We start from the raw sequence: 57,671 nt of genomic DNA, 5'->3' as shown, positions 1-57,671 counted from the left end.
GGATGGTTTAGTCCAAACTTTTAACGAAAGAGGAGAAGCCGTAACTAAACCTGATGATGGTACACCTATCACAGAAGGGAGTAGAGATAGGGTCACAAGTAGGGCTTATGAAGCTTCCTTCGCCATTACAGAACGAGAAGATTTTCGAGCATCTTTTCTACTTAAACTTGCAGAAATGACACCAAATGGTGTGTTTAGTGGAGAAACTCAAATTTCTTTAATTCCTCGATTTATTTCTGAGCCTCGACGACTCAGAGATGGAAGATGGGAAATTGATTTTATTGCTACCCTTGTAACTTTTTCGCGGAATAATAATGCGGGAGAAGGAATTGCCTTTAATAAAACAATCACTGTTGAAGCTGTCACTACTCCACAAAATCCGCCAAATGAAACTACTGAATTAGCTAAAAAAATCTATGCGGCTCGTCAAGCGGGATTGGAAATTACCCAAATTGTTGACTTGGATTTACGAGGAAGAAATAATTAATTATGGCTAATGATATTGGTCTACCTGATGAAGGAAATACATCTACAGTAGATACCATTCTGAATATTGATGAGCAGAATGATTCTACCAATTCTGAAAATATTGAACTTGAAGAAGATGAAGATCCAGCCGAAAATATAACAAAGCACAATCTAAGGAACTCTCCTTGGTCAAAATTAGGTGTAGTTGGATTCTTCTTTGGAACTGGATTTTTGATGGTATTTTTGGTTTTTAGTGGGGTTTTGAATAGAAAATCGTCAGCAAGAAATGAAGAAATCCCCTCGGAAATTCCGGAAGAAACTCTAGCTAGAATAGAGAACAATAATGGAGATATTTTTGCTCAAGCAGCACTAGGAAAACAAGAAAGTGAACTGCAAAAAATTAATCAAAAACCATCAGTAACTCCAGAATCAAGCGAAAATCAAGAAACCATTCCAGAACCAAGAAATCCACCAGAACCGACAACACCACCAAATCCCTCTCCTCCCCCAGCCCCAGCACCTGTTAACCGTTCGGCGCAACGAGATGTTTCCCCTACTGTACGTCCTCTACCACCTCCTACATCTCGACCACAACCACAACCACGTAATGTTTCTGTTTCACCAGCACCATCAACAGCACCAGATCCTATAGCAGAACTAAATCGATTACGAAACGTAGGTTCATTTGGCAATATAGCTTATGCCAATTCAACGCCCACCGCAACTATCCCACAGCGTACTGTCACCAGAGATAGCGACCTTTCGGTTCAAGACAGCAACTTTGCAAGCCCCACTGGAAGCAATCGCCAAAATACTCCCAATACTGCTTCTAGTAGGATTGAGAGAATAGAACCTCGTTGGCAAAACCAGCGAAACCGTCAAACTTCAACAGAGGTAGAAAATTTTAGAATAGCTTCAGTCAAGAATTTGCCCCAGGAGGCTCAAATTCTTAACGAGCGTCGCAATCGTTATCTAGTAGTAGGGGAATTTGCTAGTGGCGAATTAATTACACCTTTGGTCAAAGAACAAGCCACTGATAGAAGCCAACAAAGTGAAGATCGCAAGCGTTATGTAGCAAGGCTCACTGAAGATTTAAAAGACAACGAAGGCAACGTTGCGATCGCCAGTGGCAGTTTAATGGCACTGGAAATTCTCTCGGTTGATGGTGCAAGTTACGCTCAGGTTCAGGTAACAAGTATTATTAGAGACAACATTGAATATCCTATCAGTGCTGGGGCAATTACTGTCCAAGGTGACGGAGGTAGACCTTTAATTGCCCAGCAATACAAGGATAAGGGTGGCGAAATTGCTCAGTATGACTTAACTGTTGGGCTAGTCAGTGGGTTGGGGAAAGTTGGAGAAATTATCAATCAACCTGATATTCAAGATGAGGTTGAAGATGAATTATTAGATGGAACTATCCGCCGCCGGACTCGCGTCAACAACAGTCGCCGCAATATTGGTGGGGCTATACTCGAAGGCGCATTCGGAAGTCTCAGCGATATTATTGGTCGTCGGGCGGAAACTTCCACTAGAGAAATACTCGCTCGTCCCAATGTTTGGTACATCCCCAGCAATACCAAAATTACATTTTTAGTCAATCGTACTTTAGAGCTTCCATAATTCATTCAAATTTCGATCTCTTGGATGCTTTTAGATGATCATGAATGCTAAAAAATTAAAACTCACGGGCTGGATAATCAGTTTGGGCATAAGTTTGATTGCATTTACACCTACAGTTCATGCAACTACACCCATTATTCGCAGTTTCAAACAATCTGAAGTTAGTGGAGATACTGGCACACTACAGACAATTAATGTGTGGAATGGGCATGGCGTGAGTATTTCTTTTTACCAGACTGGGGAAATCATCAAACGTGCTTGGATTGATGATCCTTCTCAAATCCTGATTGATACAGATGGTTGCTTGCAAGGAATTGATAGCAGCTGCGAAAATCCGGGTGCTGGTTTAATTCACTTGCGACGGATTAACAGAATCGAGATTCCAGGACTACCGCAGACTTGGGGGACACACTTAACTATTATTACCCAAACCTCTGGAAATCAGCGTCAATCATATCACTTCCGAGTTGTACCTGCTGATGGCAATCCTAAGTATAGTCAAGTGGCAATTATCAACGATCCACCACCTCCAAGAAGGCTACAACCATTACGTGCAAATTTCAATCAAGCACAAGAGGTGAGAGCGGGAGTAACAGTTGCGCTAAGAAATCAATGGATCAATTCATCAGACCCACTGCACCAACGTATCACGGACTTTATTGCTTACCTAACTCAAGGCGATGAAATTCAGGTAGCTGCTGATAAGGCCGTGGTGTCAATGGAGCTTGTGAATAAGCTGATTGAAGTTGGTAAAAATCCTCCAAAATCACCCAAAAAAACTCCACAAATATTTACAGGTATTAGTGATGAAATCTAAACAACAAAAAAATTGGGAAGTTACACGTTACCTCATCTTACTTGGTCTACTAGGCGGTTTATTTATTCATGGATTTGTGAAGCATGGTATTCTTAATCAGGCAATTAGTTTTTTGATGCCCAAAGCAACTGCTGAAGTTCCTATCATTGAATCAGAATCAGGATTCATGCCCGATTGGTCAAACATGAGATTCCGGGACATGATCATTCAAGAAAGCGGTAGTATATCTTTTCCAGGACAACAAGGAAATCAAAGCAGGACTTGGAATGCTGGACAAAGTATTGCTGAATTTTTAGAACTTGGTGATTTTGAAGAATCAGGCTTTAATTTGGAAAATCTGCAATTAAATCAAATAGCCGAATATTTAAATCTAAACCTTGGCAATTTAAAACTATCAGATTTTGATTTAGTTGAATGGCAAACCTTACCAGATTTAGCTAATGCTATCCCTCAGATAAAAAACCAATATGTTGAAAATATTCTTCCCCTTCGAGATTTTTTAGATAATCTCGGAATTACTACCAACAATCAAACAGTTGAACAGGTAATAAATTTATATCAGTTGGATAACAATCTTATTGGGGATTATATCAATTTAGACCAATACAATTTAACTTCTATTCCTGGCATTGAAAATACACCTATTGAGAAATTCAATGATTGGCAGGATAGCTTAATTGATGGAATACCAGGATTAACAGATTTACCTTGGAGTGAGCTACCAAATTTACCAAACCCAAATATGGCCTTTATTGGTAAAGTGGATGTAGTATTACGGGATATTGAAGCTAATCGTGTTCGTAGCATTTCTGGAAGCTATGAAGAAGGGTTTAATGTACCTTGTTATCAAAATAATTGCGCTCACGCAGAAATGGCAGGGGTGGGTGCAACTACTGGTGTACAGTGGATGTCCGGTAAATATCAACAAGTAAATGGTGGTTTTGGGATTTTAAGTGCAATTAATGGCGGGAAAGAACCCACAGGTCGGCATCCTTTTGGTTCTGGGTTTAAACAAGTAATTTGGGACATCAATGAAGCTGAAGGCAGTATGACTACTGCGATGTTTTTTAGGACTTGTAAGCGGATAGCATTTGTGCGTACTTGTTCTCCCTATTTTATTGGGCCTGTTCCTTTCATCAATTATCGGGAAAAAGACCCAATTATTTTTGGTAATCCGGCTTCTCTACCTTGAGAATGGCTCAGAGTGAGTTCGTTTAACCCTTGCGGTTGTAGTTTGTCTTGATCTTAATATCCAATTAAAAAGTGAGTAACCTACAAAATCAAATATCAACTCAAATTGAGCAGCTACAAGATCCACAGCATGATATTGGGAGATATACACATCATTTATTCTCTCCCAATGGTCTAGCTGTACTATCTATGTTAGGAGCTTACATCATTATTCAATTCTTTTTCGGAGATGGTGACAAGAAGAAACTAGCTTCTGGGTATTGGGGAAGTAGAAAGGAGATTGCTACGGCTCAGAAAAAAGCTAAAAAACAAATTTTAGCAACTAAATGTGATAGTGCTGCTTTGTATATTGGTAAGCATCCATTTTCTAAAACGAAAAAAGAAAAAGGTAGTGGTGGTCTTCCTCTTTATGTTCCTGATGTCCAAAGAGGTACAGCTGCTATTGGCGCTCCTGGTAGCGGGAAAACCTTCAGTGCCATTAACCCCATGATCTACTCTGCCATTGAGCAAGGTTTTTCGATCATTGCCTACGACTTTAAGTATCCATCCCAAGCGAAGATTGCAGCTTACGCTAAGAAAATGGGGTATGACGTGCATATTTTCGCCCCTGGATTTCCTGAATCTGAAGTTTGCAATCCACTCGATTTCCTACGTGATTCTTCTGATGCCGAAACTGCCAGACAAATTGCCACTGTGATCAATAAAAATTTTCGCATTCTCAGTAATAGCAATGAGGATGGTTTTTTTGGCCCCGCCGGCGATCAGCTGACGCAAGCTATTTTGATGTTGACTAAAGAGTTTGGTCGTGCAGATGTTATGACCTCTGCTGCCATACTTTCTAGTGAACAAATGGTGAAAAGGTTGATGGCTGCTAATCTTAATCCTTGGATCAAGATGGCCTTTGGTCAATTGTTCGGTTCCGCAGCTAGTGAAAAAACAGTGGCTGGCATTGTGGCTACCGCCAGCATCATGTTCACCCGCTTCATGGCCAAGAATACCTTGGGCTGCTTTGTCGGTAAGACGACCCTACCTTTGGAAATTAAGGGTAAGCAGATGATTATCTTTGGGCTGGACAGAGAACGTCGTGATGCGATCGCGCCTTTGATGTGTAGTGTCTTACACATGACTATTGCCCGAAATATCGCCCAAAAACGCCAAGACCCTTTAATAGTTGCTTTGGATGAATTACCCTCAATCTACTTGCCCGATTTATTCAAGTGGCTCAACGAATCTCGTTCGGAGGGATTTTGCGGGATCTTGGGCTGGCAGAATATGGGGCAGCTTGAGAAAAACTACGGTAAGGAGGTAGCGAAAACTATCCTTGGTGCTTGCGGTAGTAAATTCATTTTTAATCCCGGCGAACATGACTCTGCACAATTATTCTCCAGTTTTCTCGGAGATGAAGAAATTAAGTATAAACACAAAAGTCGTTCTACTGGTAGCGGTAAAACTAATACTACTACTAGCGACCAGGAAAAAACTAAAAAACTCTTTGAATCTGCCCAGTTTCTTAAACTTCCAGCAGGGAGATGTGTTTTCATCAACCCTGCATACTCAAATAAAACAGAGGGGTCAGTTCCGCTACTAAGAAGTATTAAAATCCCCAAGGCTGTAATTGCAATTGATGAATATAACCAAACTAACTGGAAAAAAATTGTCAGGTTATTGGCAAGGAAAAGTACCCAAACAGTACCTACAAGAGAGGATTTAGATGTAAGGATTCAAGATTTCAATAGTAGATTTCCTATTCCTGAAGGTCCTGTGGATACTACAGCCGCACAGAAACCAAATTACGAAAATTTTTCTTCTTCTATCTTTTAATTTCTCATGAGAATTAAAATCAAAGAAACTGCCATTACTGATTTTGCCCATAATTTTGAGCAATTGTCCCACGTTCAAAACAGGTTTTGTAATCTCTTAGATTTAGATTTCAATATTACCAGTCAGTTGGAAAAGCAAGCTAAATTACGACCATCGATTAAAAAGCCAGGTATAAGAGTTAATGTTAAATTTTCAGACATTATACCTGACTTAAGTTTAGAGTATTATCAACAAATCATAATTGAATATATTCAAGGGATTGGCTGGGATGATTTGCAATATATAGGTTTTATTCAAAAATCTGATGTAGAAGTAGAAATTGATATTATCTTTAATCGGATTATTTCACCAGATAAAACTATTTCCCTTCGGTGCTTAGGAGCTAATTGGCAGCAATATCAAATAATTCGGGACTCCTACATTAATATTTTGCAATCTTTATCCCCCAATAGTTTATGTTTGATGAACGCTCTTTAAACTTAGTTTCTTCTTATGTCAAGACAGAAGAAACATTAGTAAATAATCTTGAAGAAATCTGGCTTGAAGGCATTGTACCGTTGGTCAACGCGATCGCTGAACGGTTGCAATATGAGTGGGAACAAAGAGCCAAAATTGAACTTGGTCAAGAAACATATCTCATGACTCCTGATGGAACTGGGGGATGGAAGTGGGAAAAGGCAGATCCTCTAGCTGAAGAATATGACGACCTGGAAAGCGATCTTTGGACTACTGATACTCTCATACCTTTACTTTCACCCGCTACTACCCAAAAAATGCTGATTGGTTCTTCTGAATCCGAACAAGAAGAGCAAACTTTAACTACAATTGTCAGTTTTCCTCCTGCTCATATTGACGTTGCTCATTGGCAAGAAACAGTGGAGGGGAGCGCCATTCACCCAGATATTGCTAGTCGGAATTTTCGCAGTTTGCATGAAGATTCCATAGAACAGGCAAATGAAGCTTGGGAATATCTGATGTACAGTGACAAGCTAGAACGCACTAATACTGGCAGGCTTTCTAGTGGAATGCTGCGAAAATACGCTCACCTTGAACAAGGCGGCTGGTGGTGTGATGCTGGGGTTGATCCTCGCTCATTTACGGATTTGCAACCAGGGGACAAACCTGAGAGAAAATTGTGGGGATGTTTTAAACCCAACGAACTCAGAGAAAGCAGTGAGAAACCAGGAAAGAAAATTAAATACGAACATCCGCCAAAAACTGACCTGAGTATTTTCTTATTGGATGTCCCGGATGATGTTGCTGGGCGTATCTATAATAAAGCCGGAGTAGATCCTAGCGAGAGCGATCGCGCCAGTGGATTTTGGTATTGTGTATGGAAGCACAATGTCCCAGTCATTATTACTGAGGGAGCGAAAAAGGCTGCCAGTATTTTAAGTCAGGGTGAAGCTGCCATTGGACTTTCTGGGATTTATGGAGGGTATCGTAGTCGAGATGAACAAGGAAATCAAATACCACCAAAGCTACATCCTGAATTGGCAGTGTTTGCCACACCAGTTCGGGAAATGACTTTCTGCTTTGATTACGAAACCCGACCCAAAACAGTCCGAAATATTGAGATTTCCACACTACGCACTGCGGGACTTCTGGAAGCAGCCGGGGCTAAAGTTAGTGTCATTCGCCTACCAGGACCAGATAAAGGCGTGGATGATTTTATAGTCAATAACGGGGCTGAGGAATTTGAGGCTTTAGTTGACCAAGCCGAATCTTTAGAGGAATGGCATAAACACAATCAGAAAATCTGGGATGTCAAACCTAAACCTATTAAGAAAAAGTTAAATCCCGACAAAATTGATCATATCACTAACAAGTTAGTTAATAATGCCCCTGGAGAATTTACTGACCCAGAGGATTTTCGCTTCACAATCTTTCTCAAGGATGGTACTACCAAAAAACTTTACGAACAAAAAAACGGCACTGTTTATACTAACGCTGTCCGAGAAAATCTCACTGATGAAGAAATTCTCAATTTGGGTGGTAAACCCCGCACACCGTCTCAAACTGAAACTATTAGTGAAATTATCTCCGTAGAATCTCCCCCTGTTTCTCCAGAAAGAAACTCTTCCCAAGCAAATGAAGAACCGATACAATACTGGGCAAATCAAAGGGATGTACCAATCTTTAAACCAACCATTCCCAGAAAATTTGTAGCAGCCACGGAAAATAACTATATTGCTCTTGCTGCCAAACAACTATTGAATAATTATGGTGTAGAACATGACGACAACAGTTTCGTTTACAGGAGTGATGCTTTCACGATTAGAGAGTTTCGTGGCACTTATAGCATCCACAGACACGGGGATGAACAAGCAAGTTATTTTGCTAACCCCTTGATGCAGTTTCAAGTAAATCCTCAAGGAAAAGTCAAGATTCTGAAAAATCCCCACCAAATGCTCAGTGTAGAGCGTCAAGAGTTTTTAATGGTCGCCGATTACCTCAATCATGGCCAAGATTTGCCCACCCTTGATCTTGATACTAGAGAATTATCGAATAGTCTTGGTTCTTTGGCTCCCCAAGGAACCCAAAACATTTTGGAAAGTTTTCGCCAAGGTGAAATTCTCAAAGTTATGCACGGTACTTTAAGCAAAGCCAAATCTGATCAGGTGGAAATAGGAGACTACCGCATCCAGTCAGATAGGGACACAAAAGCAGTTAAGGTTTTTCTGCGTTTATTTAAACAAGACAAGATTGGGGAAAAAGAAAAAGTCAGATTTGAGTTGAACCGCACCCCTCAAGGGATCACTAATCAAATCAGAATCATGACGCTCGATGATCATGACTTAGCCAATCTTAAACAAATTAGTAAAAAATTTAATATAGAGGCTCCTTCTAGAAAGCCTAACTCACCTGCGAATGATCACACAACATCACCACGCGCACCTAGACAGGCTGATTCTGCTTATGTCTGTTCTCCTCCCGCGAACACTCGTGATATTCCTCTGCCACTGCACTCAGAACTAGCTAAAGTTTGGGAGCAATTAGAAAATTCAGTTGGTTGGACAAGTGCATCCAATCAGGGCAACAACGATCTCCGAGAAAAACTTCAGCAGGATGGTGGCAAGCTGACTATTGGTGAACAACGCGAACTCTACTTCAAATTTCTTTTACAGTCAAAAGATGAACAACTACTCAGGGGAAAAACTGAAATCATACTTCCGCCACTTACCACCATCATGAAAGACCTGAAAGAAATCCGGCGAGCATTTATTCATTCCACCTACACTCCAAACGTTAGCAAGATTGAAAAAACTCAGAAAAACCCCTTTGAGCATGAGCTTTGAAAATGATATTAGCAATCACGATGGAAGGTTTACAAATTTTGACGCGTATTGCAGGTTCATGAGGTATCGCAGCAATTTCCTAAGCGATCGCTTTCGGGACTTCGCTCCGCGCGATCGCCCGCCCATAAACTTCTTCTAGCACAGCCACCAATTCATCTATATGGGACGAGGTAAATAATCCATCTGGCCCCTGTGGTGTAATGTCGGTAAATGGAGATTCGTAGAGCAGCGCCGCATCCATTACGCCGTGTTCGGTGAGGTAGTCCACAATCATATTTGCAAACTCAATTTGATCAGAGTTAAACTGTTGGACAGATAGAAATTGAGCCAGTTCCTGTTTTGCTACCTCACGGTCTAGCCCCACCAAGGAGCGCACAAACAAACCCAGACCTTGGGATTCTTCCTTAGCCCGGAGAATATCTTCTGTCTCACCGACACCACTCTCTGCCAGTATTTTCTCTAGTTCTGACAAATCTGAGGCGGTCAGTTGCTTGTTTGTCCGCAGTTTAAAGATGACTACATGATCTTGATGCGCTCGCAAGAAAGCCCGTGCTTTAGCTCGGAATTTCTCAAAGTTATCCGATGCTGTAAAACCAGGTAACTCCACGATGATTTCATCCCCCATCACATCCTCAAAGTCGGTGTAAATCGGTTGGCGGTTCTGTTTCTCAATCAGCTTTACTAGCCCTCGTAATCGTTTGCGTAATACTTCCAGCATTGGCAATGTTACATCTTGCCACCATTCATTAGTTTGTATATCCTGGAGTAGAGGCAACTGTGACTTGACTAAGGGGATAGCTGATTTCTCTTCCAATAACCCAGCAAGTGATTTTACCTGTTCTCGTAAACGCTCAAAGGTAGGTTGCGATCGCAGTATCGCTAATTGTAATTTCAGCACCAGAATATCAAACCGCTTGACTTCTTCGGCTTCCGCTGCCAATTGGCAGGGTAAACCGGCTATTTCTTGGCTCAGTGCAGTAAAATCTTCCTCTGAGAGCGATCGCCAAGCTTCGGAACTTGTATATTTCTCTACCAATCGCCGCTTTGGACGGACTACGAAGTTTTCGCTATTCATCGCAGCCACTTCTGTGTGCAGGAGATTGGCTACTTGGCGGCGCAATTCGGCATCAGTTTTTGGTTCTTCATTGGCGGCTAGAGGTGCTTTGAAACTGCCTCCAACTTCACTCAGGCTGTCTGTACCAACTTGTTTGTCTAACTCTGCGATTAACTCCAAGCGGGTGGTAAATAACTGCTTACCCAAAGATTTACCGATGGGTGCATCAGTCGTTTCTGGATGATGCTGGAAAAACTCCAGATTTTGGCAATAGTCGAACAGATAGAAAAATTGCTTATCTTGTCCTAAACCAAATAAATCGGCACAGCGACGGGTTCCTCGTCCTACCATCTGCCAAAACTTGGTTTTAGAACGTACAAGTTTGAACAGCACCAGATTGACGATTTCTGGGACATCAATCCCAGTGTCAAGCATATCTACTGAGATAGCAATATGGGGTTCCTTATCTTTGTGGGAAAAATTATCAATCAGGTTTTGGGCATAAGTGGTTTGGAAGGTAATCACGCGGGCAAACTCACCCTTAAAATGTGGGTAGTTGATATTGAAGCGGTCAGCAATGAAATTGGCATGATCTTGATTCTTGGCAAAGATGATCGTTTTGCCCAGGCGATCGCCACCAGCAACTTTCAACCCCCTAGTCATCAAATGGGCTAGTACCTTGTCTACAGTATCTTGATTGAATAGCCACTTATTGACTGCTGCTGGTTCCACCCGCTCAGGTGTGTTGCCTTCGTCATCCCATTCCAGAGCATCCCAATCTTCTCTTTCCGTTTCCGAAAGTTCGTGATAATTAATACCCTGTCTTTGAAACTTGAGCGGCACTGATACAGCTTGAGATGTGACAAGAAAGCCATCTTTGACGGCATCTTCTAGTAAGTAAGCATCAGTAGGTACACCATTCTCTAGGTCAAATAGTCCATAAGTATTGCGGTCGATTTCATCTTTTGGTGTAGCGGTTAGTCCCAGTAACAGGGAATCAAAATAGTTGAAAATATTGCGGTATTTTTGGAACACCGAGCGATGAGCTTCATCAATGATAATCAGGTCAAAATGCCCGACACCAAACCGTTTCTGACCGTCGCGGGTATCGTCAATCAGCCCCATCATCGTGGGATAGGTGCAACCAAAGACTCGTCCTTCGGTATCTTTCTCTGTAACTAAATTGACTGGGGCGGCATCTGGGAGGTGTTGCTTAAAGACATTGATAGCCTGATTTACCAGGGCTACACGGTCGGCTAGAAAGAGGACACGTTTAGCCCAGTTACAACGCATCAGCATTTCTACTAAAGCGATCGCTGTTCTAGTTTTACCTGCACCTGTAGCCATGACTACCAATGCTTTGCGGTCTTTATCAGTCTCGAAGGCTTCGGTAATGCGGCGGATAGCACGAGTTTGATAATAGCGTTCGGCAATGCTAGGCTTAATATTGGCTGCTGCTAAGGATTTGCGGGTAGTCCGGCGCTGGATAAATAATTCTAACTCGGTTTTTTTGTAAAATCCCTGCACCTGTCGCGGTGGGTAATTGGTGTCATCCCACAGCCAATGCTCGTAACCGTTGGAATAGAAGATAATCGGACGCTGACCAAATTGGTTTTCGAGACAATCGGCATAGAGTTTAGCTTGTTGCTGTCCGATGCGGGGGTCTTTGCGGGTACGTTTGGCTTCTACCAGCGCCAGGGGTTTACCATCGTCTCCCCAGAGTACGTAGTCTACAAAGCCTTCGCCTGATGCGTTGGGCATTCCTGCAACTGCAAATTCGCGATCGCGGGTTTGGTCGAGTTTCCAGCCGGCTTCTTTGAGCAACAGGTCAATGAAGATATCGCGGGTTTGTGCTTCCGAATAATCGTGAGGATCTGGTTGGCTGCTGCTGGCTTTTTTGGCTTTGGCTACCTCCGCCCGTAATCGCTTCAGTTCTTCATCAAGTGCGTTTTTGTCGGCGAGGAGTGTGGAGAGTTTTTCATCGCGTTCCCGTAATTGGGTTTCTAGTTTCTGGAGTTGCTCTATAGTCTGTTTAGGGACTGCTGCGGTCTTGGGGGGTGCATCAAGTTGGAAGGTCAGCCCTGGTTCTGGTTTGCTGCTGCGTCCGTAGGTATGTGCCAACCAGTAAGCCACGTGAAACAATTCCCGGACTGCATGGATAGCATCGTTAAGAGGAATCGGTCTGGCACTGTGGACTGCCTGATTACCGAGTTTAATGATCACCCGTGCTTTGTTAAATACTGCTTCACCGACCAAGGTTTTAAAGGTAGGTTCGTGAATCAGGGCGCTCAAGTTGTCTTGATAAGGCAGTTCTAGAGAGGTATCGTGTTTATATAACCAGTTTACGGTTAACTCCAAGGCACGACGAGTATAAAAGCAAGCGGTACGGGGGTCGGGATGTACTGCATCAACTGCTTTTTGGGCGGATTCGTAGATTGAGGAGAATTCAGCTTGGAGGAAGGTAAACTGGCTCATGAAATGAATAAAGCTGTGGTTAATAAAAGTACAGCCTAATTCAGTATAATGCTGTTTTCAAGCAATGGAAACAGTCTGCGCCTCCGCTAGAAAAGCCAGTACAATATCACTCTCTGGAATCCCTTTTTTAACTAAGTCTTGAGTAATTCCGCATTCCATGCCATCGTATTCAATGATTACTTTCCCATTTTCGATAATTACATAGATCAGGTTGCCACGTACACGCCGCTCTCTATCCCAACCCACCTGCATTAGAGCATAGCGATCGCGCATCTCGTCAAAGATGGTATCTAAGCGAATGTTGCCGTGAGATGGGCGTAGTTTGGCATAATCACTAATTACCTGTTTGACGATTTCTCGGTAGGTCGTGATGGTATCCATTGGCTGACTTCCTTTTTTTCCAAATTTACAACAATTAGCTTTAAAGGTAGGTGAGCGATCGTTTCTGACCAATCTTTGTAAATGGCTAAGTCATTTTTCATTTTGGTAATAGCTCTGTAAATCGGTGTCTAACGACCAGATAAACACTTCACTCATGGGGAAGCGTTTACACAATTTATTAAATTCTTCAATAATACTGAGATCACCGAAACTTGTTCCTTGTGGTTTATCAGGAGTTTTGTTTCTGCAAGCCATATCAGGGAACTGGTTAATCCACGACAATATCTCTTCTGTGGTCGGAAATGCAGTAGGTGACCAAGGTGCTTCCCCTGTGAATGCGTCTTTAACTGCTTTAACAAAACGTAGGGCTGTTTTTCTTCGCATTGTGCCGTCGCCGTTTTGGGCAATGTGGTTGCCTGTTTCGAGTATGGTTGCCATAGGTAACAGAAAAGTACACCCAGAGTCCCAATAAGTCTTAAAATCTTCGAGGACTGATGTCTGATTCTGATTACAGTTGGGGACGTTGAGCAAGTTGAGGAATACGCTAGTGTCAATCAGGCAGATACTACTCATTGCCGTACTCCTGCAAACGAGACAGCCAGTCCATTGCTTGCTGTTTTCTGTCTTCGGGTGTGTGCGGTGACTTCACGAACCGATCCACTATCCCAGCAGTTACCAGTTGACCAAGCGGCCCTTGGGATATCAAACCTGGAAATTCGTCCATCTCCCCAAGCCTGACAAGGCGGCTATCTCCTTGTTCTGGATTGCGGAAACAAAACACTACATCACCCAGGGCTGCATCGGGTAAAGCATCCATGAGGGCTGGGTTGTGGGTAGAAAGCAGCACTCGTAATTTACGCTGTTCGGCAATATCTCGGATGCTGGCGAGGAGATGCTGGGCGCGGTTGGGATGAACGCCGTTGTCGATTTCCTCGATGACTACTAAACTACCTTCTGTAGCTGATAGCATGGCTGCTGCGATCGCTAACACCCGCAATGTGCCATCTGATAACAATGCAGCTTCACAAAAACGCCGGTTATTGCCAAAGGTTTCTGCTATTCGCACCATGACTTCATCCCGTGGACCCAAAAGGAAATCTAGCCCATCTATAGCCTGTTCTGGTAGACTCTGGATGAAGTTGAGAATTGCCTGTTGATTTTCGGGTTGGTTCTGCCATAAGCGATACAGGACGCTGGAAAGATTAGTACCATCTTCTTGTAATCGCTTATCAGATTTGAAGCTGTACTCGCGCATTCTGGCGGGAACGGGATCTAAAAACAGGATGTTCTTTAAAATTCGTTGATATTCGCGGACTGTCTCAGGAATTATCTTTTGGGATAAGGGGTACTTTGCATCAAAATGGGCAGGGGTGTCTAATTGCACGAATATAGCCATCTGATCGCTGCACGTTATTCGTGGTTTATTCCTCCCTTTGGTAAAGTTGTTATATGCGACACCAACATCAGTCCCTACTCCTTGAGAAGGCTGGTCTAGGTCATATAGCGGGACTTGACTTGTTGAGCCAACAATTCGCTCACTACTGATGTGCAGTTCTCCGTCACGTACATTCAGGGTTATATCGAGTTGGTTCCAATCATATGAGTCCAAACGGCAACCAATGGTAAAATTTGACTCTCCGCGATGGCACAAGTCATTTACTCGACCACGCACTACTCGGTCTGCACTATTTACAGCATATTGAATGCTAGAAAGTCTTTGTCCTTGTGCTAACCATGAGAGAAAGCGCAAGCCTTCAAGGGCGTTACTTTTACCTGCGGCGTTTGCACCTATTAGCACGGTTAAAGATCCCAGAGGTAAACGGCTGGTACTGTAACTTTTAAAGTTGGCGAGGGTAAATTCTGTCAGCATGGCACTCATGTCATAATTCTCCTCTAAAGGCTCGATGTTGCAGGGAAGCAAAGAGGGCATCAAGTTCGGATAGTGAGGCGCGGTGAGATGCTTTGAGTTTTTCTACGGTTTCAGCGCGACGGGCAAATTCTTCTAGTGCGGATTCGTAAATTCGGGATAATTCAGTTTGGAAAAAGGCGAAGTTATTCATTTGACTAATCTATCCCTCCCATCTGTCTTTCTCGTGACTTGTTCATAGCCTATTACTCAATACTTTTCACAGAAAGCTGCAATATTTTCCGTTAAAACTTTTTCAGCAGCTTTGAGTTCTGCCTTAAGTTGTGCCAGTTTTTGTTGTGTTTCCGCAAGTGACTTAACCATACTTTTTTGTGTAGACACGTCCGGCGGCACTGGGATGCGTAGTCGGCTGAGTCGATCTAAGTTTAGGGAAACGTTTGCCGCACCCCGCATGAGTGGAACTAAAAGCTCATCTTTGTGTGCTAGGAGGTAGAAATATACATACGGAACGTAAATTTCTACTTCTGGCTTGCGCGTCATAACTGCGGTTATTGTTGCTGCTGCAAACTTGCCACTCACGTAATGAATTGTCTTTATCGAGGCGTGTCCATGTCCAGTAGACGATACAATGGGAATACAAATTGCCTCGTTATCAAATGAGTATTGACTGTGGAACTTAGTCTCTTCCGATGATGTGATAAATGGAAATGGGCCATCCTCGGCTTGGGCTGCACTGATGTTACCTTTCTGAATTTCAAAAAGTTCATCCAAATGTCTTAATGGTACGTCACTTGGATATTCATATCCACTTAGGTAAACCCGCTCGCAAAGGTCGTAGTTATTTTTTACGATTTCCTCACGACTTACAAACCTGTGTTTAGATTTCTGAGGGAGATAACTGGTAGAATGACGATTTTGCCACAGATTAACAACCTCTGGAAGTTCACTGCCTAGTCTCACGCTCTTGACTGCATCGTTATTGAATCCATCGTTTTCAATACGGTAGAACCACACCGAATCTGTTTTACCCGCCCGACTGAATAATAGAATTGCGGTGGAGACACTAGCATAAGGTTTGAAAACCCAATGCGGCAGCGCAATCACTCCTTCGAGTCGGTTCTCCTCAATGAGAATCTTGCGTAATTGCGAGTGGGCAGTACTATCTGACTCTACAACGCCTGCTGGCACTATAACCGCCGCCCGTCCCCCAGGCTTGAGCAATCTCAAAAACAAAGCCAGGAATAGCAACTCAGTCTTCTTCGTCTTAACGATCGCCAACAAATCCTTAGCCGTGTTCTCATAGTCCAAAGACCCAGCAAAAGGCGGATTAGCCAGCACAAGAGTATAAGCTTCTTCATCACCAGAATGCTCCTGTGCCAACGAATCCTGATAGCGCACGTCCGGGTTTTCCACACCATGCAGCAGCATATTCATACTGCCAATCCGCAGCATGGTATTATCAAAATCGAACCCGTGAAACATCTCATGGTGGAAGTGTTGCTTCAGCTTGGCATCGCGGAGAATTTCCGGGTGATGCTCTCGCAGGTATTCATTCGTAGCCACCAGAAACCCGCAAGTACCACTAGCAGGGTCACAAATTACATCCCCCGGACTGGGTGCAGTCAGTTCCACCATCAGCCCAATAATGTGGCGCGGCGTGCGAAACTGCCCATTTTGTCCAGCCGCAGCAATCTTACTGAGCATATATTCATAGAGGTCGCCTTTGGTGTCCCGGTCTGCCATTGGGACACCATCGAGCAAATCTACCACCTTAGACAGAAGCGCTGGGGTGGGAATTGTGAAGCGGGCATCCTTCATGTGGTGGGCGTAAGTCGATTCATCGCCGCCCAAAGTCCGCAGGAAAGGAAAAACATGGTCATTAACTACCGCAAACATCTCCGGCGCGGCCAAGTGCTTAAACCTCGACCACCGCAAATCATCATAAGCACGCTTTTTAATATCTTCACCCTCTGGAAAAATCCGCCGTTCCATCGGGCGCTTGAGTCGGTTGGCTTTGTTTTCTTCCAGGGTATGTAAATCGTCGAGGCGACGCAGAAACAGCAAGTAAGTAATTTGCTCAATCACTTCCAGAGGATTGGAGATACCACCCGACCAGAAAGCATCCCAGATTTTATCGATTTGACTTTTAATTTCCCCTGAGATCATGTTGTGTTTGTCTTATCGGTAGAGTGCAATGAACAAAGTAAGCAGCGCCGCATCACATTTTATCCTCAAGTATAAGGAGGAAATGCTTAACTGAACTGTATTCTATTATCAATCAGCAACACAAATATTTTTGGCTCAAGATTCCATATCAATACAAATTACTGTCACGAAGGGATCAATTACTGATTCCGGGACATCAATTGTTAATTCTCCCAAAGGATTGGGATTGAGAATAGAATCCATAATTGCACAGCGACTGGTAAAATCCAGTGATGTACTATCAGCAAGAACATACACCGATTTTATTTGTTTAATTGGTATACCTCTAACCGATATGCTTTCATAAGGTTTCATTAACAGGTGTAGATAAATGCGATTACCTCCGGCACGCGAAGCGCGAACGCCTTTACGAGTTGAAGGGCCATAAAATTGCCAGGGTTCTAATCCTGGGATTGTATCGAGGATACTTTCAGAATTTTTAGACATCCATTCAGCGATATCTTGCAGACGCTCCAACTGCTCAGGTGGGATTTTGCCATTACCCATTGGACTGATATTCAGTAAAAGTTTACCGCCTTTCGCGGCTACTTCACACAACGTATGGATTAATTGACGAGAGGATTTGAACTTGCAATCATCAGGGTTATATCCCCAACTCTCGTTAATAGTTAGACAGGTTTCCCAAAGATGCTTAGGAGGTTGGGGAGGGATAAATTGCTCAGGAGTTGCAAAGTCTCCACAATTTGGCAGGCGATCGTTAATCAGAATATTAGGTTGTAAATCACGAATCATTTGCTCTAATTCTTGAGTTTGCCATTGCTCTGGAGTCCTTTCCCAACTACCATCAAACCAAATAATGTCAATCTGACCATAGTTAGTCAATAATTCTCTGATCTGATTAAACAGGAATTGGATATATCGCTCCCATTGTTCCGGTGTGGGTTGAGGGAGTTGGTCAAAACGATAAGGTTTATCCGCTTCTGTAAAAGCCGGATAGTCAGGATGATGCCAGTCACTAAGGGAAAAATAAAGCCCTATACGCAATCCTTCAGAGCGCATAGCATCAATAAATTCACGGACAATATCTTTTTTATACGGTGCAGATGCAATGGAAAACTCTGATTCCTGGGTGTGGAAGAGCGCAAACCCATCATGATGCTTGGCTGTTAATACGGCATATTGCATCCCTAAACTTTTTGCTAAATTTGCCCATTCTTGAGGTTTGTATTCCTGTGGATTAAAAGTATTAGATGTGCAGTGATATTTTTCGACTGGAATATCTTGGCAAAAAGGAAGACTGAAGACACCCCCCACTAACGGCCAAGATAACTCACATCCTTGTTGGGAACTGTGTCCCCAATGAATAAACATTCCTAGCCTAGCTGCATCAAACCAGTTATTTATGATCATGAAATTTTCAAATAAAGATTATTCTTTGTCTTCGTCAACAAACTCGCTACCTTCCCTGTTTGTTGCCTTTAGCGAAAGTTAGTCCTTAACTTCTCAGTTATGGGTGGGGAATTGTAGGTTTCAGTTATCTACTTAATCTAATTTGTGTTCTAATCATAATAATGGTTTTTTATTAATCATCAGAAATGTCGGATTTTAACATAACGCGAAAGTCCCCACCGTCAATGTACTCATAGGGTGGGGATGAATAGCGGTTGGCGACGATTACATCTGTGACCAATATCAACCTAACGGTTGATGAGGGAATGGATGTATTATAAGTCAACAATCTTTATTTTTCGGTTCTGGTAGGGTATCAATTAATTCTTCAGTAATTTGAGTAATTGTTTTATCCTTTTCAATTGCTAATAAGCGCAACTTATTGATTCTGCGTTCACTGATACGAATATGCAACTCTTTTTTTAGTCATAGCTAAGTACAGATTGCGGACATATTTATGTAATCATAGTTAAAAGGAAAAGGAAAAAGCAAAATAAAACAAGGAGGTGATTAGACTGTGGCTACTAGAAGAATGACTTTCCGGTTATATCCAAATATTCAAATAGAAAAACAATTGGGGTATCATCGGAAGCTTCATAAAGATTTGTTCAATGCCGCAGTCAATAATAGGTTTACGCAATATCAAAAATTCAACCACAAGGTTGATTATTTCGAGCAACAGAATTGTTTACCAGCATTCAAGGAAGTTTGGACAGAATATAAACAAATAAATTCCCAAGCTTTACAAGCAACCTTAAAGCGTGTTGATTTTGCTTTTGAACGTTGGTTCAAAGGTTTAGGCAAGCATCCAAGATTTAAGTCAATACGTCATTATTCAGGTTGGACTTATCCAGCCAAATCTGGGTATTCGGTAGAATCAAATGGTGAAAATGGTTACTTGAGCTTGTCTAAAATTGGCCGGATTCAGATGCGAGGGAAAGCAAAGTATTGGGGCAAACCAACTACTTGCACTATTGTTTACCGTAACGGTAAATGGTACGCATCTATTACTGTTGATGTTTTAGATCAAGTTCTTAAGCCAGAGGTTTTGCCAACTGGTGCGATTGGCATTGATTTGGGTTGTAAATCAGCATTATCAATTACCGATGGAGAAAATCATCAACAAATTGATGCTCCCAAGTTCTTCAGGAATGCTGAACAGAAAGTAAAAAAGGTATCTCAAGAAAAAAGGCGTAAACGCGCACCCAAAAGGAACAAGAAAGTCAAGGCTTCTAGAAGGTTCAAGAAAGTTCAGCTTAGAGTTAGCAAGATACTCAAAAAAGTTGCTAACCAACGTCAGAACTGGGTACACCAAGTGGCAACAGAAATTGTCAGCAGTAATAGCTTCGTCGCCACAGAGAAACTAGTAGTCAAGAACATGACCAGTAAGGCTAAGAAAGGCACACTTCGGCAAAGCTCAGTGACCAAGCGCAAGAAACAAAAAGCAGGACTAAATAAATCAATACTTGACGTAGGTTTTGGAATGCTTCGCAGTACCATCAAGTACAAAGTAGAACAAATTGGTGGTGTGTTCGTGGAAGTTCCAACTAAGAAGGTAAAGCCTAGTCAAACTTGTCCTAAATGTGGTCATCAACACAAGAAAACACTCGATATTAGAGTACATGAGTGTGGTGTTTGTGGATATGTTCAAGACAGAGATATTGCGGCTGCCGAAGTTATGCTTTACTGGGCAAAAGGAAATCTACCGGGGTTAGGAACTAGCCTCGTAGACGCAGAGTCGTCTAGCTCTACTTCATACACCCGCAAACAAGCAGGAAGTATGAAGCAACTAGGGACGAAGAAGCGTCAAAAATCTGTAGAAGTTTCTGCTAGCAACGAACTAAGGGATGTAGAAACCCATAGTTCAGGCGGAGCCAACTATGGGTAGTTCATAATCCGACATCAAAGGATAGTAAATTTATAGCCCACATTCATATCGGTTAGGACAGCCTTGATTACTCAAAGCCTTGAAATAACTGAATTTATCCGAGCGCAGCTATGCCCGCAGAATTTTACAGCCCTTTGCTATAACTGCATAGTGTACATTTTTCTCTATTTCCATGTCGGATTTTAAAATACGACTGAAAAAATCACCTTATGAAGCAGATTATTCTTTCACTTATAGCTAATGCTGGTGGTGTAGGCAAAACCACACTGAGCGTACACATTGCCTATGAAATGAGTCGGCTGGGCTTTGATGTCGCAATCATCGACTTAGATCCACAACGTTCTTTGGATGTATTTTGTGGATTGCCTCCGGCTGAAGTATCAACCACTTTAGTTAAAGTATTATCAAAAGATTTCCAAGGAGATTGGGATTTAATTTCGGTTTGGGAACAATCAAAAACTCAAGTTTGTCAGGGACATCCACTTTTAGCGGAAATAGCCAATGAATTAGTTATCCGAAAACGAGGAGAGTACACACTAAGCGATCGCTTAAAAAAATACCCCTTGCCCCACAATCTAGTAATTTTGGATTGTCCCGCTACTTTAGGAATGTTAAATGTTAATGCTTTAGCTGCCTCAACCCATATATTAGTTCCAGTGCAATTGGAAATGAAAGCCATTTCTGGTTCAGCAGAATTGGTAGAGTGGTGTATTTCTACAGGTGATGAGTTACAGTTAGAACCTCGCCCACCAATTTTGGGATTTGTGCCAAGTATGTATGATGACACCGTGGCAATGCACAGGCAATATTTAGAGCAATTGCCAGAAATTGCCGAACATTTACATTTAAAGCTTTATCCTAAAGTTCGCAACTCAAACGAATTCAAAAATGCCAGCGCTCACGGCTTACCTTTACAAAAATACCGTCCCAAACATCCTGCCTGTAGAGATTTTCAGCAAATTACAGATGATTTAGCAGCTTTAATTCAGGAGAAGAAATAATTGTGGCATTGCCTAAAATTGCTAACAAATTTAGCGGCGCAATCCAAAAAACAGAGCAAGAGCAAAAAGTTGTTGAACTGCAAGCCGAGATAGAAAGATTGAGAGCCGCCCAATCTCCAGATTTAGAAAATGAATTGCAAGAACTCCGAGAACAGTTACAAAATCAATCAGGAGAAGCACAAATTGATTTAGCTCTCATCGATCCTAATCCTGATCAGCCTCGGCAAACAATTACACCAGAACTAATACAAGCAAAAGCCCGGTTACTAAAAAAACATGGCCAAATTTCAGCAGTAATTCTCGTCCCACAGGGGAATGGTCGTTACACCTTACTAGATGGTCAACTCCGGACTGAAGCAGCTAAGTTGCTGGGTTGGTCAACTATTCGTGCAGTCATAGCAGCAATGCCTAACGACTTAGATCAATCGGCATTACTAACTTTTCTCGGCTTTGAAGATTTGAATCCTTTAGATAAAGCAGAAGCAGTATTTAAGGAAGTAATCAAGTCTACTGGTTTGGAAATGGATGAAGTTGCCACAATATTAGGCACGGTGATTAAAAGAGTGGAGAGAGATGGCAACAGTAAGGAACTCACAAAGTTAACGGCTGTCAGCGCCGATGAACAACAGCAAGGCTTAGAACTATTGGGGATTACAGATAGAGAACAGAGTCTACTACAAGTGCTGCTAGAGTTGGGATTAAATCCGAGTTCGGTGAAAGCTAATCTCATGCCGATGCTGTACCTCTCTCCAGATTTAAAACAGGCAATTCGAGAACAGGGACTAAAAGGCGCTCATGCTTTAGCGTTGGCAACTCTCTCTGCCAAGACACTAGACATATCAGAAAATCAAGCAGCCTCTGAACGGATGGCGGCCACTGATGAAGTCTTAAAGAAAAGTCTGACAGTAGCAGAAACTCGTGAACTCATTAGAAAAATTAAGACCAAGTATTTGAAGTCACAGAAACAGGAGTCAAAGGAAATAAAAACCATACTTCAAAAAGTTAATGGAATTTCTGAAGATTTACTCACTAGAGCCAGTAGTAAACAACTTCAAGAAATGCGCTCTCTATTACAGCAGAAATTAGCAGAAGTTGATAAAGTTATTGCCGTGACTGAATGGTGAGCAATTTTATTGGGTGCGAAATCAACCTGATATGGTTTGAGAATCAGTCCCTATTTCACAATGTAAGGGGTGACGCTGCTGTAGGATGGTCATCTCTGTTTTAATAGAATAATCCAGATGAAAGTTTAATGCCCTGAGTGTGATTCCTTTTGGTGGGCTGCGCGATAGCGAAGCGCTGCTGCAAAGCAGATCGCCTAGCTCAATAATTATGGAGAAAATATCAACAATTTACGAATAATGCAAAAGCTGACATTTTTACCATCTTTAATAACGGCACTAACAGCGCTCACACTTACCAGTTGTAGCATCGTTACTGCTGAAGAGTATGAAGCTACAGCGCTTACCAGTTATACCTGGCAAGTGAAATATGCCAATAACTTAACCAATGCACCACAGCCACGGATTGAAACCTTTGCAAATGCTTCAGTGTTAAATCAGAATGGATTAAAACCATCAGCAGCAGCAGTTGTTGGTCCAGATGACCGGGGTTTGTGGTGGCCAACTGTGCCACAAAAACCAAGTGTGGATGAAGTAGAACAACGCAAAAAACCTCAAGAAGAGGCGGGTCAACCTGAATTATTGAAAGATGTCAAATATCAACTGACCTATAAAGATGGTGAGCAACAAAGAACACTACCCACCAACTATGAAGTTTACCGACAGGTGGTGAAAGCATACCCTTCTCGAACACCTTTGGAATTGACTTTGGGCGTGAATGATAATTCAGTTGAAAAGGCTGAAACTATAGCCAGATAAAGCCTCGGCAATTTTTGAACTTGTGGCTGGGCGACAGAATATTTGAGATATTTCTTGTTGAACAGTTGAAATCGTAGGCGAACCATAAGCGATTTATGTGTTATCCCGCATTTCTTACACTACAGAGTTGCAATTACCCAGAATCTTTACCCAGTAGATATTTCGGAGATTTTTGACAGGTTATTTTTCGATGAAGTCTGAAGAACCGGAATCTAGATTTTACAAGGGTTTGAGAATTGTATTGACAAATTCGGGTTATGTGGCGATCGCTCACGCCTCATATTTCTAATATCCAACTCCAATAATTGCATTAATTAAATAGTGTGTAAATATTCATAGAACTCCTATAAATTACTAACTAAAATTAATTTGGGACACAAGCAGGTACTATATAGGGGTTAAATATACCCCAAAAAGAGATTAGAAACTGGTAAATATCTCCTTTGACCCCTATATATTACCTACATACACCCTATACAGGAGTCTTTTAGGGTATATATTGCTAAAATAAATTAATTTGGGGTATATATAGGTGTTACTTAGGGGATAAATATACCCTAACACGAAAATTGAAAATAATTGAAAATTTAGCCCCCATATAGGGTATATATAGGTGATGCTTAGGGTCTTTTTGTACCCCACTGCTTTTTGTACCCCACTTAACCCCCATGCCCAACATTCACGCCTTGCAAAAAATTTTTCCAGCAGGATTCGATAACGGTTACGGCAGCCTGAAACTTTTCGTCGATGGATTTGAAGTCGTTCGCATCCCCAGCTATATTTCCACCGCAGAGATGGAAGATGTTCCAGGAAGAATAATCTTAGACGGTGCTGCTTACACAGTAGGAGAATCTGCGTTTCGTACAGGTTATCATTTTGATCGCAACACTGACCACAACGAAAACAAAATTAAAAATGCACTGTTGATGTTACTCGGTGGATTAGCACATCTGCCACATCGTAAAGCGTGGCATTTAAAATTAGTCGTCAGCTTACATGACATCGGACTAGCAGAAAATTTAAAACAAGAACTCAACGGAGAATATCAACCAATCCTGTCCGGGAAAAAATCAGATGTCACTATAGAAATTCTCAAAGTTGTCCCAGAAGGAATGGGTGCATTGTTTGGGCATCCGCTTCCCTCCAAGCTCACCGTCCTAGATTTTGGTAATGGCACCACACTTTATTCTCGTTACAACCAAGGAAAGCGAGAAGTTCACACCCCCTACCCCGCAGGTGTAGAAGTTCTCATCGAAGACATTGCCGAAAAAATGAAACGTCTCAACGGCGGGAAAATCGGGAACGCCTCCCAGATTAGATTTTGTTTGGAAGGAGGACATACCAGATACAGTCGTGACATAGACATCAAAGAGATATATAGCAATTGTCTGAAAGATTGGTATGAAAAATTCTTAAAAAAACCCGTAGGTCTGACACTAGATGCCAAACACCAGGGAGATGAAATTTGGGCAATAGGTGGAGGCTGCTTGTTACCGGGATTGAAGAAGCTATTGGAGAAGAACGGGTTCAAAATTATGGACAATCCCGTAGAAGCTAATGCTTGTGGATTGCTAGAGATGGCAAAAGTCATGATGAACAAAAATCTGTAGCCCTTTTTTGAATTCAAAATGCAAAATGCAAAATTCAAAATGAAGAATGGAAATAATTTTATAAAGCCCTGACGGGCATGGCTGCGCTTACCGCGGTAGCGTGCCGGAGGCTCTACTAATTAATTCCGAGTACAGGCTCCCACTGAACAAAACCCACGGGACGCACTCGCGTTCAATCAGTGGTGGGTACAAGCCCTGACTGACTGATTGTCTTTAATTTTGAATTGATAATTTTGAATTTTGAATTGATTTGACCTCCCCTGGCTTGAGCTATGGGGTAACGATGCACGAATTTTGAATCAACAAATTTGAATGGGAGCGAAGCCAATGACCCCGGAAAAAGTTCGGATTAAAGATAGCTACCGAGAACGTATATTTGCCGAATCACAGCAACTAGATAAAAGTTACCTAGAGACGCTTTACTTTATAATTGATTGCTATTTTGCTTTCAAAAAGGGTGTATTCCCCACACAACAAGTAGTTACACAAGTTACACATACCCCAGCTTTCAACCCGATAGCTACAAATCCCAGCCCACAAGACCAGCCCTCTGCAACTCCATCACCACCAGAAAATCCCAAAGATTCTGATGGCGAAACATTCACCCTGGATTTTGATTTGTAACCTTTGTTGAATTCAAAATTCAAAATTCAAAATTCAAAATGAAAAAGAAATAAAATTTTGGAATTGATTAATTCTGGGTAGAAGCCCCGCCATAACCCTACGGGAATTCAAAATGCAAGATGAAGAAGAAATAATTTTGAATTGTTTTGCTCCCACTAATTCTCTTCAATTTTGAATTAATAATTTTGAATTTTGAATTGTTTTGGCTCAACTAGCGATTAATGATCCAGATATTTTGGCTGTGATAAAAATCGCCACGTTGCTCCAAGACAAACCCACCCAGCAACAATCCCAGCCACACCTCCACCATTGGCATCCGTAACATCCGTTGGAGTTTAGTTAAAGAAATTTCACCTTGAACTTGTGTCAAATGATTAGCGATCGCACTCTGCCATTTTTGCACATCTTCATCACTAGCCAAATTATGAACATCCTCTAAACTCGTCACCTCTTCCAGCATCGCCAACACTTGCGCCTTCTCCACAGGTGCTACCATTGAATCACCTGATTCATCTGTAGGGGAAAAGTGATGCGGCCCATGTGGTTGAAAAGTCTGTAGTACTGGAGTTTCAATCAAATCATCCAAATCCAACTGCATCGTCGTTCGCACTAATCCCGCAAAAATATCGGTACTGATAACGGGTCCATCTGGACTATTGCGATCGCGTACATCCTGTAACAGTGACTCAGCACGAACTTTGAGAATATCTGCAATTTGAGTAAAAGCCAGTGCTGCGTTTGATAACTGTGCTTCTACAGGTAAATCATGCAATTCTGCATCCAAACAATCCCAAACTGGAGCAAGTGAAGATGTCGGCGGAGCCTCTGACATTTCATCCAAGATATCCCAGATTGTTAACTGACGATATTTGGTCATTTCTATGATTCAGGATGTAACGGACAGGGACGCACTGGGCAATGGTTGGGGCTAACCTCAAACATATCCTTATATTGATAGAGTGAGACATTATATTGTTGAGCAAATGCCTGTAACACTTGGTCAGTATAGGCGCGAACCTTACCCGCCGTTAACCCAAAACAGTGAATTGGTTCTAGCCGACAAATGGGTTTTTGTCCCAACCACAGTTCTGCACCCAAGGCGTGTAATGGCTTATCTCCCGGTTCCTTATATAGATATAGCACCGCAAAATATGTTGCAGGTGGCGCAACTGTAATCTCATCAATTTTTGCTGAATTATCCTCAGTTCGGCGGCGATAGAAGGAACGGCGATTGTGACAAACTTTTGGATTCCAACATCCATCCCCTTCTGTACCATGTAATACCTTAGCTTTCACGGTTGGTAACTTAGCGCATAACTGACATTTAGGGTCTAGCGGTTTTGGCATCGTTTACTCTACTTCCGTTTCTTCGCCAATTGCCCGATAATAAGCAGAAATCGCCGCTTCTTGTTCACTACGGAGTGTATACCGTCGAAATGCTCTCTCGCTTTGATGTCCCGTCAGCTTCCGAGCATGGGTAGGATCAATACCCAAAAGTAATAAATCAGTCGCATAGGTATGACGAAAAGAGTGAGGATGCAAACCTTCAACTTCAGCCATTTCCCCTATTTTTTCGATAGCAAAGTAAATGCCGTGATAACTCAAGCGCTGTCCTTGATATGAAGCATGATGTGAAATCATTAATGGGCTGAGGCTATTTAATTGTTCACCGAGTTCTTGGCGCGATCGCAAATACTCCGTTACAGCTTCTCGGCTTTGTTTTCGCAACGGTACTAAGCGTGGTTCATTAGTTTTCGTATCGGGTAAAAACAGCACCTTCCCATCAAAAGACCCAACATTTAACAGTACAACTTCCCCAGCCCGGAGTCCATGACTGAGAATGTGAACCATCGCTGTATCCCGTTGCTTGGTTTCTCCCAGAAACTCCAACGCTGACCATACCCGTTGCATTTCTTCTGGCGTTAAACTTTGAGCAGGTGGAAGGGGGATTTTTTCTAGTTTTATCCCTAGTGTGGGATTGGTAGCAATAATCTCAGGATAGATATAACACATCCACTTAAAAAAGCTTTTGAGAGCCGCAATTCCCGTATTCATGCTGCTTTTAGCCAGAGGTTTACCAGTATCAGTACGCACATCATCTCGCAGGTACTCTTTATACTGCCCAAAATGACGTGGACGCATCTCATGATAGTGCAGTTCTGTCCAAGCCAAAAACCGCTTCAGTTCTCGTTCGTAAAGCTTACGGCTGTTAGGCGCAAGGTTATTGCTGCGTAAAAACTCCTGTACCTTCACAAAACGAATATCAGTAGGCGCTGTTATCCTTTTTGATTGGCTACTCAATTTTGTGGAAGTATGAGCAGATGCGGCATTGTCATTTTCTAGTGGAATGAGTCTTATCGGTGGTAACGAATCTTTTTCTAAACTATCAGGCGATGGCATTTATTGACTTCCAAATTAAAAATTACACACCAGCTTCAGTAAATGCTTGATTCAAAGCATCAATCAAATCCAAGTGTTCTGACCATTCTGCCAGGTACATATAATCCAAACTTTCTGCTTGCAACTTCAATATCCCCAAGACATCGCGCCACTGTTTTTCCGATTGACTCCCCCTACCCCAGCGTAACTTCTGTAAAATTGTATCTTCTGGGGAAGCCACCCAAAACGCAGGTATCCCTTCTAAATCGATGAGCCTTCGACGTGCCATCTGAGACACTGCAAACGGCGAAACATCAGTGATATATAAGTCTGCATTCGCAATAGTTTCGGTATGAGTGATATTCAGCATTCGTTCACTGCCTTGCTTTAAACCCTCAACCGCACCTGCTGGGCAATAGTATCCCGCACCTTCAAGTGTCGCCACCAACAAATCGATTTGGTCAGATTGGACTGAAATTACCAAATCTAAACCACGAGTGGAACGAGGTTCACCGTGCAGCGAAGATGCAACACCACCACTTACATAGTAAGGAATATTAGTGGACTCAAAAATTTGATGTAATTCTCCAGCCAATGAAATAGAATCCTGAATCCACATATTTTCATCATTACCTTGGGGGTGAAAATCAAGAGAATATTTTTCTGCTAAGACAGCACGGGTAAAAACACGACGAATTTCCTCCACAGACGCGCCACGGTGTCGGGATTTAATTCCTACGAGGCAAAGTTTCTTGACTCCACGCTCATGAACAACGAACATTTCTAAGCGTTGTTTGAGCGAAAGTTGTCGCAGGCGAGTAAACAGATATTTATCTGCCTCAATGTTCGTATCACTGGCCTGTGGCTGGTAATTCAGTTTTGAAGCAGAGTCTAGGGAGCTTTTAGTCGGGAGCAAGGGGGATAATTCCGATGGAGATTCAACCCCACCTGTTGCCCTAACTTCCGCCTGCGTCTTCGTTGAACCTCTTCCCCTAATTAAATCGGCGTTTGCGGACATACGACCTCTAACCTGCGAATCAACCCTATGGTCTCATGAAAATCATACAGTAAAAAGAGTGCGAAACACAAAATAAGGAACTCTTATTTATCTTCTATACGATAAAAAATCCGATTAATACCCCCTACCCCCAGACGCTCGACTTTCGGTCAAGTTATTGTCGTTTCGCGGACAAGATGAAAATTGTCGCAGACTAATTGAAAATGAGCTGGTGTAACCCTTATTCTTTCGTAGTACACGGCGATGGCGCAAGCGATCAGCTACGCTGGGCGCTACTTACAGAATTATTGCTCCAAAGCCTTATACTGGAATGAGTTGCGCCCTTTTATTCCCATTTTGCGGAAATTTTCAATTAGTCCGCGATTTTGGTAGGAATTTTTCATCTACTCCGCGACAAATTTTCACTTTGTCTGCGACAAAATGAGCTAGAAACCCTATAACTACGTTGAAAATTTTTCAATTAGTCCGCGAACCGACAGCAGGTCACAACATCTAGATGAGCGAGGCAAAATGGGTTCTATAAAAAACCCCAATATGTATTATTTTGTATTTATTATGTTACACTAGGTTTAGTAGTGTCTGTTATGCCTGATATTTCTCTCGACCGACGTGTGCCTTTTGTAAACGCGATCTTTCATTACTGTTGTCCTGTTATTGTCTCAGCTTGAATTTGGGGTGAACAGCTATTGCAATTATGTATTACTCAAGGGGATTCCAGTTACTCAGCCGTAAATACTGCTCAAAAAGGTGATCGATAACACAGATTTTAACTTGTAATCTGTAAGTCAACATTTCGATTTAAATTTGGGAATTATAGAAGTAGACGATGGATAAGTATAATCAAGCGAATTTTGAAATAATCCCAACGTTGGGACAGTTTTTGTGAGTTAATAATGAACCCAGCTATTACAGTCACCCAAAAACAACTCTCAGAAATTCTTCTCAATGTGGCGGTAGTGCGACCCGTGTTTATTTGGGGAGCGCCAGGAATTGGAAAATCATCTTTGGTAGAAGAATTTGCGGCTGAGGTGGGAATACCTTGCGTTTCACTGCTAGGTAGTCAACTAGCACCAGAAGACTTAATTGGAGTACCGCAGATTATCGATGGAAAAAGTCGCTTCTGCCCACCCAGAATGATTGCACGGGATGAACCCTATTGTTTGTTTTTGGATGAACTCAACGCTTGTTCTCACGAAGTTCAGAAGGCATTCTACAGCCTGATTCATGAGCGCAGAATTGGTGAATATCATCTTCCCGAAGCTTCGATTGTCATTGGTGCGGGTAATCGCGCTCAAGATAGTGCGATCGTTAAGCCCATGTCTTCACCTTTGCTCAACCGCATGGTTCATGTCCATTTGAAGGTTTCCCATCGCGACTGGTTGGATTGGGCAAAAAATCATGATATTCATCCCTAGGTGATTGAATACATTCAAACTCGCCCAGATCATCTGTGGAGTCAACCTCCTAAACATGAAGAACCATTTTCGACTCCCCGCTCTTGGCATATGTTGAGTGATACTCTGCATGAATATGGCGAGCGCCTCACAGACCACTGGCTAGAAGTTCTCGCTATGGGGTGTCTTTCTCCCCATCATGCTACTCAGTTTAAAGGCTTTATTAAACAAATTAAAAGTAAGTACCAATTAACAGCTATTCTCAAAGGCGAAATTGGCTGGCCACACCGGACAGAAGACAGGGATGTTCTCTATTTTCTGGCTCAATCTTTCCGCGCTCAACTCATCAAAGAATTACCCCAAGAACGTCTTGCAATGACAGGTAGCCACAAAGATTTAGCTCATCGCGCCAAAGGACTACTCAAGGATTTAGCGGCTATCAGCTTTGAAATTGCCCAAATGGTTGTTTCTGATAGCGATAGCGTGGCGTTAGCCATACCGGAAAAGGGAGATGCTTTACCTAGTTGGTTGATGGTAGAAATAGTCAGAGACTTGCCACGTTTGGTGAAGAAAGAAAATGGCACGTAAAAAGAATCAAACAGATATTGCGACATTACAATTTGGGCAAGGATGTGACATCCTTAGACAGCATCCCATTTTTGCACCGCTACTCTGCCACGCTAACATTAATCGTCAGTCGGGAAACCAGTGTTCACCACAGGGTTGGGCTGTAGTCACTAGTAATGGTGTTATTCACGTACATCCAACGCGACGGGGTTCTCCAGAAGAATGGGTTTATGTACTGGCTCATTGTCTATTGCATCTGGGCTTCGGTCATTTCCAGAAACGCAAATATCCGCGGGAATGGAACGCTGCTTGTAATTACTTTCTTGCTAAGTTTCTTGCTGATTTGAAGTTAGGATCTATCCCAGAAGAATATCTTTTTTCTGTCAATATTTCTAACCGGAATGAAGAAAGTTTATATCAGGAATTTTGCGAACGCGGTATTCCTGGATATGATTTTGTTGATCTGATTATCGAACCTATTAAAAGTAACTATTTTGGTCGGGGCTTGGACTGGCAAAATCTCTTTGGAGAAGGGTTAACGAGAGCCGTTACTAGTGCGGTAAATGTCGCCGCCGGACGAGAGCCGATTTTGGGGATGCAGAACAAAAATGATACTCCTGCACAAAGAGCTAAGGCTTGGTTTATCAACAGTTATCCTCTGTTGGGAGCTTTAGCAACTAATTTTGAAATTATTGAAGATCCATTAATATGTCAGCGTCTTTCTATTTCTATAGCAGCAATTGATGTTGCAAACAAACAAATTTTTGTCAATCCCGCCGCCGGATTAAGTAATGAAGAATGCCGATTTGTGATGGCTCATGAATTGTTACACGCCGGACTCAGACATGATACTCGCTGTCAAGGAAGAGACCCTTATTTGTGGAATGTTGCTTGTGATTATGTGATTAATTCTTGGCTGTTAGAAATGGGGGTAGGCGAATTACCTCACATTGGGGTGTTACACGACCCTGATTTGAAGAATTTATCAGCCGAGTCAATTTATGACCAAATAGTTAAAGATTTGCGCCTCTATCGCAAACTATCTACTTTGCGGGGTATCGGACAATGTGACATTTTGGAACCAGGAATATCAGATTGGTGGACTTATGGTGATGGTGTGGGATTGGATGAATTTTATCGCCGTTGTCTAAGTCAGGGACTTGCATATCACTATGAACAAAATCGGGGTTTTCTCCCGGCGGGTTTAATTGAAGAGATTCGCGCTTTGAGTTATCCGCCGATTCCTTGGGATGTGGAATTGGCTAAGTGGTTTGATAATTACTTTTCTCCTTTAATTAAAGTCAGGTCTTATGCTCGTCTGAGTCGCCGTCAATCTGCGACTCCCGATATTCCCCGTCCTCGTTATGTACCGGATAGCAACAATGAAGAAGGTCGCACATTTGGGGTAGTTTTAGATACTTCTGGTTCAATGGAGCGTGAGTTATTGGGAAAGGCGTTAGGAGCTATCTCTAGTTATAGTATTTCCCATGATGTTTCTTTTGTGCGGGTCGTTTTTTGTGATGCTTTTGCTTATGACCAAGGTTATCTCGCACCAGAATCGCTGGCAGATAGAGTTCAAGTCAAGGGTAGAGGCGGTACTGTTTTACAGCCAGGAATTGATTTATTGGAAAGAGCCGACGATTTCCCAAAAAATGGGCCATTACTAATTATTACTGATGGATATTGCGAGCGCATACACATTCGGCGAGAACACGCTTTTTTAATTCCTGTAGGTCGGCATTTACCCTTTATTCCTAAAGGTCAGGTTTTCAGAATCAAGTAAGCTGTTCATTATCAGTAGAAGGTGAAAGATACTCAAATCATGGTTTGGGTTGATACATTGGAGTTTTGGTTCGGAAATTTCAATTTATGTGCGAATTGACTATTTGGCTTAAATGCTTGCCCTACAATCAATTTCACTTTATGCGCGAATCTCTTCGCCCCAAACCCCTATAACTTCGTTGTCCAAATTTCATCTTATGTGCAAACCCACACTAATTGAAAAATTAGGAACGCAAGAATAAGGTTTTTGGCTGATGTTGTCGCAGACAAGTTGAAAAATTAAAGAAGCTGGAGATTCGATTCAATCGACTTTTTCATCTGTATTTGGAAGTCAATCACAATAAGTAGTAAAGGTTTGCTTTTGAACGTAAAGTTACGCTAAGTCAACGCAAAATACTTTCATGCCTGCCTTTTTAACGACAAGATGTATTCTTCTTTAATTTCCGAACACAAAAGGAAGAAAAGCCCGTCGGACTTGTGATGCACCCTCCAGACTTGGCTCAATTACAGATGTGAACCAAGATGGATCGCCCTTGAGAAAGTGAGCGTGAATATCTACGAATTGCCCATAGCGGCTAGCAATTGCTTGAATTGTACTGTTCATCCTCTGGAGATTCTTGCGGGCGATCGCCGGATCAACACCCAAAAAGTTGCGCCTGTCATCTCCGAAGGTGGGGTCGTACACATTGCCCAGCAGAACAGGGCGGATTGCCAACTGTTGCACAAATGTGGCAAGAGCATTGGCAAAGGTGGCAATCCCTACACCTGTATCCTGAATTAATCCCCGTAGCAGATCGTTACCACCAATGGTGATTAGTGCAATTGCCCTTCCTTCGACCCGCAATCCCTGAGCCTGAGAAGGCAAACTTTCCACGGTTGCTCCATCACGAGCGCGATGTTCGAGGCGTGCAGGACCGCGTGATACTAGGTCTTGACCCTGAAATTCGGGAAACAGGCGATCATCGTTCTGGATAAGGAGTTGACCTGGATGAATGCCAAACTCGTTATATCGTCCGCAATCTAAAATCGAATCACCAAAAGTATACAGCGTCACCATTGCTTGTTCCTGTTGATTGCAGCCCCAGATCATCAAGACACCAGCCCCTCCAATCTCTTGAATAAACTGTCGTCGCGTAGGTCGAAACTGAGTCATCACATTCTCCTATTTGTTCGACTTACCATTAGAGAGGGCAATGATCAACTCAGGCTGCTTTAAGAATTGCCCGAAGGTGCAGCAGCATGAATTAGCTCTGGCTTCTCTTCGTTGGAAGGATGTTCAATAGTTTGATCTGATGTGGGACGTTGGCTGCGTTCTTTAGTATGCACTTGTACAGGTTGACCTATTTCAATGGATTGATACAGCGCCTGAATAATGCGAACATCGTTCAATCCTTCTGTTCCAGATGGCTCTGGGTCTTGATCTTGGAGAATGCAATCTGAGAAATATGTGAATTCAACCGCTATCTGATCATGGCTCTCAAAAGTACGCTCTTGGGTTTCACCATCAATAGTGAGGTAGTGCTTCAGTTCTCCATGCCATGTATAAGCGGATTCTACTCGTAAATCGCCTTTAGTTCCTACAATTTGATAATTAGAAACTTTTGCGGCTCCAAAGCTACAAGTAAATGTTGCTAGCCGTTCATTGGGAAAGCGTAAGATAACGCTAGCCATTTCTTCTACTTCGTTGAAGCGTTGTTCTCCTTTGCTAGCAGCTACAGCAAATACTTCAGTTGGTTCATCTTGAAATAGATAGCGTGCAGCATTAATGCAGTAAATACCGATATCATAGATTGTTCCACCACCTGTAACATCTCGTAAGCGAATATTACCTTCTTCTACTTGTTGAGTAAAAACAGAATTGAAAACACGCGGTTCACCAATTTGCTGCGATCGCACAATTTCTACAGCCTGCAAGTTTGCTGGTTCGAGGTGTAATCGATAAGCAATCATCAGTTTGACACCGTTATCCTGAGCAGCCTTAATCATGGACTCACACTCAAGTTCTGTTACAGCCATAGGCTTTTCACACAGCACATGAATGGACTGATTAGCTGCTCGTACAGTGTAATCACAATGTAGGTGATTGGGTAATGCAATATAAACAGCATCAATCTCACCGCTGGTTAGACAGTCTTCATATTCCTCATAAGAATAAGTATGCTGAATACCATATTTTTTGCTAAATTCCTCAAGTTTTGTTGGGTCATCGGAAACTAAAGCAACTAATTCAGAGTTATCGGTATTAGCAAATGCAGGCAAGGCGGCTTCTTGAGCAAACCAACCTAAACCAACAACTGCGTAGCGAATTTTATTTTTTTCATTTGTAGCTGTCATTTTGAGTCCTCTTGGTGAAAAACTTATTTTCAATAAATGACTCTTTTAAAGTGATCAATTTTTTTAAGTATTCCATCCTGCTGATGACAGAGAGTCTAATCATGCTTAGGAAGTATGCAGTTAAATAGAAAACTATATTTGAGCATGGCGATATCTAGATTGATATCGCCATCGTCAGTAAACCAAACCTCACTGAATAACTTCTATATTACCTAAGAAGTATTTTCATCTCATATGTACGGAATGGTACAGATGAACTCCAGCTTTTAGATTTAAATTTAAAGAGCAAGGTTGATTGTAATACAGTTTGTTCATCTGATTTTTACCTGGGGAAATTACTATGATGTTCAATATTGATGAATATGTACTAAATCCCAAAACTGGACAGGTAGGTAAAATTATTGGTTACGGACATGAAATCATCAACAATGTATATACCATAACGCTGAAAGTCTTAATAGCTGAACCTGACAATTCTTCCAAGAAATTATTAGTATTGGAGGATACAATTTCAGCATGGAGTCTGATATCATAGCTTAATAGTTCTAATTATTGAGAAGCCAAAAAATGCACATTGTCTTCTTAATTTTTTCATCTGGTAACTAAAGAAATTCACTTTTGACTACAACGTTAACTAGAACTGATTAATCCAATCTTTCGGACTTGGCTGCTGGTTTAATTGAAAAAACCCCATCAATTTTAACTGATGGGGTTTTTAGGGTGAACATCCCAAAGTCGAAGATACATATTTCATGAAGCCGTAAGAACCTGATTCCACAGTTAGACAGAAAAGATATATTTGCCAAAGTGGGATGATCCCTTTTTAGGTTTATGTTTGATACAAAAATCATACTGCTTAAATTCACTTATTCCAAGATAAATAGTATTTTCCATATTATTTTTTCAGTCTATTCATCAAGTATTTAAATGTGAAATTTTTAATTTATCAAATATACAGAAATATTCACCTCTAGGTATATGTTCTACAAGTTAAATTTTAAACCAATGACAGAGCAAGTTTTGAAACTAGCGACAGAGAATGAGCTAATTGTTTAAGAGCTAAAACGTTAGATAGCCCCTATTAAAAAACAAACAAAAAATAATGACTACAAATGTTTTGGCAGTGCCTAAGTTTAGTAAAGGTCAGGAAGTGAAATTTATCGGTGGTATAGGCATTATCAAAAACTACCGACCAGAGTCACATAATTGGGTTTATCTGGTGGCGATGCCTATGAAACTAGAGCCAAAAATAGATAGGGTTGGCTATGAAACCATGATCTGGCTATCTGAAGCAGATATATCTTCACTAATGGAGAGTTTTGAATAAATTGCTAGCGCCACCATCAGCACCCAATTCCGATAGAACCGAGTTTTTTGTTTTTTCAAGTACCCTGATTGAACTTCGCATGAATAGAAATCAAGCGATTCCTACTTCACTGAGTCTTGCCTAAATTGCTCCAGGTTTTATGAATTAGGCTACGGTTTAAACTCAATTAGAGTAGGCATCTTGGGCTTAACGTACATTCCTGTTACATTGCTAGCAGAACCCCATAAAATATTATTGGTTATGCAACCTCTTTTTTCACTTGCTGGCTTAACCATTCTCGTAGTTGAGGATGATGATGATAGCCGCTTTTACGTTACTACTGTGTTAGAAGCAGATGGCGCTAATGTTGTAGCAGTTCCATCGGCAGTAGCAGCATTGAAAGTGCTACCCGAATTACAACCCGATGTCTTAATTAGTGATATAGGTATGCCTGGGGAAGATGGCTACAGCTTGATTCGCAAGATACGTATGCTACAACCCAATATTGGCGGACGAGTTCTAGCTATTGCTTTAACCGCCTATGGCGATCGCGAGAGTTGTTGTCACGCTTTAGAATCGGGTTTTCAGACTCATGTATCTAAACCAGTTGAATCAGAAGAATTAGTTGAGATTGTCGCTAATTTGGCTGCTTCTTGTAATTGGTAATTATGGAAAGCTTATCCAGTCTGTGTAGGAATTACAAACAAACCTACTTCTTACTCCCTATTCTCTTCTTCCACAACAGCATCGCCTCAACTTCTTCTAGTAACAAATGCTCCCTAACCCTAAGAGAAGAGGCAAGGGAACATCCCAATTTGGCAAAATTAGGCTTACCTGTTTTTTTTGGCGAAGGTATTGCTTCTATAACCTAATTTTAGTGATTTTTCTTTTGCTTGCTAATGCTTATTGGCTAATACATAAATTTAAAAAATAAATGCACTTAAACAATTCCTGTAAATAAAACTTTCAGGAATACTACTTTATTGTGTAACAGATTTATAATATTTAATATCTACCTAAACTCAAGGCTTTTTTTCTAGCTCACCTGAAAAAAATTGGTGATGTATGTGTCATAATGTCACGAGTTAGAAGCGGACAAACTTATTCTCATACCCCAATATCTCAAGTGTCGAAGTTAACAGTCATTCTTACGAAACAATACAATACGACTAACTTGAACCGACCAATAAATGACCTGATAGAAACTGATACAAACTCATGCTATATCTGGCAATCCAATATTTTTGTCTAAATTTAACCTATAGCAAGGGTTGATTTTGTTATAAATAGCGAGGAAATTTAATGACTTTGTTGGATTTGAAGAATCGTGAGTTTGAATTACCCTCTAAAGCTGATAGTAATTTTTTAGACTCAAAAGCAACTGGACACCCCCGACCATTGTTAAAACGCTCGCACTGGCAAAGTTTAAATGGGCTGTGGAAATTCGCATTTGACGACCAAGGAAAATGCTCCCAACCCAGTGATTGTAGTCAATGGTCTGATTATATAGAAGTTCCCTTCGCGCCTGAATCTACCAAAAGTGGGATTGGCGATCTGGGTTTTCATCCAAACTGCTGGTACGAGCGGGAATTTGAAACCCCGGCTGGGGACGGCAGATTACTATTACATTTTGGCGCTGTGGACTATCGCGCTCGTGTATGGGTAAATGATCAATATATAGCCGAGCATGAAGGCGGACATACCTCTTTCAGCCTCGATATTACTCATGCCTTAAATGACAGTGGGACAACGAAGGTAACAGTATGGGCGCAAGATGATCCGCACGACCTCGCCAAACCCCGTGGGAAGCAGGATTGGCAGTTGAAACCGCACAGTATTTGGTATCCCCGCACGAGTGGGATTTGGCAAACTGTTTGGTTGGAAAGTGTCGGTGCGACTTATCTCGGTCATCTGCGTTGGATGCCCGACTGTGAACGTTGGGAAATTGGGTTTGAAGTTGGGCTGGCTGGTGATGTACTGACTTCGGATGTACAAATCAAAGTAAAACTGAGCGTTGACGGTCGGGTGTTAGCCAGAGATACCTACGAAGTGTTCAATGGGGAGATTAGCCGCCGGATTACTCTAGGTGATCCAGGTATTGACGACTGTCGCAATGAGTTACTGTGGAGTCCAGAAAAGCCGACACTGATAGATGCCCAAGTTCAGCTATGGTACAAAGACCAGCTGCTAGATGAAGTGCAATCTTATACAGCGATGCGAACTGTCAGCATCCAGCGCGATCGCTTTATGCTCAACGGTCGTCCCTACTATCTCCGGCTAGTTCTCGACCAAGGCTATTGGCCGGATACATTAATGACTCCCCCCAGTGATGAAGCATTACGCCGTGATGTAGAACTCGTCAAAGCTATGGGTTTTAACGGAGTCCGCAAACACCAAAAAATTGAAGACCCTCGCTTTTTATATTGGGCAGACGTTTTGGGGTTGTTAGTATGGGAGGAGATGCCGAGCGCCTACCGCTTTTCACCGAAAGCTGTGGAACGCATGACCCGTGAGTGGACAGAAGTGATCAAGCGAGATGTGAGCCATCCGTGTATTGTGGCATGGGTGCCATTTAATGAATCTTGGGGAGTGCCAAATTTAGTGGAGACGGCGGCTCATCGCAACTACGTGTTAGCAATGTATCACTTGACCAAAACTCTTGATCCGACTCGTCCAGTGATTGGTAATGATGGTTGGGAAAGTACTGATACCGACATCCTCGCTATTCACGACTACGAAACTAACCCTGAGCGGTTAGCTCATCGCTACAGACCTGATGTAAAATTATCGGATCTGTTTGAGCGCAGTCGTCCTGGGGGACGTATCCTCACCTTGGATAACTATCCTCATCAAGGACAACCAGTGATGCTGACTGAGTTTGGCGGTATTGCTTATGCTCCTTTGGATATGCCCGATGCAGATCAAGCTTGGGGATATGAGCGCTGCTTCAATATCTCTGAGCTAGAAATGAAGTACGCGGCTCTGCTGCAAACGGTCAACGATATTGAGCTATTGAGCGGATTTTGTTACACGCAACTTACAGATACCTTCCAAGAAGCTAACGGTTTATTGTACGGCGATCGCACACCGAAATTTCCCATCGCAGCGATCCGATGTGCAACTCTCTCAGGACAAGGATTATGTACTCCCACAAGCTGTTAAAGCCCGACGGACGTAAACTCAAGTTATACAGTCGCTACCCAATTACTAGTCAGTTACAAGCTACTAGTCCTAGTAACGAGCCAGTACAAGCCAATCCCCATCTGCGCTGGCATCCCTTGCGTGGGGAATGGGTAGCTTATGCCAGTCACCGTCAAGGGCGGACATTCATGCCGCCCCCAGAATATAATCCCCTCGCACCTACCATCAACCCTGAGTTTCCGACGGAACTACCTCAAGGTAAGTATGATGTGGCAGTATTTGATAACCGCTTTCCCTCAATGATTCCTACAGCCAAGAATCCACCGGATACCATCGTGGAAACGTTACCTGCTAATGGAGCCTGTGAGGTAGTGGTTTTTACTCAAGATGCTCGTGCTTCCCTCAGTTCGTTGGAGTTGGGACATCTAGATTTGCTGTTGTCAGTGTGGGGCGATCGCACCAGCGAACTGGGAGCCAATCCCCAAATTCAGTACGTGCTACCGTTTGAAAATAAGGGTGTAGAAGTCGGTGTAACTTTGCACCATCCCCACGGACAAATTTACGCCTATCCGTTTATACCACCTGTTCCGGCACGGATGTTGGAGATGCAACAGCAGTATTATCAGCAACATCAGCGCGGATTATTGCAAGATTTGATTCAACAGGAGATGGCTGACAACCAGAGGATTATTTATCAGGATGAAGATGCGATCGCCTTCGTTCCCGTGTGCGCTCGTTACCCCTACGAAGTTTGGATTGCTCCCATACAACCAGTGAGTAATTTCATGGAACTTACCCCAGAACAACGTCGGGGACTTGCCAAGGCCTTAAAAACCGTGACTCTCAAGTATGACGGCTTGTGGAATCGCCCGTTTCCTTATTTAATGGCTTGGTTTCAAGCACCAACGGACGGGTTAGCGCATCCCGAAGCGCATTTACACGCCCAGTTTTATCCCCCATATCGCACCAGTGACAAGCTGAAGTATTTGGCAGGAACAGAACTGGCAGCTGGAATATTTGCTAATGATGCTTTACCAGAGGAGAAGGCGAAGGAGTTACAGGCGGTGAGTGTAAACATCGAAATACCAGTTTCGGTATAACGGGAAAATAGGTAAACCAAAACAAGCACATCTCGTAATGGATGTGCTTGTTGTTCAGAAAAAAACCAAAATCAAAATTTACACAGGTTGATTTGACGCAAGAAAATAAATTAGGAAACTCAAGGAAAGTAGCAAATATTTATCTATAATAAATAACCTTATTTTATGCCAAGAGAATTTATACATCACCAAATTACAACTATATTATAAATAGTTTGAATATGTTGCTTCATACCCGTATCTGTAACTTCTACAATATATTTTAATAACGCATCAACATCCTTGATAGCTTTAGCTGTAAGTCTAACTCTTCCGGTTGGTGTTTGTGTCCAAGAATTGGCAGGAATAGGAAAGCCATGTGCAAAACTGTGTCTTACTTGCAGAATCTCGTTTAGCATCTGTCGAGTGGCTAGTGCATTTATGTTTCTGGTTGACCAAACCCAATCATTTATAGGATCGTAACCAGTATATTGAACCAAAAGATTACGAGAATTATCTGCATTTGGCGTATTAAATTGTTTGAGCGAACGTTCCGCTGCATTTTTCGCAAGCGAATGTACAGCATAAAACTGAGGATCTAAAGGGTTTGCTGTTACATCAAAAAAGTTGCGAACAAGTTCTTCAATATAAGTTTCCCATCCTGCTACAAACATTGCTAAAGCTGAATGGTAATAGATTTGAGTGTGACTATTTAATATTGGACGTAAGCGAATATCTGTAGCAGTCTCACGTAGGATACGAGCCTTCTGAGCCACTAAATTATATTTTAATACTGCTGGTGATGGCACGGTGATACTCTCAAAGATAATTTACAAACTCTTCAAGTGCATCTCGATACCTCTGTAATGGCTCTGGATTTAATTGCACTCGCTGCTCACCAATTTTTTTTGGTCCTGGTTTAAGTTTATGTAAGGGTGTACCAGTTGTTGCAGCAACTACACAAGCACTGTGATAATCTGGAATTTCAATGAAATTTTGGCTTGGTAAGTCTTTGGGATTAGCAAAAATATGACGATTTTTGTTATGTATATCATCCATAGTTTTTTTAATAATTTTATTCACAGCTATAAATGCAGAGGCAGCTTTACCTTCATACATAGTTACCCTATTACTCACAAATGTATGTAATTTTGGTACAGATAAGCCTTCATCTTTTGCACGTTTTGCAAAACTAATTCGCGCATACGCAGCAGTATTAGGATCGCTGATACCATATAGAAGTGCAACCACATTTTCAATTGCACGACGCGAACTATCATCAGCAGTGAATGGGACAACTACACCATCTGCTGCAACTAAACCAAGCTGTGTATATACAGCGAAGCTGGGGTTACAATCAATTAAAAACAGAGTATCTCGCTCACCACTATGTGTACGCAGAGCAACTGTTAAATCTCTAATCCAACTCAGCACCTGTTTCCAAGCATCTATTGGTATTTGCAGTTGAGAAGTTTGCCGAATTGCTTCAGAAATTATTTCTAAAAGATTGTCTCCACATATAAGCCTCAGATTTTCTGGAATTTGCGGATTGAATTCTTTCGGCTCACATACATAAGGAGATACATCTGGAATCATTCGGAAGGGCGAGTTAAGACGTGCTTCCAGGTAGCCGGCTACTGTCGCACGGGGTGTCTTACTACTTAAAGAATGTAGAGCTTCAGGACTTTTGAGATATCCCCCTAATAAAGTTTCCGAAACATTAGCTTGCGGACACAGATCAATCACATAAACATCTGTATCGGGGTGACGGTGAGCATATTCAGAAGCAGCGACAAAGCAAAGAAAGCTTTTTCCTACTCCGCCTTTGTTGTTCCAAAAAGCATACGAACTCATTTGTTAAATTCCTTGTTTTGGTAAAATAATGCCTACAGGTATGAGAAGTCCTGGGAAAGTTTTACCTCTATTGTTACAAAACTAAGTTGATAAAATTGTTATTTTAACTCAACCACCAAATTATCTTAGGGTAAAAAATTATATTATAATAAATTGGAGATGTAATCAATGTTTTACAACTGAGTGAGTGGTAAAACTACTTTATTAGCTTTTTAGTGTCGATTAACCTTCAAAGCGGGTATAGGTAGAAATATTGTCTTGCCTGAAAATTACTTAAATAAAAAACTACTTAGACACGTAGGAGACAGAGGAAAGAGACTAAAGGTATTTGTACAAGGAAACCTCAGTTCAAAACCTCAGACAGACGCAGACAGATGCAGATGAATTAGATAATTATCTGTAACTATCTGTGTTTTTTCTATGAGCGAAGAAGTCTCGACGAAACTGGGGTTAATTAGGGAAACTCTCTCTCAAACTGAGATGAATGGTTTGCGGTTGCGAGGTACAGATTGGTTTGCTTGGGCTACTGCTGGCGCTTCTAACACCGTACTGCTGACTGCTGAAACTGGGGTAGCAGAAGTTTTAGTTACAGGTCAAGATGCGTGGATATTGACAGATGAAATTGAAGCCCAGCGCCTACAAGATGAAGAATTACCACATAATTTTAAGCTGCACATTAACCCTTGGGCTGATCCTACTGCTCGTGAGACTTTTGTCCGTGATGCTACAGATGGAGGTAAAATTATTAGCGATGTCTGCGACAACGCGAAGCGCCATCGCCCCACTTCACAAAAGCAACCAATACCCCACTCTCTACAACAATATAAACGCGTATTATTGCCAACTGAGTTAGAAAGATATCGCCAAGTTGGACAAAAAGCCAGCGCCGCCATGACAGAAGTGCTACAAGCTGCTCAACCTACCTGGACAGAGTATCAATTAGCTGGTGCGGGTGCAGAAGCCTTGTGGGCGAGAGGTTTACATCCAGCCCTGACATTGGTGGCTGGTGAGAGGCGTTTACCTTTATATCGTCATGCTACACCCACGGAGGAAAAAATTGGCCGGCAAGCAATGCTGGTATTTTGTGCGAGAAGATATGGTTTGTATGCTAACCTCACAAGATTTGTTTGTTTTGGTCGCCTTTCAAATGATCAAGCCCAATTACATCATCATGTCCGCGAAATAGAAGCTCACGCACTGTCTTTGTGTCAACCTGGAACTACTCTCGACACAATTTATCATGCTCTAGCTCAAGCTTATGAACAGCATGGTTTTGCTGATGCTATCCGCCAACACCACCAGGGAGGGACTACAGGATATTTAGCGCGAGAAATTGTCGCCAATCCACTGACAAAAGACTTTTTAACAGAAAATATGGCGATCGCCTGGAATCCCAGTTTAACAGGCGCTAAGGTTGAAGATACTTTTGTCATTCTCAAGGATGGAAACTTAGAAAATCTAACTTTTGACCCCAACTTTCCTAGTGTTGAAGTAGCAGGAAGATTGCGTGCAGTGCCTTGGGAAATTTAAGTCAAGTTTCATAAAAAAATCCCCCTTTATACTGTTAGGTGAAAGGGGGACGATAACTAAAGTCAGAGGATATCAAAATTTTTAATTGAATTTACCAGCCGTTGAGGCTATTAGGAATGCTCCATAGGTAAGGATGTAACCAACAGTAAAGTGAGCCAGACCAACTAACCAACCTTGAACAATAGATAGAGCAACAGGCTTATCTTTCCAGCGCACTAAATTAGCTAGTGGAGTGCGTTCGTGCGCCCAAACAAGAGTTTCAATTAACTCTTGCCAGTACCCACGCCAGCTAATCAAGAACATGAAACCGGTTGCCCAAACTAGGTGTCCAAAGAGGAACATCCAAGCCCAAACAGACAAATTATTTGTGCCGTAGGGGTTGTAACCGTTAATTAACTGAGCGGAGTTAGCCCAGAGGTAATCACGGAACCAACCCATGAGATATGTAGAGTTTTCGTTGAACTGAGCAACGTTACCTTGCCAAATTCCTAGATGCTTCCAATGCCAGTAAAAAGTTACCCACCCCAGAAGATTTAACATCCAGAAGATAGCCAGGTAAAAAGACTGTTCCCAAGAAGAAGTTTGGCAAGTACCGCCACGACCAGGGCCATCACAAGGAAAGGTGAAGCCAAAGTCTTTCTTATCAGGCATCAGTTTGGTACCACGGGCATCCAACGCCCCCTTGACACAAATCAGGGTGGTAGTATGCAGACCTAATGCGATCGCATGGTGGACTAAAAAATCACCAGGGCCGATGGTCAAGAATAGAGAGTTAGTGCCGGAGTTAATTGCCTCTAGCCAGTTTGGCAACCAAACGTTAGCGTGGTTTGGCCAAGCTGTATAAGCAATGCTATCTGGGTTAGATAATAAAGTATCCATCCCATAGAGCAATTTACCGTGAGCAGATTGGATGAATTGAGCAAACACCGGCTCAATCAAAATTTGCTTTTCAGGAGTGCCAAAGGCAACCACAACATCATTGTGAACATACAATCCCAGGGTATGGAAGCCTAAGAAAAGAGACACCCAACTCAAGTGAGAGATAATCGCTTCTTTATGCTGGAGTACCCGATCAAGGACATTACCTTTATTTTGTTCTGGGTCATAGTCTCGTATCCAGAAAATGCCAGCATGGGCAAACGCGCCAATCATAAAGAATCCGGCAATATACTGGTGATGGGTGTACAGCGCCGCCTGTGTTGTGTAGTCCTTCGCTATGAAGGCGTAAGGCGGTAGCGAGTACATATGTTGCGCCACTAACGACAGTGCAGTACCCAGTGCTGCCAGGTGTATAGACAACTGAAAATGCAGGGAGTTGTTGTAAGTATCGTACAGCCCATGATGCGGTAAATTAAACTGACCTTCAGTTTGGATGCCAAAGAATTGTTTGGCGTTAAGCATCTCTTTGATACTATGACCAATCCCGAAGTTAGTCCGGTACATATGACCGGCGATGATAAAGATAACTGCGATCGCTAAATGGTGATGAGCCATATCAGTTAACCACAGCGACTCTGTTTGGGGATGGAAACCACCCAAAAAAGTCAAAATTGCAGTTCCTGCACCTTGGGATGTCCCAAATATATGCCCAGATGTATCGGGATTTTGGGCGTACACACCCCAATTACCTGTCCAGAATGGTGTTAAACCTTCTGGGTGAGGTAAGGTAGTGAGAAAATTATTCCATCTCACATGGATACCGCGAGATTCGGGGATAGCAACGTGAATCAAGTGACCAGTCCAAGCCAAGGCGCTGACACCAAATAAACCAGCTAAGTGGTGATTCAAACGAGGTTCAGCACTCTTAAACCAAGACAAGCTAGGACGGTACTTCGGTTGCAAGTGCAGCCAACCTGCGAACAAGAACAATGCAGCTAACAACAACAGAAAAATTGAACCTTGGTAGAGGTCACTGTTTGTCCGCATCCCAATGGTGTACCACCAGTGGTAGACACCGGAGTAAGCAATATTCACTGGATAGTTAGCACCACCTTGAGTAAAAGCATCTATTGCAGGTTTACCAAAGTGGGGGTCCCAAATTGCATGGGCAATTGGGCGAATATGTAGTGGATCTTTAATCCACTGTTCAAAGTTACCTTGCCAGGCTACGTGGAACAAGAGACTTGATGCCCATAGAAAAATGATTGCTACATGACCGAAATGAGTAGCGAAAATCTTTTGGTAGAGATTTTCCTCAGTCATGCCATCATGACTTTCAAAATCATTTCCTGTAGCCATCGCATACCAGATGCGACGCGTAGTCGGATCTTGAGCCAAATCCCGGCTAAATTTAGGATATTTTGTGGCCATGTATTCTACTCATATCCTCCTTAAACGCTCATGTAAATTGCTAGTTTGATGAGCCTGCAAATGTTTGCAATTGAATCAACATCCTTTCAGCCTGCAAATGAAGGTCAAGGCTAATAGCCAAATTTGGCTATTTTTAGGATAAAACACCCTATAAATGATGAGACTTACATCATTAGGCAGGATAATGTGATTCATTTGCCTAAAGTTAATAAACAAATTAATAACTACAATAAACAAATTAATAACTAATACTTCCATCTAACTACAGATGGATTTTCATTGTTTAATAAGTCTGTAGTCTTGAACACATTCCTGCTGCTTGATACAGCCAATACCATTTTTCTGCTAAAACGAGATGAAGCTTTCACAAAAATTGTATTGATTGATAAATAATATTAAGCCAAAACTTACATAAACTTTGGTCAGCTATCATGCAGAAAACCTGCCTTAGTTATTTGTCAGGTGGCTTAACTGAATCTCTGGCATCATTTTCAACCGGATAGATTAGCGGCCAATTCTTGTTCGTTGCTTTCTTTTTACTCGTGTATGTTAATCTTGAATAAAATCACATTAAGGGTTGATAATTCCGTAGTAAATAGCAGCAACAAATAAGAAAGCAGTCAATATAACCAGAATAAAGCCATAAACTAATCGCTTATAGGGTGAATATTGATTAGTTCTGACATTATCTTTTTGTAACTGAGTCATAGGCTGAGATTTACTAGGATTTTGATAATTTATCTGAGCAGGTGTGTTTTCTATTGATGGAATGTTATTGGCTGTTTCTCTAGTTTGAGTCTCTTTCGGTAGCATATAACCTTGGCACCATTTTTTGAGGCTTTGCTACCATATTTTCTAATATTTACTCATCATTACATCATTCTTGAGAATTACCTTATATCGAAGTTATGGTCTGTTAAAAGATTTAAATAATATCAATTTATATTGTGATCATCAATACTTTCTATGAAAATATAAAAAATCTATTTCTTAATTTTTACATTTTTTATATAGCATTTCCTAGTCTAATCAAGTACAACAATATCTGCGTCCATCTGCGTTTAATTATTACTGCTTGTACCTGACTTAATTGGGAATTGCTATATAAATTTAGGATATTCAATTAATGTAAAATATAAGTGGTAAAAGAAATAATACTATAAAAGAATAATCACCTATTTTTTCAAGATTTCAACCTATAGAAAGATGTGCAGTATTTGAGTATTTTAGTGTCATAAAACAATTATGGATTTTCAACAAATATTTGATAAACCACCTCAAACTCAAGCGATCGCACCAGGAAGGGTAAACTTACTTGGTGAACATACTGATTACAATGATGGCTTTGTCCTGCCAACAGCGATTCCTCAGCAGACAACGGTACAGCTAAGTTTCAGCGATGATGGAGAACATCATTTTTATTCGGAAAATCTTCAAGAGCGTGTGAGTATTTTAGACATTAATCATCCCCCTTCTGGATTCGCAAGTTATATTTTTGGCTGTATTGAGGAGTTGAAACAAGCAGGATACACCATTCCGGCGCTGAATGTGTACGTCCAATCCTCAGTTCCTATCGGTGCTGGTTTATCCAGCAGTGCAGCTTTGGAAGTAGCAACACTCAGAGCAATTCGCCAACTTTTAAATCTCTCAATTGATGACGTAGAAATTGCCCAACTTGCCCAACAAGCAGAAATTCATTATGCGGGCGTACAATGCGGCATCATGGATCAAATGGCTTCTAGCCTTGCTGACACTCAACATATTTTGTTTTTAGATACCCGAACTCTAGAACGTCGTGTACTACCTTTCCCCAGCAAAACCACGATTTTAGTTATAGATAGCGGTGTACCCCGCACCCTAGCAACTAGCGGGTATAACCAACGTCGGGATGAGTGTCAGGAGGCGGCGCAATTATTGGGAGTCGAGGCACTACGAGATATCACTGATGCTAAAGTTACAGAAACATTACCAGAACCATTAAACCGTCGCGCTCGTCATGTGGTGACAGAAAATAACCGTGTCTTAGAAGTTTTGCAGGGAGTAACACCTGAGCGTTTTGGCGAGTTGATGAACGCATCTCATACTAGTTTACGTGATGATTATCAAGTTTCCGTACCAGCATTAGATACATTGGTAGAAATTTTACAGAACACCGCAGGCGTATTTGGTGCAAGGCTGACAGGTGCGGGTTTTGGAGGGGCTTGTGTGGCGTTGGTAGCATTAGGTGAAGAAAAAGCTGCAACTCAAGTTCTTGAACAATACAACAATGCAGGTTATGCAGGGCGAATTTTAGTTCCTGAGTTAGAGGTGAGTGATGCAGCCTAAAGTTATTTTTGGCAATGCAGCCAGCGAAGGTGCGAGTCGCTGGGGTTGGTTTGTGGGACACTTTATCACCCCAGATGATGATTTGCGCTCAACCACAGCATTAGAAATAAAATGGGGTCTTCATAAAGCCGGAGAGAGTAGAACCGAGTGGGCTGTAAATAATCAAGCCGCTACTCTTTCTATCTTGATTAATGGTCAATTTTGCCTTCAGTTTGAGGATAGAGAGATTACTTTATCTCGTGAGGGTGACTATGTGCTGTGGTGTGCGGGTGTGCCGCATTGTTGGATTGCTCAGTCTGACTGTACTATTCTGACAGTGAGATGGCCGTCAACTCCAAATGATAGTGTAGCAGTGCAGTCTAAATAAGGAGTAGGGAGCAGGGATAAAAATAATTCTAGTATTCAATCTTTAATTCACTCCATAACAGCTATTCGTAGCTCTTTATCTACCAATTTATTCATATTTTTATCGCTAAACAAACTAATACATCATCCAGCTTTAATTTATGACTTATTAACAAAAAATGTTATGCTAATTAACATTATAAATGTCAAACTAATACGCTATTATCGATAAGCAATTACCAAAAAATTCTGTGAGAGCCTGATTTAAATTAGGCTCTCAAGCCATTTATGTATGAAAGAGGTTAAGAAAAATGCTTCAAGGTATAGGCGGTATAGCTAAATATTCAGCTACCGACCTAGATAGATTTGCTCAAGAACTGAATCGAGACGGAATTTGTGTGATTCCTCATGTTTTTGAGCAAAAATTGATTGATGAGTGGTTAGAAGCTTTTGAAAAGTTATTTTACGAACGTCAAAATCAACCAGGGGGGTTGGCTCCCCGTGAAATTGCCCGCTACTATCTGACATTGCCTTGGATTTACCCATTCGCTAATGAATTAGTTTTTGCTAACCCAGTGATTATGGGTGTCCTAGAGCGTGTGTTTTACCAAGAATACGTAATGGTTCAGTTAGGGGTTGATGTCCCGTTCCAAGGTTCAGATTATCAGGAAATCCATCGGGACTTTCGCCCATTGTTTTGCGATTCCATAGTTACACCACTTTACGCCCTAGCAGTCAACTTTCCCCTTGTGGAAGTAACCGCAGAAAACGGCCCGTTTCAAATGGCGCGTGGAACCCATCTGCTACCACGAGAAGAGGGGCTACAAAAGATTGCTACTGGTGAAATTCCTCTAGAATCTTTTTATATGCAGCCAGGTGACGTGATGATGCGATCGCCTTTAGCACTGCATCGAGGTTCCCCAAATCGGACTAACCAGCCAAGACCGATGATAGTCATGGGCTATGGTATGCATTGGTTACACACACCAAAGGTAGATTTGACTCTCCCACAAGACTATTATGATAGCCTCCCAGAAGAATTAAGGCAGATGCTGCGGTGTCAGGTAGTAGAAAGCTTACCTAAGAACAAAGTCGAAACTTACGTGAATTTCAAATACTAGCCCAATTGGTAATAGTCTTCTTTGTGTCTTTGTGTTGAAAAATGGCTTGATTGACCACAGAGGCACAAATACACGAAGCAAAATCTATACATAATTGAAATGCAAACCTATACTAATCCGGTCTACCAAGGTTATTTTGCTGATCCCTTTGTTTGGCAATACCAGGGCGTATATTATGCCATCGGCACTGGTGCAGCAGAAGCTGAAGGAACGGTAGACGAAGTAGCCTCCGACTTAAACGTAGACCTCACTCACAAATCGCGTGTCTTTCCTCTATTACGTTCCTTTGATTTCTGCAATTGGCATTTTGTGGGTAACGCACTGTTGCGACCAGACCCAGCCCTTGGGGATAATTTTTGGGCCCCCGAAGTTGCTTACAGTGATGGACAATTTTACCTCTACTACTCTGTAGGTCATAAAGACAAGAAACATCAGTTGCGTGTGGCTACAAGCGATACTCCGTTAGGGCCTTATCAAGATGTTGGCGAACCACTTCTAGATCCAAATTCCTGTCCCTTTGCCATTGACCCGCACCCGTTCCGTGATGACGATGGACAGTGGTATTTGTTTTACGCCCGTGACGTTCTGGATATATCGGATGATTTACGTGTTGGCACAGCATTGTTTGTAGACAGACTCCAAACCATGACCAAACTTACTGGTGCGGAAAAAGTCGTTTTGCGTGCGCGATCTGATTGGCAACGGTTTTTAGCCAACCGTTTAATGTACGGTGAAATCTATGATTGGCATACCTTAGAAGGCCCCTGTGTCCGTAAGTATCAAGGTAAATACTACTGCTTTTATAGTGGTGGACGCTGGGAAACGGAGAACTACGGTGTAGACTATGGCGTTGCTGACAACGTGATGGGACCTTACTCTGATACAGGCAACGAAACCAGCCCCCGTGTGCTAAAGTCAGTTCCTGATTTTGTGAGAGGGCCGGGACATAACTCTATTGTGGTAAGTCCAGATGGTAACACTGAATATATGGTCTACCATGCTTGGACAAATAACATGGATAAGCGGCAAATTTGTTTAGACAAACTGATATGGACACCCGAAGGTCCACGTTGCCAAGGCCCTACCTGGACACCGCAGACCATTACTAGCTATTGAATTTAACGGTACTTAAATATTATTGTACGGGCTATTATTCTCTGATCAAAAGCTACTTAACGAGTGTGCCATTTAACTCAGCCTTTCCAATCCTTTATTCTGTAAATTATGCTCGATTTGCTGCATTTCTTCGATTGTTCTTACTGAAATAATACTGGATATTTCAGTATAAAATTTTTCATGTTTACTTTTTTCTATAGCAGATAAGATGATCAAATTCTGGCGTTCTAGTTCTCGCTTAAAGGTCATGAGAATTGATTCTAATGAACCAACTATGCGGTAATTACTACAGTATTTAGCTACTTCTTTTCCCAACCCTAATAAGGTATGACGTTGTAAGCAAAGCGGAGTTGAGCCGTTGACTCGTTGGTGTAACTAAAGCCAAAATATTCCTGCCAGTAATCCACCAGCAACTTTGGCGGTTGATTAATTACAATTCCTGGAATAGCATTACCCAACACAGCAAGGTTTTTCCAAGGTTCTTTTTGGAAAATTTTCTCGTAGGAAGTTTTGGTAGTTTCACTACTGCCGACTTACTTAAAGTATTTTTTCGTGTTCGGGTAGGTAGCCCAACTAGCAGTTGCAGGATAATTGAGAATGAACGCATAACCCCCATCAGTGATGTCTTCAGCAAACAGATCAGAAAAAGAACTCCCTTGAAAGTAATGAAAGTTGTATTTTGAGTTCATATCTAAAGTGATTGCTGAATTATTTTTTGGTAAACACGGCTGTCCTGTCCATTTTTTCGGTCATATAAGCAATTGCCATATCCTGGGAGTTATACGCCCAGCCCACTCGTCCTTGAGGATCTAGAAGAATGCACCCAGCCTCTCCTTTAACTTTAGATTTCAAAGTGTCAATTGCCATCTGAGCCGCTTCATCTGGGTGTCTGTCTCCAACCAGAAAATCAATCGCTGTTTTAGCCAGAACTACGGGAATGATTGACTCGCCATCGCCTGTTGTTGAACAAGCGCCGAATTTGTTATCCGCGTATAAGCCACAGCCAATCAGCGCAGTGTCACCAACGCGACCAGATTGCTGGTTCGTAGTGCCACCAGTTGAAGTGCCAGCTGCTAAGATGCCACTAGAATCTAAAGCTACACAGCCTACGGTGTTCGGACGATCCACAACTTCTTGATCCTGCTTCCACTGCTTCCACTGCTGCCACTGTTCGTCAGCTATCAAGTCTTCTTTTCTACACATTTCGGCTTTGCAGTCTGCGGCAAAGCGTTCTGCGCCCCGCGCCACTAGCAGCCTGGGTTTTTCATCCATAATCTTCCGTGCTATGGAGATGGGATGACGGATGCCCTGAACCGCTGCAACTGCTCCCCAACTCAAAGAGCCTTCCATCATCGCCGCGTCTAGCTCTACCTCTCCGTCGCCGTTGAGAGTTGCGCCCAGACTGGCGTTAAATGTCTGGTCAGCTTCCAGAACTCGAATAGCTGCTTCAACAGCTTCTGAGGCAGTACCGCCACTGAGTAGCACTGTCCAACCAGCTTCTGCTGCTGCTGTGCAGCCTGCATGGTTGGCTGCAACTTTATCTTCGGAGATGGTTTTTGCTCCACCGTGAACAATGATGCTTGGTATGATCATAATTTCCTCTAGTTAGTATGAATTTTGCGGGACTGCAATTGCCTCAACGGGTTCGTCTATCAGTTGCAGCGATGGGCTACGCCCTACCGTAGGTAATCGCATCTTTAAGGTCTCTAAACCCAAGCCCTTACTTGCTGAGATAAACACAGCCTGGGGATACTCTTGTTGAACTTTAGCCAAAGTTTCGCTATCTACTTGGTCAATCTTATTAAATGCAATTAAACCTTTCTCCGGAATTGCAGACATTTCTTCAAGTATTTCTTCCACACTAGCAATGTGACTTTCCCAAGCTGGGTGGGATAAATCTACAACATGAAGCAAGGCATCAGCCTCAATTACTTCTTCAAGTGTGGCGCGAAATGCGTCTACAAGTTGTGGTGGTAGTTCGTGAATAAACCCTACGGTGTCTGTGAGCAAAATTGTTTTGCGTTCTTGAGTTTCTGACTCTGTAATTACTACTTTGCGCGTTGTGGGGTCGAGGGTGGCAAATAGTTGGTCTGCGGTGTAAACCTCAGCTTTAGTTAACACATTTAGCAAAGTTGATTTACCAGCATTGGTATATCCTACTAATGCCACAACCGGAATTTCTTGCTGTTGTCGCTGTTGTCTAATACGAGCGCGATGTGCTTGTAATTGGTCTACTTCTTGCTGTAGTTGGGCAATTCGTCGTTTAATTGTCCGCCGTTCTGTCTCTAGCTTAGTTTCACCTGGACCCCGTGTCCCAATCCCTGCACCTAATCTAGACATTTCCTGACCGCGACCACGTAGCCGAGGTAGCATATATTCGAGTTGTGCCAATTCTACTTGTAATTTACCCTCTTGAGTGCGAGCGCGTTGAGCAAAAATATCTAAAATTACCTCTGTGCGGTCAACAACTCGAATCCCAATTTCATTCTCCAAATTGCGGGCTTGAGATGGAGAAATATCTTGGTCAAAAACAACTATATTAGCTCCTAACCTTTGAGCCAAAAGGTTGATTTCTTCAACTTTTCCTTTACCAACAACTGTTTGCGGATGAGGATGACTACGTTTTTGTCGCATTGTGTCTAATACAATTCCCCCAGCACTATCTACCAGACGTGCTAGTTCTGCCAGTCCGTCTTCAAATCTTTGGGCAGAAATATCATCTGTGTGTAATCCTACGAGCAGCACTTTATCCTGATCTGAAATAATTTCTTGAGATAAAAATACTCCGCCTCCTGCTTCGGAAATGTCTCTTTCCCATTCTTTCACTAAGTCGCTAAATTCTTGTTCGCTTAAATCAGCCAAACTTAGGGGAGGTGAAACTATCCAAGGTGTTTCTAAATCGGGGACAATATAGGCTAAGAAAACATCTTGGATTTGGCTATCAATCACGCTTAACATGATTAGAGCATCTAAGTGCTGGCGTGCCATTGCAACCAATGCTGCTGTATCCGGAGCTTCTGTTTTAAATTGAGTAGCAATGCAACGAACTCGACTCAAGCGTTCTGCACTATGGCGAGGTAGTTCTGGGGCTGGGATTTGGGTTTGATTTGGTGTTCCTACCGCCACTCGGATAATCTGTCCATGCCGATTAATATAACAACAAATTGGGTGATGGATTGTTGTACTAATTGCAGCTAAGGTTTGAGCAAATTCTACCGTAATGAATCTATCTGCTGGTTGATGTTCTTCATAAAGCTGCTGTAATTTTTTCAGATGGCTGGACTTTACCCCTTGAGTGTTGCCATATATTTTTTTTTGCATAAGACTAATATTTTATGATGATTAAAAATGATTTAATTTATATTTATCTTTTTTGGATTGAGGATTAATCTACCAAGCGAAACAAGTCAATAACTTTGTTATCTATACCAAAAGAAAGCCTATTGCGTATTATTTAAAAATGCAGACTAAATTATTTGACTAAGTAGAAAGGCTTAATTATTTGTCAGACGTGTAATTCCCTTAATCAAGCATTTAACCCCTGACCAGCATGGGTTACTAAATTATTTACTATGAAACTGTAAATGTGTAAGTGTCGCCGTGGTTGAGGTATTGGAGATGATTATCTAACCCGGCTTGAGCGATCGCCTGCTTAAAGTCCTCAAGGGCTGACTTGAAAACTGTATAATCATTGAAATGAATTGGTATAGCTGTGCGCGGAGCAATAATTTGAATAGCCTGTACACCTTGCTTGGCATCCATTGTCAGCAAGATACCAAAAGCCTTTGTCCCGCCCAAATGTAGTAAAGCTAGGTCAATATTTGGATATCGTCGGGGAATTTCGTAAAGTGATTGGTGGATGAGGGTATCGCCAGTAATGTAGAGGCGAAACTTAGTTTCTGCATTGGGTGTCTGAAACTCCAACATACTACCCATGACAGGCGGTAGCAACGCTTTTAATATACTAGGCCCATGTATTCCAGGCATGGCAGTGATCCGCAAAGTAGCATCGCCTTTGACAACTGTGATTGTTTCCCAGGTTGTGAGAGCTTGAGGTGAGTGAAAACCTTTTTGTTTAAGGTCTGCGGCTGCGTGATGTGTCGTGATGATAGGTAGATTTTTATCAAGTTTTTCTGCTGCTATGCGATCAAAGTGATCATCGTGCATATGGGATAGTAGAACAAAATCTAACGGCGGTAACTGCTCAATATCTAAGGCTGGGTCAGTGAGGCGCTCTGAATGTATACCATAACCTAAATGTACATGATCGCCTCGGTGGAGAAAGTTAGGATCGGTAAGAATTGTAAAGCCTGCATAGCGTAGCAGCACAGTTGCAGTACCGATGAAAAAAATCGAACCACTGTCAAAGTTTGCTGTTGTGCCGTCTGCGGGTAGAATAAGTCTTTTTGCATCCTCCATGATGTACTTTGTTCCTATTACTACAATTAAGCTTTAAGTTGCATAGGAATTGGTATAAGTTGGCAATTATCTACTTATGTCGCTTTTGATGCCATTGCCAAGCGTGGGTAATGATTTCATTTAAGTTTGGGTATTGAGGTTGCCAACCCAATGTTTTACGTGCTTTATCACTACTACCAACTAAAATTGGTGGGTCACCTGGTCGGCGATCGCGCTCTATAATTGGGATATCTTTACCAGTTACTTCCTTGGCAGTTTCTATTACTTCTCTGACTGAAAAACCATTACCATTGCCTAGATTAAATACTTCACTTTCTCCCCCATCTAGCAAATACTGCAAACCCAAAATATGAGCTTGTGCTAAGTCATTAACATGAATATAATCGCGGATACAAGTACCATCTGGGGTAGGGTAATCAGTACCGAAAATAAAAATGGATTCGCTTTTACCTAAAGCAGTCAGTAACACTAGGGGGATGAGGTGAGTTTCGGGAATGTGGTCTTCGCCCAGCAATCCATTGGGGTCAGCACCTGCGGCGTTAAAATAGCGGAAGCTGACAGATTTGAGATTGTAGGCGTGATCAAAATCTGACAAAATTCTTTCTACCATCCATTTGCTAGTTGCATAGGGACTAATGGGGTTTTGAGGATGGTCTTCGGTAAGAGGAATAAATTGCGGTATACCATAAAGAGCGCAAGTAGAAGAAAAGATAAATTTATTCACGGAAGCCGCCAACATTGCTTCTAAAAGCGTCAAAGTGCCGACAACATTATTACGGTAATATTTGGCTGGGTCGTTGACAGATTCACCCACAGCAATGTAAGCAGCAAAGTGCATTACCGCCGCTATATTATTTGTAGAAAAGATGCTGTCGAGAAGAGACCGATCGCTCATATCACCAACAATCAGCTTTACCTGCAAAACTTGTTCTACAATTTCTTGATGCCCGTTTGATAAATTATCTAGAACAATAACCTCATAACCTGCGTTTTTCAGAGCTAATACTGCATGGGAGCCAATATATCCTGCTCCTCCTGTGACTAAAATTGTTGACATAATTAAAGATTGGGGATTGAGGACTAGTACCGCCGTGATTAGGGGACGGGTGGGGACACCCATCCCACAAGAAAATTTGTCATGTTTTTTTATTTGGAAGTACCTAAACCCTAGCTTCTATCATCGAAGTAACGAGAAATAGCACTGTCAAGACAAGGCATTAATTCACCGCGATCGCTACCGAGTACGCTATAAGTTGGACGTTGAGCAATTAAACCAAGTTCTAGGGTAGGAAGCGCAATTAAACTGCTGACACTGACACCGGCTTGTTTTGCCGCTACCCTTGCTAAGTTAGCCCAGCTGATACCTGCGGACGCACTTTTATTAGCTAAGTGCCACAAACCGCTTTCACCATCAATTAATAAATCTAGGCTAGCATGGACAAGATCCGGTATATAGGTAGGTGAAACAACGGCATCCTCAGCCGCAACAAAACTATTACCAGCACTGAGTTCACGTAGGGCGATGGTAACGAAGTTATACTCATCCCAGGGGCCGAAAAATGCGCTGGTGCGAATCACTAGGGATGCGGGATAAGCCTGCAATACCAGCTTTTCTGCCATAACTTTACTGCACCCATAGACATTGAGCGGGGCAACGGTATCAGTTTCCACATAAGGGTTAATCACAGCCCCATTAAATACTAAATCTGAGGAAAATGTTAACAGTGCTGCGTTATATTGAGCGCAAGCAGTAGCTAAAATTTCTGCCCCTTCAGTATTGACTTTGAGGCAAATATGGGGTTCTCGCTCCGCATCGTCTACTCGCACATATCCAGCCGCATTAACAACTGCCCAAGGCTGCAACTCAGTAAAAACCGCATTAACAGAGGCAGTATTGGTAATATCCATTTCTTGGCGTGTCAGTAAGCGATAGGTAATGCCTCGCACTTCACACAACCGCGCAAACGCTTTTCCTAATGTTCCTCTAGCTCCAACGATCGCTAAAGGACGAGTAAGTTTTTCCCCACTCCCCACTCC

At 42.1% G+C, this 57,671-nt stretch carries 49 protein-coding genes (1 of these 49 running past the window's edge); 26 read left to right on the top strand and 23 right to left on the bottom strand.

All coding sequences use genetic code 11. The annotated features are described in order from the left end of the window. The 7 genes from AACX33_RS12065 to AACX33_RS12035 form a co-directional block, all read left to right on the top strand. A protein-coding gene (locus AACX33_RS12065; protein WP_227789062.1) for a hypothetical protein crosses the window boundary here: on the top strand, positions 1-487 show its 3' portion. Its footprint begins 293 nt before the window's first position; 487 of the gene's 780 nt are visible here — the last part of the coding sequence; its start codon lies off the left edge, out of view; the stop codon is at positions 485-487. 2 nt (positions 488-489) lie between these two features. Then, the gene (locus tag AACX33_RS12060) at positions 490-2,091 is read left to right on the top strand and encodes a TrbI/VirB10 family protein (RefSeq protein WP_227789061.1); all 1,602 of its coding nucleotides are present in this window, start codon (positions 490-492) and stop codon (positions 2,089-2,091) included. 40 nt (positions 2,092-2,131) lie between these two features. Then, positions 2,132-2,908: a hypothetical protein gene (locus AACX33_RS12055; protein ID WP_227789060.1), complete on the top strand. Its 777-nt coding sequence runs from the start codon at positions 2,132-2,134 to the stop codon at positions 2,906-2,908. Next, complete coding sequence (locus tag AACX33_RS12050; protein WP_227789059.1) at positions 2,898-4,100, top strand: hypothetical protein; 1,203 nt, start codon at positions 2,898-2,900, stop codon at positions 4,098-4,100. The genes AACX33_RS12055 and AACX33_RS12050 overlap by 11 nt, the downstream gene beginning before the upstream one ends. Positions 4,101-4,171: 71 nt before the next feature. Next, a complete protein-coding gene (locus AACX33_RS12045) occupies positions 4,172-5,920 on the top strand; it encodes a type IV secretory system conjugative DNA transfer family protein (RefSeq protein WP_445253325.1) in 1,749 nt (582 codons plus the stop codon). Between the two features lie 6 nt (positions 5,921-5,926). Then, positions 5,927-6,397, top strand: coding sequence for a hypothetical protein (locus AACX33_RS12040; RefSeq protein WP_227789058.1), 471 nt, complete (start codon positions 5,927-5,929; stop codon positions 6,395-6,397). After that, the gene (locus AACX33_RS12035; protein ID WP_227789057.1) at positions 6,376-9,219 is read left to right on the top strand and encodes a DUF3854 domain-containing protein; all 2,844 of its coding nucleotides are present in this window, start codon (positions 6,376-6,378) and stop codon (positions 9,217-9,219) included. Before AACX33_RS12040 ends, AACX33_RS12035 begins: the two co-directional genes overlap by 22 nt. Before the next feature lie 79 nt (positions 9,220-9,298). On the opposite strand, the gene AACX33_RS12030 is transcribed toward AACX33_RS12035, so the two are convergent. From AACX33_RS12030 to AACX33_RS12000, 7 genes are all read right to left on the bottom strand, one after another. Further along, positions 9,299-12,748: a DEAD/DEAH box helicase family protein gene (locus AACX33_RS12030; RefSeq protein ID WP_227789056.1), complete on the bottom strand. Its 3,450-nt coding sequence runs from the start codon at positions 12,746-12,748 to the stop codon at positions 9,299-9,301. A 57-nt stretch (positions 12,749-12,805) separates the two neighbouring features. Next, complete coding sequence (locus AACX33_RS12025) at positions 12,806-13,129, bottom strand: XisI protein (protein ID WP_227789055.1); 324 nt, start codon at positions 13,127-13,129, stop codon at positions 12,806-12,808. A gap of 90 nt (positions 13,130-13,219) precedes the next feature. Beyond that, entirely contained in the window at positions 13,220-13,702 is a 483-nt protein-coding gene (locus tag AACX33_RS12020; RefSeq protein WP_227789054.1) for a hypothetical protein, read from the bottom strand. Continuing rightward, positions 13,695-15,008, bottom strand: coding sequence for an AAA family ATPase (locus AACX33_RS12015; RefSeq protein ID WP_227789053.1), 1,314 nt, complete (start codon positions 15,006-15,008; stop codon positions 13,695-13,697). The genes AACX33_RS12020 and AACX33_RS12015 overlap by 8 nt, the downstream gene beginning before the upstream one ends. Before the next feature lies 1 nt (position 15,009). Then, entirely contained in the window at positions 15,010-15,189 is a 180-nt protein-coding gene (locus AACX33_RS12010; protein ID WP_227789052.1) for a hypothetical protein, read from the bottom strand. Between the two features lie 56 nt (positions 15,190-15,245). Further along, positions 15,246-17,162, bottom strand: coding sequence for an N-6 DNA methylase (locus AACX33_RS12005; protein WP_227789051.1), 1,917 nt, complete (start codon positions 17,160-17,162; stop codon positions 15,246-15,248). A 135-nt stretch (positions 17,163-17,297) separates the two neighbouring features. After that, positions 17,298-18,572 (bottom strand): alpha-L-fucosidase, encoded by a 1,275-nt coding sequence (locus tag AACX33_RS12000; protein WP_227789050.1) that lies wholly within the window; start codon positions 18,570-18,572, stop codon positions 17,298-17,300. A gap of 571 nt (positions 18,573-19,143) precedes the next feature. Here AACX33_RS12000 and AACX33_RS11995 point away from each other — a divergent pair. From AACX33_RS11995 to AACX33_RS11970, 6 genes are all read left to right on the top strand, one after another. Continuing rightward, a complete protein-coding gene (locus tag AACX33_RS11995) occupies positions 19,144-20,499 on the top strand; it encodes an RNA-guided endonuclease InsQ/TnpB family protein (protein ID WP_227789063.1) in 1,356 nt (451 codons plus the stop codon). A gap of 209 nt (positions 20,500-20,708) precedes the next feature. Beyond that, positions 20,709-21,500: a ParA family protein gene (locus tag AACX33_RS11990; RefSeq protein WP_227789049.1), complete on the top strand. Its 792-nt coding sequence runs from the start codon at positions 20,709-20,711 to the stop codon at positions 21,498-21,500. Between the two features lie 2 nt (positions 21,501-21,502). Further along, positions 21,503-22,624, top strand: coding sequence for a ParB/RepB/Spo0J family partition protein (locus AACX33_RS11985; RefSeq protein WP_227789048.1), 1,122 nt, complete (start codon positions 21,503-21,505; stop codon positions 22,622-22,624). 237 nt (positions 22,625-22,861) lie between these two features. Further along, on the top strand, positions 22,862-23,380 hold the full coding sequence (locus tag AACX33_RS11980) for a hypothetical protein (RefSeq protein ID WP_227789047.1): 519 nt from the start codon (positions 22,862-22,864) through the stop codon (positions 23,378-23,380). A 668-nt stretch (positions 23,381-24,048) separates the two neighbouring features. Beyond that, the gene (locus tag AACX33_RS11975) at positions 24,049-24,990 is read left to right on the top strand and encodes a ParM/StbA family protein (RefSeq protein ID WP_194003920.1); all 942 of its coding nucleotides are present in this window, start codon (positions 24,049-24,051) and stop codon (positions 24,988-24,990) included. A 327-nt stretch (positions 24,991-25,317) separates the two neighbouring features. After that, entirely contained in the window at positions 25,318-25,614 is a 297-nt protein-coding gene (locus AACX33_RS11970; protein WP_107807083.1) for a hypothetical protein, read from the top strand. A 211-nt stretch (positions 25,615-25,825) separates the two neighbouring features. Here AACX33_RS11970 and AACX33_RS11965 read toward each other — a convergent pair whose 3' ends face one another. The 4 genes from AACX33_RS11965 to AACX33_RS11950 are packed head-to-tail and all read right to left on the bottom strand — an operon-like array spanning position 25,826 to position 29,011. After that, positions 25,826-26,491 (bottom strand): hypothetical protein, encoded by a 666-nt coding sequence (locus tag AACX33_RS11965; RefSeq protein ID WP_227789046.1) that lies wholly within the window; start codon positions 26,489-26,491, stop codon positions 25,826-25,828. Positions 26,492-26,493: 2 nt separating this feature from the next. Continuing rightward, the gene (locus AACX33_RS11960; RefSeq protein WP_227789045.1) at positions 26,494-26,961 is read right to left on the bottom strand and encodes a hypothetical protein; all 468 of its coding nucleotides are present in this window, start codon (positions 26,959-26,961) and stop codon (positions 26,494-26,496) included. A gap of 3 nt (positions 26,962-26,964) precedes the next feature. Further along, positions 26,965-28,014, bottom strand: a complete 1,050-nt coding sequence (locus AACX33_RS11955; protein WP_227789044.1) for a tyrosine-type recombinase/integrase — start codon at positions 28,012-28,014, stop codon at positions 26,965-26,967. Positions 28,015-28,036: 22 nt separating this feature from the next. Further along, positions 28,037-29,011 carry a hypothetical protein gene (locus AACX33_RS11950; protein WP_227789043.1) on the bottom strand — a complete coding sequence of 325 codons (975 nt, stop codon included), beginning with the start codon at positions 29,009-29,011 and terminating at the stop codon, positions 28,037-28,039. Between the two features lie 893 nt (positions 29,012-29,904). Between AACX33_RS11950 and AACX33_RS11945 the strand changes: the two genes are divergently transcribed. Genes AACX33_RS11945 through AACX33_RS11935 form a run of 3 tightly spaced genes read left to right on the top strand, consistent with a single transcriptional unit; the run spans position 29,905 to position 32,755 of the window. Continuing rightward, the gene (locus tag AACX33_RS11945) at positions 29,905-30,426 is read left to right on the top strand and encodes an AAA family ATPase (protein WP_227789042.1); all 522 of its coding nucleotides are present in this window, start codon (positions 29,905-29,907) and stop codon (positions 30,424-30,426) included. Further along, a complete protein-coding gene (locus tag AACX33_RS11940; protein ID WP_227789041.1) occupies positions 30,427-30,993 on the top strand; it encodes a hypothetical protein in 567 nt (188 codons plus the stop codon). It begins immediately after the preceding gene. Further along, a complete protein-coding gene (locus AACX33_RS11935) occupies positions 30,983-32,755 on the top strand; it encodes a vWA domain-containing protein (RefSeq protein WP_227789040.1) in 1,773 nt (590 codons plus the stop codon). Before AACX33_RS11940 ends, AACX33_RS11935 begins: the two co-directional genes overlap by 11 nt. A gap of 435 nt (positions 32,756-33,190) precedes the next feature. Here the strand turns inward: AACX33_RS11935 and AACX33_RS11930 are convergent, their stop codons facing one another. Next, positions 33,191-33,907 (bottom strand): SGNH/GDSL hydrolase family protein, encoded by a 717-nt coding sequence (locus tag AACX33_RS11930; protein ID WP_227789039.1) that lies wholly within the window; start codon positions 33,905-33,907, stop codon positions 33,191-33,193. A gap of 59 nt (positions 33,908-33,966) precedes the next feature. Beyond that, positions 33,967-35,088, bottom strand: a complete 1,122-nt coding sequence (locus tag AACX33_RS11925) for a Gfo/Idh/MocA family protein (RefSeq protein WP_227789038.1) — start codon at positions 35,086-35,088, stop codon at positions 33,967-33,969. A gap of 340 nt (positions 35,089-35,428) precedes the next feature. Here AACX33_RS11925 and AACX33_RS11920 point away from each other — a divergent pair, with 340 nt between their 5' ends. From AACX33_RS11920 to galT, 5 genes are all read left to right on the top strand, one after another. Continuing rightward, positions 35,429-35,623 carry a hypothetical protein gene (locus AACX33_RS11920; RefSeq protein WP_227789037.1) on the top strand — a complete coding sequence of 65 codons (195 nt, stop codon included), beginning with the start codon at positions 35,429-35,431 and terminating at the stop codon, positions 35,621-35,623. 567 nt (positions 35,624-36,190) lie between these two features. Further along, the gene (locus AACX33_RS11915) at positions 36,191-36,415 is read left to right on the top strand and encodes a hypothetical protein (protein ID WP_227789036.1); all 225 of its coding nucleotides are present in this window, start codon (positions 36,191-36,193) and stop codon (positions 36,413-36,415) included. A gap of 240 nt (positions 36,416-36,655) precedes the next feature. Beyond that, positions 36,656-37,060 carry a response regulator gene (locus AACX33_RS11910; protein ID WP_227789035.1) on the top strand — a complete coding sequence of 135 codons (405 nt, stop codon included), beginning with the start codon at positions 36,656-36,658 and terminating at the stop codon, positions 37,058-37,060. 636 nt (positions 37,061-37,696) lie between these two features. Next, on the top strand, positions 37,697-39,556 hold the full coding sequence (locus tag AACX33_RS11905; RefSeq protein ID WP_227789034.1) for a glycoside hydrolase family 2 protein: 1,860 nt from the start codon (positions 37,697-37,699) through the stop codon (positions 39,554-39,556). Next, on the top strand, positions 39,535-40,635 hold the full coding sequence (gene galT / locus AACX33_RS11900) for a galactose-1-phosphate uridylyltransferase (RefSeq protein WP_227789033.1): 1,101 nt from the start codon (positions 39,535-39,537) through the stop codon (positions 40,633-40,635). Before AACX33_RS11905 ends, galT begins: the two co-directional genes overlap by 22 nt. Before the next feature lie 185 nt (positions 40,636-40,820). Here the strand turns inward: galT and AACX33_RS11895 are convergent, their stop codons facing one another. Next, positions 40,821-41,423 (bottom strand): HEPN domain-containing protein, encoded by a 603-nt coding sequence (locus tag AACX33_RS11895; protein ID WP_227789032.1) that lies wholly within the window; start codon positions 41,421-41,423, stop codon positions 40,821-40,823. A gap of 10 nt (positions 41,424-41,433) precedes the next feature. Beyond that, a complete protein-coding gene (locus AACX33_RS11890) occupies positions 41,434-42,468 on the bottom strand; it encodes a ParA family protein (RefSeq protein WP_227789031.1) in 1,035 nt (344 codons plus the stop codon). A 420-nt stretch (positions 42,469-42,888) separates the two neighbouring features. Between AACX33_RS11890 and AACX33_RS11885 the strand changes: the two genes are divergently transcribed. Beyond that, positions 42,889-43,998, top strand: coding sequence for a M24 family metallopeptidase (locus tag AACX33_RS11885; RefSeq protein ID WP_227789030.1), 1,110 nt, complete (start codon positions 42,889-42,891; stop codon positions 43,996-43,998). Positions 43,999-44,079: 81 nt separating this feature from the next. On the opposite strand, the gene psaB is transcribed toward AACX33_RS11885, so the two are convergent. Together psaB and AACX33_RS11875 are read right to left on the bottom strand one after the other, a co-directional pair. Further along, complete coding sequence (gene psaB, locus AACX33_RS11880) at positions 44,080-46,308, bottom strand: photosystem I core protein PsaB (protein WP_227789029.1); 2,229 nt, start codon at positions 46,306-46,308, stop codon at positions 44,080-44,082. A gap of 570 nt (positions 46,309-46,878) precedes the next feature. Beyond that, positions 46,879-47,121, bottom strand: a complete 243-nt coding sequence (locus AACX33_RS11875; RefSeq protein ID WP_227789028.1) for a hypothetical protein — start codon at positions 47,119-47,121, stop codon at positions 46,879-46,881. 432 nt (positions 47,122-47,553) lie between these two features. On the opposite strand from AACX33_RS11875, the gene galK reads away from it, so the two are divergent. The 4 genes from galK to AACX33_RS11855 all read left to right on the top strand — a co-directional run bounded on the left by galK (position 47,554) and on the right by AACX33_RS11855 (position 51,215). After that, positions 47,554-48,633, top strand: coding sequence for a galactokinase (gene galK, locus AACX33_RS11870; protein WP_227789027.1), 1,080 nt, complete (start codon positions 47,554-47,556; stop codon positions 48,631-48,633). Then, complete coding sequence (locus tag AACX33_RS11865) at positions 48,623-49,000, top strand: signal peptidase I (protein ID WP_227789026.1); 378 nt, start codon at positions 48,623-48,625, stop codon at positions 48,998-49,000. Before galK ends, AACX33_RS11865 begins: the two co-directional genes overlap by 11 nt. A 289-nt stretch (positions 49,001-49,289) precedes the next feature. Then, positions 49,290-50,099 carry a phytanoyl-CoA dioxygenase family protein gene (locus AACX33_RS11860; protein WP_227789025.1) on the top strand — a complete coding sequence of 270 codons (810 nt, stop codon included), beginning with the start codon at positions 49,290-49,292 and terminating at the stop codon, positions 50,097-50,099. A 99-nt stretch (positions 50,100-50,198) separates the two neighbouring features. Further along, positions 50,199-51,215, top strand: coding sequence for a glycoside hydrolase family 43 protein (locus AACX33_RS11855; RefSeq protein WP_227789024.1), 1,017 nt, complete (start codon positions 50,199-50,201; stop codon positions 51,213-51,215). Positions 51,216-51,532: 317 nt separating this feature from the next. On the opposite strand, the gene AACX33_RS11850 is transcribed toward AACX33_RS11855, so the two are convergent. From AACX33_RS11850 to AACX33_RS11825, 6 genes are all read right to left on the bottom strand, one after another. Continuing rightward, positions 51,533-51,676, bottom strand: a complete 144-nt coding sequence (locus AACX33_RS11850) for a hypothetical protein (RefSeq protein ID WP_339406525.1) — start codon at positions 51,674-51,676, stop codon at positions 51,533-51,535. A gap of 247 nt (positions 51,677-51,923) precedes the next feature. Further along, positions 51,924-52,808, bottom strand: a complete 885-nt coding sequence (locus AACX33_RS11845) for an isoaspartyl peptidase/L-asparaginase family protein (protein ID WP_227789023.1) — start codon at positions 52,806-52,808, stop codon at positions 51,924-51,926. A gap of 12 nt (positions 52,809-52,820) precedes the next feature. After that, a complete protein-coding gene (gene hflX / locus AACX33_RS11840) occupies positions 52,821-54,536 on the bottom strand; it encodes a GTPase HflX (RefSeq protein WP_227789022.1) in 1,716 nt (571 codons plus the stop codon). 249 nt (positions 54,537-54,785) lie between these two features. Then, positions 54,786-55,634, bottom strand: coding sequence for an MBL fold metallo-hydrolase (locus AACX33_RS11835; protein WP_227789021.1), 849 nt, complete (start codon positions 55,632-55,634; stop codon positions 54,786-54,788). A 70-nt stretch (positions 55,635-55,704) separates the two neighbouring features. Beyond that, positions 55,705-56,691 carry a UDP-glucose 4-epimerase GalE gene (gene galE / locus AACX33_RS11830; protein WP_227789020.1) on the bottom strand — a complete coding sequence of 329 codons (987 nt, stop codon included), beginning with the start codon at positions 56,689-56,691 and terminating at the stop codon, positions 55,705-55,707. Between the two features lie 110 nt (positions 56,692-56,801). Continuing rightward, positions 56,802-57,671, bottom strand: an 870-nt coding sequence (locus tag AACX33_RS11825; RefSeq protein ID WP_227789019.1) for an SDR family oxidoreductase, incomplete at its 5' end; no start/stop codon positions are given.

Origin of the sequence: Nodularia sp. LEGE 04288, from assembly GCF_963896525.1 — a bacterium.
Lineage (GTDB): Bacteria > Cyanobacteriota > Cyanobacteriia > Cyanobacteriales > Nostocaceae > Nodularia.
This window is presented reverse-complemented; position numbering and strand designations above follow the sequence as displayed.

Bases quoted from the DNA above. Each gene is read 5' to 3' on its own strand.
- AACX33_RS12060 (WP_227789061.1), top strand. From the start codon at position 490: ATGGCTAATGATATTGGTCTACCTGATGAAGGAAATACATCTACAGTA.
- AACX33_RS12055 (WP_227789060.1), top strand. From the start codon at position 2,132: ATGAATGCTAAAAAATTAAAACTCACGGGCTGGATAATCAGTTTGGGC.
- AACX33_RS12050 (WP_227789059.1), top strand. From the start codon at position 2,898: ATGAAATCTAAACAACAAAAAAATTGGGAAGTTACACGTTACCTCATC.
- AACX33_RS12040 (WP_227789058.1), top strand. From the start codon at position 5,927: ATGAGAATTAAAATCAAAGAAACTGCCATTACTGATTTTGCCCATAAT.
- AACX33_RS12035 (WP_227789057.1), top strand. From the start codon at position 6,376: ATGTTTGATGAACGCTCTTTAAACTTAGTTTCTTCTTATGTCAAGACA.
- AACX33_RS12030 (WP_227789056.1), bottom strand. From the start codon at position 12,748: ATGAGCCAGTTTACCTTCCTCCAAGCTGAATTCTCCTCAATCTACGAA.
- AACX33_RS12025 (WP_227789055.1), bottom strand. From the start codon at position 13,129: ATGGATACCATCACGACCTACCGAGAAATCGTCAAACAGGTAATTAGT.
- AACX33_RS12020 (WP_227789054.1), bottom strand. From the start codon at position 13,702: ATGAGTAGTATCTGCCTGATTGACACTAGCGTATTCCTCAACTTGCTC.
- AACX33_RS12015 (WP_227789053.1), bottom strand. From the start codon at position 15,008: ATGAGTGCCATGCTGACAGAATTTACCCTCGCCAACTTTAAAAGTTAC.
- AACX33_RS12010 (WP_227789052.1), bottom strand. From the start codon at position 15,189: ATGAATAACTTCGCCTTTTTCCAAACTGAATTATCCCGAATTTACGAA.
- AACX33_RS12005 (WP_227789051.1), bottom strand. From the start codon at position 17,162: ATGATCTCAGGGGAAATTAAAAGTCAAATCGATAAAATCTGGGATGCT.
- AACX33_RS12000 (WP_227789050.1), bottom strand. From the start codon at position 18,572: ATGATCATAAATAACTGGTTTGATGCAGCTAGGCTAGGAATGTTTATT.
- AACX33_RS11995 (WP_227789063.1), top strand. From the start codon at position 19,144: ATGACTTTCCGGTTATATCCAAATATTCAAATAGAAAAACAATTGGGG.
- AACX33_RS11990 (WP_227789049.1), top strand. From the start codon at position 20,709: ATGAAGCAGATTATTCTTTCACTTATAGCTAATGCTGGTGGTGTAGGC.
- AACX33_RS11980 (WP_227789047.1), top strand. From the start codon at position 22,862: ATGCAAAAGCTGACATTTTTACCATCTTTAATAACGGCACTAACAGCG.
- AACX33_RS11975 (WP_194003920.1), top strand. From the start codon at position 24,049: ATGCCCAACATTCACGCCTTGCAAAAAATTTTTCCAGCAGGATTCGAT.
- AACX33_RS11970 (WP_107807083.1), top strand. From the start codon at position 25,318: ATGACCCCGGAAAAAGTTCGGATTAAAGATAGCTACCGAGAACGTATA.
- AACX33_RS11965 (WP_227789046.1), bottom strand. From the start codon at position 26,491: ATGACCAAATATCGTCAGTTAACAATCTGGGATATCTTGGATGAAATG.
- AACX33_RS11960 (WP_227789045.1), bottom strand. From the start codon at position 26,961: ATGCCAAAACCGCTAGACCCTAAATGTCAGTTATGCGCTAAGTTACCA.
- AACX33_RS11955 (WP_227789044.1), bottom strand. From the start codon at position 28,014: ATGCCATCGCCTGATAGTTTAGAAAAAGATTCGTTACCACCGATAAGA.
- AACX33_RS11950 (WP_227789043.1), bottom strand. From the start codon at position 29,011: ATGTCCGCAAACGCCGATTTAATTAGGGGAAGAGGTTCAACGAAGACG.
- AACX33_RS11945 (WP_227789042.1), top strand. From the start codon at position 29,905: ATGAACCCAGCTATTACAGTCACCCAAAAACAACTCTCAGAAATTCTT.
- AACX33_RS11935 (WP_227789040.1), top strand. From the start codon at position 30,983: ATGGCACGTAAAAAGAATCAAACAGATATTGCGACATTACAATTTGGG.
- AACX33_RS11930 (WP_227789039.1), bottom strand. From the start codon at position 33,907: ATGACTCAGTTTCGACCTACGCGACGACAGTTTATTCAAGAGATTGGA.
- AACX33_RS11925 (WP_227789038.1), bottom strand. From the start codon at position 35,088: ATGACAGCTACAAATGAAAAAAATAAAATTCGCTACGCAGTTGTTGGT.
- AACX33_RS11920 (WP_227789037.1), top strand. From the start codon at position 35,429: ATGATGTTCAATATTGATGAATATGTACTAAATCCCAAAACTGGACAG.
- AACX33_RS11915 (WP_227789036.1), top strand. From the start codon at position 36,191: ATGACTACAAATGTTTTGGCAGTGCCTAAGTTTAGTAAAGGTCAGGAA.
- AACX33_RS11910 (WP_227789035.1), top strand. From the start codon at position 36,656: ATGCAACCTCTTTTTTCACTTGCTGGCTTAACCATTCTCGTAGTTGAG.
- AACX33_RS11905 (WP_227789034.1), top strand. From the start codon at position 37,697: ATGACTTTGTTGGATTTGAAGAATCGTGAGTTTGAATTACCCTCTAAA.
- galT (WP_227789033.1), top strand. From the start codon at position 39,535: ATGTACTCCCACAAGCTGTTAAAGCCCGACGGACGTAAACTCAAGTTA.
- AACX33_RS11890 (WP_227789031.1), bottom strand. From the start codon at position 42,468: ATGAGTTCGTATGCTTTTTGGAACAACAAAGGCGGAGTAGGAAAAAGC.
- AACX33_RS11885 (WP_227789030.1), top strand. From the start codon at position 42,889: ATGAGCGAAGAAGTCTCGACGAAACTGGGGTTAATTAGGGAAACTCTC.
- psaB (WP_227789029.1), bottom strand. From the start codon at position 46,308: ATGGCCACAAAATATCCTAAATTTAGCCGGGATTTGGCTCAAGATCCG.
- AACX33_RS11875 (WP_227789028.1), bottom strand. From the start codon at position 47,121: ATGCTACCGAAAGAGACTCAAACTAGAGAAACAGCCAATAACATTCCA.
- galK (WP_227789027.1), top strand. From the start codon at position 47,554: ATGGATTTTCAACAAATATTTGATAAACCACCTCAAACTCAAGCGATC.
- AACX33_RS11865 (WP_227789026.1), top strand. From the start codon at position 48,623: ATGCAGCCTAAAGTTATTTTTGGCAATGCAGCCAGCGAAGGTGCGAGT.
- AACX33_RS11860 (WP_227789025.1), top strand. From the start codon at position 49,290: ATGCTTCAAGGTATAGGCGGTATAGCTAAATATTCAGCTACCGACCTA.
- AACX33_RS11855 (WP_227789024.1), top strand. From the start codon at position 50,199: ATGCAAACCTATACTAATCCGGTCTACCAAGGTTATTTTGCTGATCCC.
- AACX33_RS11845 (WP_227789023.1), bottom strand. From the start codon at position 52,808: ATGATCATACCAAGCATCATTGTTCACGGTGGAGCAAAAACCATCTCC.
- hflX (WP_227789022.1), bottom strand. From the start codon at position 54,536: ATGCAAAAAAAAATATATGGCAACACTCAAGGGGTAAAGTCCAGCCAT.
- AACX33_RS11835 (WP_227789021.1), bottom strand. From the start codon at position 55,634: ATGGAGGATGCAAAAAGACTTATTCTACCCGCAGACGGCACAACAGCA.
- galE (WP_227789020.1), bottom strand. From the start codon at position 56,691: ATGTCAACAATTTTAGTCACAGGAGGAGCAGGATATATTGGCTCCCAT.